Annotated in this window: 48 protein-coding genes and 1 tRNA gene; 19 read left to right on the forward strand and 30 right to left on the reverse strand. The window is 64.9% G+C overall.

Going from position 1 to position 49,737, the window contains the following annotated elements:
* Positions 1-678, forward strand: a 678-nt coding sequence (locus tag H8B02_RS11295) for an FAD-binding protein (protein ID WP_229166310.1), incomplete at its 5' end; no start/stop codon positions are given.
* Positions 675-1,526, forward strand: coding sequence for a carboxylating nicotinate-nucleotide diphosphorylase (nadC, locus tag H8B02_RS11300; protein WP_229166311.1), 852 nt, complete (start codon positions 675-677; stop codon positions 1,524-1,526). The genes H8B02_RS11295 and nadC, both read left to right, overlap by 4 nt.
* A gap of 21 nt (positions 1,527-1,547) precedes the next feature.
* Here nadC and H8B02_RS11305 read toward each other — a convergent pair whose 3' ends face one another.
* Positions 1,548-2,633, reverse strand: coding sequence for a COX15/CtaA family protein (locus H8B02_RS11305; RefSeq protein WP_229166312.1), 1,086 nt, complete (start codon positions 2,631-2,633; stop codon positions 1,548-1,550).
* A 93-nt stretch (positions 2,634-2,726) separates the two neighbouring features.
* Between H8B02_RS11305 and H8B02_RS11310 the strand changes: the two genes are divergently transcribed.
* On the forward strand, positions 2,727-2,936 hold the full coding sequence (locus H8B02_RS11310; RefSeq protein ID WP_229166313.1) for a DUF2842 domain-containing protein: 210 nt from the start codon (positions 2,727-2,729) through the stop codon (positions 2,934-2,936).
* Here H8B02_RS11310 and H8B02_RS11315 read toward each other — a convergent pair.
* Positions 2,933-3,961 (reverse strand): polysaccharide deacetylase family protein, encoded by a 1,029-nt coding sequence (locus tag H8B02_RS11315; protein WP_229166314.1) that lies wholly within the window; start codon positions 3,959-3,961, stop codon positions 2,933-2,935. The two genes, H8B02_RS11310 and H8B02_RS11315, sit on opposite strands and share 4 nt — an antisense overlap.
* 117 nt (positions 3,962-4,078) lie before the next feature.
* Here H8B02_RS11315 and H8B02_RS11320 point away from each other — a divergent pair, with 117 nt between their 5' ends.
* Complete coding sequence (locus H8B02_RS11320) at positions 4,079-5,272, forward strand: GNAT family N-acetyltransferase (protein WP_229166315.1); 1,194 nt, start codon at positions 4,079-4,081, stop codon at positions 5,270-5,272.
* Between the two features lie 3 nt (positions 5,273-5,275).
* Here H8B02_RS11320 and H8B02_RS11325 read toward each other — a convergent pair whose 3' ends face one another.
* Positions 5,276-6,214, reverse strand: a complete 939-nt coding sequence (locus H8B02_RS11325) for a LysR family transcriptional regulator (protein ID WP_207829860.1) — start codon at positions 6,212-6,214, stop codon at positions 5,276-5,278.
* A gap of 324 nt (positions 6,215-6,538) precedes the next feature.
* Between H8B02_RS11325 and H8B02_RS11330 the strand changes: the two genes are divergently transcribed.
* Complete coding sequence (locus H8B02_RS11330; protein ID WP_092114706.1) at positions 6,539-7,876, forward strand: MFS transporter; 1,338 nt, start codon at positions 6,539-6,541, stop codon at positions 7,874-7,876.
* A gap of 86 nt (positions 7,877-7,962) precedes the next feature.
* Here H8B02_RS11330 and H8B02_RS11335 read toward each other — a convergent pair whose 3' ends face one another.
* Positions 7,963-10,299: a GumC family protein gene (locus H8B02_RS11335; RefSeq protein ID WP_229166316.1), complete on the reverse strand. Its 2,337-nt coding sequence runs from the start codon at positions 10,297-10,299 to the stop codon at positions 7,963-7,965.
* Positions 10,300-10,474: 175 nt separating this feature from the next.
* Between H8B02_RS11335 and H8B02_RS11340 the strand changes: the two genes are divergently transcribed.
* From H8B02_RS11340 to H8B02_RS11355, 4 genes are all read left to right on the forward strand, one after another.
* Positions 10,475-11,113, forward strand: a complete 639-nt coding sequence (locus H8B02_RS11340; protein ID WP_229166317.1) for a polysaccharide biosynthesis/export family protein — start codon at positions 10,475-10,477, stop codon at positions 11,111-11,113.
* Positions 11,114-11,116: 3 nt separating this feature from the next.
* A complete protein-coding gene (locus H8B02_RS11345; RefSeq protein WP_229166318.1) occupies positions 11,117-12,256 on the forward strand; it encodes a glycosyltransferase family 4 protein in 1,140 nt (379 codons plus the stop codon).
* Positions 12,257-12,371: 115 nt separating this feature from the next.
* Positions 12,372-13,907 carry an undecaprenyl-phosphate glucose phosphotransferase gene (locus tag H8B02_RS11350; protein ID WP_229166319.1) on the forward strand — a complete coding sequence of 512 codons (1,536 nt, stop codon included), beginning with the start codon at positions 12,372-12,374 and terminating at the stop codon, positions 13,905-13,907.
* Between the two features lie 143 nt (positions 13,908-14,050).
* Positions 14,051-15,319 carry an O-antigen ligase family protein gene (locus tag H8B02_RS11355; protein ID WP_229166320.1) on the forward strand — a complete coding sequence of 423 codons (1,269 nt, stop codon included), beginning with the start codon at positions 14,051-14,053 and terminating at the stop codon, positions 15,317-15,319.
* Here the strand turns inward: H8B02_RS11355 and H8B02_RS11360 are convergent.
* Positions 15,291-15,785 (reverse strand): MarR family transcriptional regulator, encoded by a 495-nt coding sequence (locus tag H8B02_RS11360; protein WP_229166345.1) that lies wholly within the window; start codon positions 15,783-15,785, stop codon positions 15,291-15,293. The two genes, H8B02_RS11355 and H8B02_RS11360, sit on opposite strands and share 29 nt — an antisense overlap.
* Before the next feature lie 127 nt (positions 15,786-15,912).
* Here H8B02_RS11360 and H8B02_RS11365 point away from each other — a divergent pair, with 127 nt between their 5' ends.
* Entirely contained in the window at positions 15,913-17,112 is a 1,200-nt protein-coding gene (locus H8B02_RS11365) for an FAD-dependent monooxygenase (protein ID WP_229166321.1), read from the forward strand.
* A 129-nt stretch (positions 17,113-17,241) separates the two neighbouring features.
* Here H8B02_RS11365 and H8B02_RS11370 read toward each other — a convergent pair whose 3' ends face one another.
* From H8B02_RS11370 to H8B02_RS11380, 3 genes are all read right to left on the reverse strand, one after another.
* Positions 17,242-18,417: a saccharopine dehydrogenase family protein gene (locus H8B02_RS11370; RefSeq protein WP_229166322.1), complete on the reverse strand. Its 1,176-nt coding sequence runs from the start codon at positions 18,415-18,417 to the stop codon at positions 17,242-17,244.
* A gap of 127 nt (positions 18,418-18,544) precedes the next feature.
* Positions 18,545-19,330 carry a DUF169 domain-containing protein gene (locus H8B02_RS11375; RefSeq protein ID WP_229166323.1) on the reverse strand — a complete coding sequence of 262 codons (786 nt, stop codon included), beginning with the start codon at positions 19,328-19,330 and terminating at the stop codon, positions 18,545-18,547.
* Between the two features lie 92 nt (positions 19,331-19,422).
* On the reverse strand, positions 19,423-20,217 hold the full coding sequence (locus H8B02_RS11380; protein WP_229166324.1) for a YdcF family protein: 795 nt from the start codon (positions 20,215-20,217) through the stop codon (positions 19,423-19,425).
* A gap of 66 nt (positions 20,218-20,283) precedes the next feature.
* Between H8B02_RS11380 and H8B02_RS11385 the strand changes: the two genes are divergently transcribed.
* From H8B02_RS11385 to H8B02_RS11400, 4 genes are all read left to right on the forward strand, one after another.
* Positions 20,284-21,225, forward strand: coding sequence for an acetamidase/formamidase family protein (locus H8B02_RS11385; protein WP_229166325.1), 942 nt, complete (start codon positions 20,284-20,286; stop codon positions 21,223-21,225).
* Between the two features lie 87 nt (positions 21,226-21,312).
* A complete protein-coding gene (locus tag H8B02_RS11390; RefSeq protein WP_229166326.1) occupies positions 21,313-23,139 on the forward strand; it encodes an AMP-binding protein in 1,827 nt (608 codons plus the stop codon).
* A 173-nt stretch (positions 23,140-23,312) separates the two neighbouring features.
* A complete protein-coding gene (locus tag H8B02_RS11395) occupies positions 23,313-23,513 on the forward strand; it encodes a hypothetical protein (protein WP_016844973.1) in 201 nt (66 codons plus the stop codon).
* Between the two features lie 107 nt (positions 23,514-23,620).
* Complete coding sequence (locus tag H8B02_RS11400; protein ID WP_229166346.1) at positions 23,621-24,100, forward strand: GcrA family cell cycle regulator; 480 nt, start codon at positions 23,621-23,623, stop codon at positions 24,098-24,100.
* A 73-nt stretch (positions 24,101-24,173) separates the two neighbouring features.
* On the opposite strand, the gene H8B02_RS11405 is transcribed toward H8B02_RS11400, so the two are convergent.
* Positions 24,174-25,136: an SDR family oxidoreductase gene (locus H8B02_RS11405; RefSeq protein WP_229166327.1), complete on the reverse strand. Its 963-nt coding sequence runs from the start codon at positions 25,134-25,136 to the stop codon at positions 24,174-24,176.
* Positions 25,137-25,378: 242 nt separating this feature from the next.
* Between H8B02_RS11405 and H8B02_RS47995 the strand changes: the two genes are divergently transcribed.
* Entirely contained in the window at positions 25,379-25,510 is a 132-nt protein-coding gene (locus H8B02_RS47995; RefSeq protein WP_283842176.1) for a hypothetical protein, read from the forward strand.
* 142 nt (positions 25,511-25,652) lie between these two features.
* Here H8B02_RS47995 and H8B02_RS11410 read toward each other — a convergent pair whose 3' ends face one another.
* Together H8B02_RS11410 and H8B02_RS11415 are read right to left on the reverse strand one after the other, a co-directional pair.
* Positions 25,653-25,832, reverse strand: coding sequence for a hypothetical protein (locus H8B02_RS11410; RefSeq protein WP_229166347.1), 180 nt, complete (start codon positions 25,830-25,832; stop codon positions 25,653-25,655).
* Positions 25,833-26,274: 442 nt separating this feature from the next.
* Positions 26,275-27,813: a porin gene (locus H8B02_RS11415; RefSeq protein ID WP_229166328.1), complete on the reverse strand. Its 1,539-nt coding sequence runs from the start codon at positions 27,811-27,813 to the stop codon at positions 26,275-26,277.
* A gap of 453 nt (positions 27,814-28,266) precedes the next feature.
* On the opposite strand from H8B02_RS11415, the gene H8B02_RS11420 reads away from it, so the two are divergent.
* The gene (locus H8B02_RS11420) at positions 28,267-28,779 is read left to right on the forward strand and encodes a MarR family winged helix-turn-helix transcriptional regulator (RefSeq protein ID WP_171947606.1); all 513 of its coding nucleotides are present in this window, start codon (positions 28,267-28,269) and stop codon (positions 28,777-28,779) included.
* 63 nt (positions 28,780-28,842) lie between these two features.
* Here H8B02_RS11420 and H8B02_RS11425 read toward each other — a convergent pair.
* From H8B02_RS11425 to H8B02_RS11455, 7 genes are all read right to left on the reverse strand, one after another.
* A tRNA-Pro gene (locus H8B02_RS11425) sits at positions 28,843-28,920 on the reverse strand.
* Positions 28,921-29,019: 99 nt separating this feature from the next.
* Positions 29,020-29,613 (reverse strand): MerR family transcriptional regulator, encoded by a 594-nt coding sequence (locus tag H8B02_RS11430; RefSeq protein WP_229166329.1) that lies wholly within the window; start codon positions 29,611-29,613, stop codon positions 29,020-29,022.
* Between the two features lie 124 nt (positions 29,614-29,737).
* Entirely contained in the window at positions 29,738-30,073 is a 336-nt protein-coding gene (locus H8B02_RS11435; protein ID WP_021079083.1) for an integration host factor subunit alpha, read from the reverse strand.
* 129 nt (positions 30,074-30,202) lie between these two features.
* Positions 30,203-31,180 (reverse strand): beta-ketoacyl-ACP synthase III, encoded by a 978-nt coding sequence (locus H8B02_RS11440; protein WP_229166330.1) that lies wholly within the window; start codon positions 31,178-31,180, stop codon positions 30,203-30,205.
* Entirely contained in the window at positions 31,177-32,238 is a 1,062-nt protein-coding gene (gene plsX, locus H8B02_RS11445) for a phosphate acyltransferase PlsX (protein WP_092114721.1), read from the reverse strand. The genes H8B02_RS11440 and plsX overlap by 4 nt, the downstream gene beginning before the upstream one ends.
* Before the next feature lie 315 nt (positions 32,239-32,553).
* Positions 32,554-33,138 (reverse strand): YceD family protein, encoded by a 585-nt coding sequence (locus H8B02_RS11450; RefSeq protein WP_229166331.1) that lies wholly within the window; start codon positions 33,136-33,138, stop codon positions 32,554-32,556.
* A complete protein-coding gene (locus H8B02_RS11455) occupies positions 33,135-33,686 on the reverse strand; it encodes a ubiquinol-cytochrome C chaperone family protein (protein WP_229166348.1) in 552 nt (183 codons plus the stop codon). Before H8B02_RS11455 ends, H8B02_RS11450 begins: the two co-directional genes overlap by 4 nt.
* A gap of 137 nt (positions 33,687-33,823) precedes the next feature.
* On the opposite strand from H8B02_RS11455, the gene H8B02_RS11460 reads away from it, so the two are divergent.
* Together H8B02_RS11460 and H8B02_RS11465 are read left to right on the forward strand one after the other, a co-directional pair.
* Complete coding sequence (locus H8B02_RS11460; RefSeq protein WP_229166332.1) at positions 33,824-34,303, forward strand: outer membrane protein assembly factor BamE; 480 nt, start codon at positions 33,824-33,826, stop codon at positions 34,301-34,303.
* Between the two features lie 152 nt (positions 34,304-34,455).
* On the forward strand, positions 34,456-35,463 hold the full coding sequence (locus H8B02_RS11465) for a Bug family tripartite tricarboxylate transporter substrate binding protein (protein WP_229166333.1): 1,008 nt from the start codon (positions 34,456-34,458) through the stop codon (positions 35,461-35,463).
* A 167-nt stretch (positions 35,464-35,630) separates the two neighbouring features.
* On the opposite strand, the gene H8B02_RS11470 is transcribed toward H8B02_RS11465, so the two are convergent.
* The 9 genes from H8B02_RS11470 to glyA form a co-directional block, all read right to left on the reverse strand.
* Complete coding sequence (locus tag H8B02_RS11470; protein WP_229166334.1) at positions 35,631-35,786, reverse strand: hypothetical protein; 156 nt, start codon at positions 35,784-35,786, stop codon at positions 35,631-35,633.
* A gap of 150 nt (positions 35,787-35,936) precedes the next feature.
* Positions 35,937-38,057 carry a sodium-translocating pyrophosphatase gene (locus H8B02_RS11475; RefSeq protein ID WP_229166335.1) on the reverse strand — a complete coding sequence of 707 codons (2,121 nt, stop codon included), beginning with the start codon at positions 38,055-38,057 and terminating at the stop codon, positions 35,937-35,939.
* 223 nt (positions 38,058-38,280) lie between these two features.
* The gene (gene thiL / locus H8B02_RS11480) at positions 38,281-39,282 is read right to left on the reverse strand and encodes a thiamine-phosphate kinase (RefSeq protein WP_229166336.1); all 1,002 of its coding nucleotides are present in this window, start codon (positions 39,280-39,282) and stop codon (positions 38,281-38,283) included.
* A gap of 150 nt (positions 39,283-39,432) precedes the next feature.
* Positions 39,433-39,927 carry a transcription antitermination factor NusB gene (nusB, locus tag H8B02_RS11485; protein WP_097673462.1) on the reverse strand — a complete coding sequence of 165 codons (495 nt, stop codon included), beginning with the start codon at positions 39,925-39,927 and terminating at the stop codon, positions 39,433-39,435.
* Between the two features lie 2 nt (positions 39,928-39,929).
* Entirely contained in the window at positions 39,930-40,421 is a 492-nt protein-coding gene (gene ribH, locus H8B02_RS11490) for a 6,7-dimethyl-8-ribityllumazine synthase (protein WP_229166337.1), read from the reverse strand.
* 208 nt (positions 40,422-40,629) lie between these two features.
* Complete coding sequence (locus tag H8B02_RS11495; protein WP_229166338.1) at positions 40,630-41,238, reverse strand: riboflavin synthase; 609 nt, start codon at positions 41,236-41,238, stop codon at positions 40,630-40,632.
* Complete coding sequence (gene ribD, locus H8B02_RS11500; protein ID WP_229166339.1) at positions 41,238-42,398, reverse strand: bifunctional diaminohydroxyphosphoribosylaminopyrimidine deaminase/5-amino-6-(5-phosphoribosylamino)uracil reductase RibD; 1,161 nt, start codon at positions 42,396-42,398, stop codon at positions 41,238-41,240. Before ribD ends, H8B02_RS11495 begins: the two co-directional genes overlap by 1 nt.
* Positions 42,395-42,877 carry a transcriptional regulator NrdR gene (gene nrdR / locus H8B02_RS11505; RefSeq protein ID WP_050400938.1) on the reverse strand — a complete coding sequence of 161 codons (483 nt, stop codon included), beginning with the start codon at positions 42,875-42,877 and terminating at the stop codon, positions 42,395-42,397. The genes ribD and nrdR overlap by 4 nt, the downstream gene beginning before the upstream one ends.
* Positions 42,878-42,903: 26 nt before the next feature.
* Positions 42,904-44,205 carry a serine hydroxymethyltransferase gene (gene glyA / locus H8B02_RS11510; protein WP_229166340.1) on the reverse strand — a complete coding sequence of 434 codons (1,302 nt, stop codon included), beginning with the start codon at positions 44,203-44,205 and terminating at the stop codon, positions 42,904-42,906.
* Positions 44,206-44,845: 640 nt separating this feature from the next.
* Here glyA and H8B02_RS11515 point away from each other — a divergent pair.
* Positions 44,846-47,122, forward strand: a complete 2,277-nt coding sequence (locus tag H8B02_RS11515) for a TonB-dependent siderophore receptor (RefSeq protein WP_229166341.1) — start codon at positions 44,846-44,848, stop codon at positions 47,120-47,122.
* Positions 47,123-47,378: 256 nt separating this feature from the next.
* Here H8B02_RS11515 and H8B02_RS11520 read toward each other — a convergent pair whose 3' ends face one another.
* The 3 genes from H8B02_RS11520 to H8B02_RS11530 form a co-directional block, all read right to left on the reverse strand.
* Positions 47,379-47,660 carry a hypothetical protein gene (locus H8B02_RS11520; RefSeq protein WP_229166342.1) on the reverse strand — a complete coding sequence of 94 codons (282 nt, stop codon included), beginning with the start codon at positions 47,658-47,660 and terminating at the stop codon, positions 47,379-47,381.
* 147 nt (positions 47,661-47,807) lie between these two features.
* Entirely contained in the window at positions 47,808-49,307 is a 1,500-nt protein-coding gene (locus tag H8B02_RS11525; RefSeq protein WP_229166343.1) for a tripartite tricarboxylate transporter permease, read from the reverse strand.
* Positions 49,307-49,735 carry a tripartite tricarboxylate transporter TctB family protein gene (locus H8B02_RS11530; protein ID WP_229166344.1) on the reverse strand — a complete coding sequence of 143 codons (429 nt, stop codon included), beginning with the start codon at positions 49,733-49,735 and terminating at the stop codon, positions 49,307-49,309. The genes H8B02_RS11525 and H8B02_RS11530 overlap by 1 nt, the downstream gene beginning before the upstream one ends.
* Positions 49,736-49,737 lie beyond the last annotated feature (2 nt).

A 49,737-nucleotide genomic window follows, 5' to 3' on the forward strand; every position in this document is an offset into this window, starting at 1 on the left:
GGACACCGCACCTTCCTCGATGCGCGCCAGCATCCGGGCGCGGACTTCGCGCAGCGCTATCCCGTGATCAGCGCGTTCTGCAAGATGGCGGGCATCGATCCCGCCAGCGATCCGATCCCGATCCGGCCGGCGGTGCACTACCACATGGGCGGCATCGCGGTTGACGGCCATGGCCGCAGCACGGTGCAAGGCCTGTGGGCCTGCGGCGAGGCCGCGCGCACCGGGCTGCACGGCGCCAACCGGCTCGCCAGCAACTCGCTGATGGAAGCGATCGTCTGCGCGCGATGGGTCGCCGAGAGCATCGAAGGCGTCAGCGCAGGTCCGCGCGCGATGCTGAGCGACGACACGATGCCGCCCGCCGCCGATCCGTCCGCCGTGCGTCCGATCCTCACCCAGGGACTCGGCGTGCTGCGCGACCGCGACGAGATCGCACGCGCGATCCGCGGCCTCTATCTGCTCGCGCGCAGTCAGAGCGCAGCATCCGACGCAGCATTGGTCGGATTGATGATCGCGATTGCCGCCATCAGGCGTGAGGAAAGCCGCGGCGGTCATTTCCGCACCGATTTCCCGCACACCGCTTTGTCGGCGGCGCCGTCTTCCCTCACCCGTGCCGAGGCGCTCGCCGCCGCGCACGACATCGTTGAATCCAAGTTACCAGCCAGGAGTGCCCAATCATGACCCTCAATCCCCTGTTGCCGCTGCTGTATGAGCCGATCGTGCAAACCGCCTTGCGCGAGGATCTCGGCCGCGCCGGCGATATCACGGCAGACGCCATCGTGCCGGCCAGCCAACAGGCCCGGCTGGTGATGCGGGCGCGGCAGCCCGGCGTGATCGCCGGGCTCGACATCGCGCGGTCAGCCTTCCAGACGGTGTCGCCGGCGATCGAGCTGCGCGCCGAGCGGCCCGACGGCAGCGCGGTCGAACCCGATCAGGTCATCGCGATCATCGACGGTCCGGCCCGCAGCCTGCTCACCGCGGAGCGCACCGCGCTCAACTTCCTCTGCCATCTGAGCGGCGTCGCGACCGCGACCGCCACGCTCGTCAAGGCCGTCGCCGGCACGCGCGCGCAGATCGTCTGCACCCGCAAGACGACGCCCGGACTGCGCGCGCTGGAGAAGTACGCGGTCCGCGCCGGCGGCGGTGGCAATCACCGCTTCGGTCTCGACGATGCCGTGCTGATCAAGGACAACCACATCGCGCTCGCCGGCGGCATCCATCCTGCGATCGAACGTGCCAAGGCCAATACCGGTCATCTCGTGAAGATCGAGGTCGAGGTCGACACGCTGGCGCAGCTTGAAGAGGCGCTGGCACTCGGCGTCGACGCGGTCCTGCTCGACAACATGACGACCGAGCAGCTCAGCCAGGCGGTGGCAATGGCGCGCGGCAAGGCGCTCACCGAAGCCTCCGGCCGCATCACGGCTGCGACCGCCGCGGCGATCGCCGCCACCGGCGTCGATTTGATCTCGGTCGGCTGGGTGACCCACAGCTCGGCCGCGCTCGATATCGGGCTCGACTATCTTTCCTGATGGATTAGCCGGCTTGATGGATCAAAGCGACTGGCCGACCGGAACGAGGGTCGGCTGGTCCCGCTCCGTCCGGCGCGCCGCGAAGCGCTCGGCCTGCAACACCGCCAATGTCAGCACGACGATCGCGACCGCCTGGTGGGTCAGCGCCAGATCGATCGGCACCTGATGCAGCAGCGTCAGGATGCCGAGCGTCGCCTGCAGCGTGATCGCCGCCACCAGCCACCAGGCGCCCGCTATCACCGAACTTCCGGCGCGCGCACGCACGGCATCGATCGCATGCGCGATCGCCAGCGCGAACAGCAAATAGGCGGTCATGCGATGCTCGAACTGCACCATCAGCGTGTTGTCGAACAGATTGCGCCACCACGGCGTCTCGAACCACAGCCGGTCCGCCGACGGAATCAGGCCGCCGTCGATCTCAGGCCAGGTGTTGTAGACTCTGCCCGCGCGCAGGCCCGCGACCAGCGCGCCGAAATAGAGCTGCACGAAGGTGAGCACGAGCAGCACCGCGCTCGTGATCTTCAGCCTGACCGGTGCAATGACCGAGGGACGGTCCGTCAACCGCCGCAGCGTCCAGACGATCGCGGCAAAGATCAGGAGCGCCAGCACAAGATGCGTCGCCAGCCGATATTGCGACACCTCGACGCGCTCCGAGAGGCCGGACGCCACCATCCACCAGCCGACGCCGCCCTGCAGCGCGCCGAGACCGAAGATCACCCACAGCCGCCGGCCGAGCTCGCCGCTCACCGCGCCGCGCCACAGGAAATACAGGAACGGCAGCAGATAGGCGGCGCCGATCACCCGGCCGAGCAGCCGGTGGCTCCACTCCCACCAGAAGATCGTCTTGAATTGCGCGAGCGTCATCCCGGCGTTGAGCTCGCGATATTGCGGGATGGTCTTGTAGCCCTCGAAGGCCTTCGTCCATTGCGCCTCGGTCAGCAGCGGCAGCGCGCCGGTCACCGGCTTCCATTCGACGATCGACAGGCCGGACTCGGTGAGCCGCGTGGCGCCGCCGACCAGGACCATCAGCGCGATCAGGCCGGCGACCGCGATCAGCCAGACCCTGACCGCGCGGAGCTGCGATGGTTGTGCGGAAATACCGGCCATTTCGCCCTGACTTGATTGGATTTTCGGGCCCCTTATAGTCCGGCCCGCCCGCGGCGCAAGCGCCGCCGAGATTACGAGTCATACATATCCGCCATGGCCATACGCACCCGCAAATTGCTCGGAACTATCGCCCTGCTCGTCCTGGTCGTGGTGTGGTCGCTGCTTGGCATGACGGTGGCCCAGACCCCGTGGCTCGCCAATTCGGGGCTGCTGCAGGCGATCTTCTACGTCGTTGCGGGGCTCGGCTGGGTGCTGCCGGCGATGCCGATCGTCTCCTGGATGTCGCGGCCCGACCGCGCCTAGATCGCGCCCCCGCCACGCCCATGCCGCGTTGGCCGAACCGGTGCGAACATCACGCCCGAGAGCAGCACGCGCATCATCCGCAGCGACCGCACGCGGCCGTCCCATGCGATGCGCGGCAGTGCGTAGAGATTGGTGCGCCCCTGCGCCTCGACCACACCTGATATGGTAGACACCGCGCTGGCGAAGCCGGCCTCCTCGGCCATCACGACATGCGGACGGCGGAACGCGTCGCGGTCCCCGAAGGGGAATGCGAAATGCTTGATCGGCCGCCGCAGCGCGCTCTCGGCGACCGCCTTTCCCATTGCCATCTCGCGCCGCGCATCGGCATCCCTGAGGCTCGATAGGACGGAATAGTTCACCGTCGCGCTGCCGAAGGTCACGTTCGGATCAGCCGCCAGCTTCGCCAGATCCTGCCAGTCGAGCGACGCGCCGCGTGACAATTGCGCCGCATCGGCCGAATAGCGCCGGCCGAGATCGTTCACCGCATAGGACAGATCGGACGGCGACAGCTTGCGCAGCCAGCCGGACAGGAAATCGAACAGCTCGTATTTGTCCGACGGGCTCGTGACCACGAAGTGCCGTTCCCTGCCGTCGATCATCAGGCTGATGCGGTTCTCGCGCGCGATGATGTCCTCGAGCACCAGCCACCACGCCGTGCCCACGCCGTCCGGGAAAGCCGTCGGCAGATAGAGGGTGAAGGGAACGCGGTGCCAGGCGAGCACGGGATAGCCATGCGTGACGAAGTCCTTGGTCGCACCGTCAAAGCTCAGGCAGGCAAAGCGGCGGCGCTCCGGCAGGGTCACCGCGCGGCGGCAGGCCTCGTCGATCCCGACGATGTCGTACTTCCAGCGCTTCAGCGCGCGGATGGTGCGATCGAGGAAGGCAGGCGTGATCTCCTGGGATTTCAGCGGCTGAAACCGGCCCCGGCGCGCAGGACGGACGCGCGCGAAGCGCAGGATCACCCCGGCGCCCCCGGCCTCGTGCTCCCGCAGCCGGAAGGCGCCGCTGAAATAGGCGAGCTCCATCCGGGCCCGCCGCAAAATCCCGTTGTCCGGCGCCATTACTCTTTGTTGACATTTCCCTGCGAAGGTCGGCCGCAGCCGAGACCTGTAAATTAATACCTTAAAAAATTGGGCTCCGAGATGATCATGGCGGCGGCAGTTGAAGGCCAGACGGCGGGGACGCGACCATGGCCGAACGCAATCCGCGTTGCCGGCGTCGACATCTTTCATGACCTCACGGCGGCCGAGGCGACCTGGCGCAGTCTCGAGACCCCGCAACACAGCTACACCCCCTATCAGCGCTTCGATTTCCTCGCCAACTGGCAGCGTCAGGTCGGCGACCGCGAGGGCCTGCGGCCTTTCATCGTCGCCGCCCATGACAGCGAACGCCATCCGCTGCTGCTGTTGCCGCTCGCCGTCGAGCAGCGTCTGGGCGCGAGCTGCGGGAGCTTCATGGGCGGCAAGCATGCAACCTTCAACATGGCGCTGTACGACAAGGACTTCGCCGCCAACGCAACCGAGGCCGACATCACGGCGCTGATCGGATCGATCGCCGAGCGGTCTCGCGTCGACGCGCTCGTGCTGTGTCAGCAGCCGCTGCGCTGGCAGGACCAGCCCAATCCGCTGGCGTTGCTGCCGCACCAGGCTGCGGTGAACGACTGCCCGCTGCTCGTGATTGAGCCCGGCGCTGCACCCGCGGCACTGATCAGCAACTCGTTCCGCCGCCGCCTCAAGGGCAAGGAGCGCAAGCTGCAGGCGCTGCCCGGCTACCGCTATCATGTCGCGGCCGACAGCGCCGACGTCTGCCGCCTGCTCGACTGGTTCTTCCGCATCAAGCCGCAGCGCATGGCCGAGCAGAAACTGCCCGACGTGTTCGCCGAGCCCGGCGTCGAGCAGTTCATCCGCAGCGCCTGCCTGGCGCCGCGCGCCGACGGCAAGGGCTATGCGATCGACATCCACGCGCTGGAGTGCGACGAGGAAGTGATCGCGATCTTCGCCGGCGTCTCCGACGGTCATCGGTTCTCGATGATGTTCAACACCTACACGATGTCGGCCAATTCCAAGTTCAGCCCCGGCCTGATCCTGATGCGCGACATTATCGATCGCCACGCCGGCCTGAACTACCGCGCCTTCGACCTCGGCATCGGCTCGGACGAGTACAAGCGGCTGTTCTGCAAGGACGACGAAGCGATCGTCGACAGCTTCATTTCGCTCAGCCTGCGCGGCAAACCGGCGGCGAGCGCGCTGTCGGCCATCAGCCGCGCCAAGCGCGCCGTGAAGCAAAATCCGGCGCTGTTCGAAATCGCGCAGAACCTGCGCAGCATGTTCCGCTGAGCCTCAGCTCGCCGCTTCACCCTGCTCTGCGCCGCCACTCGGTACGCCGAGCCGCCTCATCGCGTCGAAGAGCAGCGCCGCGGCAGGTGACAGCGCACGCTTGCGCAGCTTGATCAGGCCATAATTCTCCAGCAGGAGCCGGTCGCGAAGACGCAGCATCTTGAACCGCTGCGGGTCGACCAGATCGAACACCAGCATGGGAACCGGCACGATCGCGTCAATGCCGGCGGCAATTCCAACCGAGGCAAAGAACGACTCGGTGTTGATGACCCGGCGCGGCGGCGTCACGCCGCGGCTCATGAACAGCCTCTCCAGCGCCTGGCGCATGAAGGATTCCCGCGGCTGGCAAATCCACTGCTGGTCGGCCATGTCCTCCAGCTCGACGGTCTCGCGGCCGGCCAATGGATGCTCAGCACGAACCAGCAGCACCGCCTCTTCTGCGCCGATCTCATAATAGTCGAATTGCCGGGGGTCGATGCCCGCCGGAATCCTGGCGACGACGAAGTCGAACTCGAGTGCGAGCAGACGCGTGATCAATGGCGGGCTGGTGCTGACATCGAGCGAGATGTTCACCCGGTTCAGCTTCTCGCCGAGATACTGGATCACGTCGACGACCAGGTCGATGCTGGGCTTGGCGACTGTTCCGACGGAGACGGTGCCGAGCTCGCCGGACTTGTAGCCCGCGAACTCATCGGTGACTTGGTCGAGATCGGCCAGCACGCTCTTGCCGCCGCGAATCAGGATCGAGCCATAGGCGGTAGGCTCGACGCCGCGCGCCGTCCGCTCAAACAGGGGAACCCGCGCCAGCGCCTCGATTTCGGCGAGCATCTTCGATGCCGCAGACTGGGTGATGTTCAACCGCTCGGCCGCCAGCTGCAGCTTGCGCTCATTGTCGAGAGCGACCAGCAGGCGCAGCTGGCGCAATTTCAGGTTATTGATCACGGCCTGCTACCATCCTGCCCGGCAAGGGCCTCTTCGTTCCGATTAGATCGGAACGGGGCTCCAGATTCTGTCCTGACGCGTCTTCTTTACGCGAACCGGTGTCCACTTCGCTGGAAAACGCTCTGGGGTTCCCGCGCTTATACCGCGGTGCATCATGACAGTTTCGCCGTGGCTCCATTCCCAAATGCCATTAGTCACGCGGCTGTCGATTACACAACAATGAATGCAATACTTGCAAGGGCAAGGCGACGGACCGCTGCGGCCGCACGAAGGTGCCGCCCGGACAGCGCGATCACCGTGCGCCGAATCGAAAAACCGGAAGGGATGGGAACGATGAGCGACGATGTCGAGAAGCGCGCAATCGGAAAGATGATGCGGCGGCTGATTCCGTTCCTCATCCTGTGTTACTTCGTGGCCTATCTCGATCGCGTCAATGTCGGCTTCGCCAAGCTGCACATGAATACGGCGCTCGGCCTCAGCGAAGCCGCCTACGGGCTCGGCGCGGGCCTGTTCTTCGTCGGCTACTTCTTCTTCGAAGTGCCCTCCAACATCCTTCTGGAACGGTTTGGCGCGCGGCGCTGGATCGCCCGCATCATGATCAGCTGGGGTATCGTCTCGGCGGCATTCGCGTTCATCCCGCAGATGTCCGCGGCGAGCGGTCTCTCGAGCGAGTGGATCTTCTACTTCCTTCGCCTGCTGCTCGGCGCCTGCGAGGCCGGCTTCTTCCCCGGCATCATCTTCTACCTGACGCTCTGGTTCCCGACGATCTATCGGGCCCGCGTCATCAGCCTGTTCATGCTCGCGATCCCGATCTCGAGCATCATCGGGGCGCCGATCTCGGGCCTGCTGCTCAACCTGTCCGGAGGCGGCCTGACGGGGTGGCAGTGGCTGTTCATCTGCGAAGCGCTGCCGTCGGTCCTGGTCGGCTTCGCTGTGCTGGCCTTCCTGCCCGACTTCCCGCGTCAGGCGAGCTGGCTGCAGCCCGACGAGATCAAATGGGTCCAGAACACCCTTGAGATCGAGCGGCAGAAGAAGGAAGCGGTGGAGCACATCTCGGTGCTGCAATCGCTCACCGATTCGCGCGTGCTGGCCTGCGCCTTCGTCTACTTCTGCCTCAATGCAGCGAGCTACGGCGTCGCGTTCTTCCTGCCCACCATCATCAAGGCGTTTGGCGTCACCGACACCCAGACCGGCCTGATCGCAGCGCTACCCTTCGTATTCGGCGCGGTCGGCATGGTGCTGCTCGGCCGCCATTCCGACAAGACCGGTGAGCGGCGCTACCATGTCGCCGGCGCACTGGTGCTGGCGGCTGTCGGCATCGGCTTGGCCGGACTGGTCTCAAGCCCGGTGCTGATCATCGGCCTGCTCTGCCTCGCGCAGATCGGCGTTTCGGCGGTGCCGCCGATGTTCTGGCCGATGCCGGCCAGCATTCTGAACGGCGCCTCGGCCGCGGCCGGCATTGCCGCGATCAACTCGCTCGGCAATCTGTCGGGCTTCGCGGGCCCGTTCGCGATGGGCTATCTGAAGGACCTGACCGGTGGATTCACCGCAGGTCTGCTGCTGCTTGCGGTCGTCGGATTGATCGGCGCGCTGGTCACGATCAGGCTGCGGATCGATCCGGTCCTCGAGCGATCGATGCGCGAGCCGATGATGGCGCACTGAGGCGCCATCAGGAAGCATGTGAAGCGGCCTCCAAAGCGAGGCGCGATGACGTCTCAATCTGAGCTCATCGCGCCTTGGAGGTCCGGTCAGGCCGCCACCACGCGCGGACCCGCCACGACCGTTTCCGACGGCGCGCAGGGCTTGCTCAGCATCGTGACTTCGGAGAAGCCGACGGCCCTGAGCTGATCGACCATCGAGCGGCGGGCATCCAGCGCCATGCCGGCGTCGGGCACGACGACAGCTTGCGCCTTTGCGGTCAGCAGCTCGGCCGGCAGGTCGACGGCCGTGCCGGCGTCGAGCAGCACGTGGTCGTAGACCCGGAGCAGCGCGTCGATCGCAAGCGCCAGCCGCGGCGATTGCAGATGCGAGCGATCGAAGCCCGGACGCCCGGCGCTGACGATCTGAACCCGCGACTGCCGATCCTTGGTGATGATCTGTGCGAACGTCGACTCACCCTGCATCAGTTCGGCAAGGCCGGGCGCGCCGGGATCGACCGTGGCCGCCGTCAGTGCCGGCGAGGACGCGACGAGATCGACCACCACGACCTTGGCCTGACGCGCCATCAGACGGGCCAGCGTCAGCGCGGTCAGCGTGACGCTCTCGGCGGCAGCCGGGCCGAGCACCGTGACCTTGTGGGCGGCGGGACCGGCCGCGACCAGACGCTCGGCCAGCTCATCGATCTCGTTGGCCGTCCGGGCGGGCGCGGGTTGCGGCTCGCTGACGACCGGCTCATATGCAACTGCGGGGTCGGGCCGCAGATCAGGCTCCGGCGACAGGCTAGGCGCGAGCGGCGACGCGAGCTCAGGTTCAGGCGGCAGCGTCAGTGCCGGCTCGTCGACCGTTGCGGTCTCCAAGACCGGCTCGCGGCGCCGGATTACTGCGGCGGCCGGCGCGAAGGCACGACCCACCGCGCCGGGCGCGGAGATGCGCAGCAGCTCGCCGGTGATGATGATGCCGGCCGACAGCAACAGCGTCGCCAGTGTCGCGATCAGCACGATCGGCAGCTTCTTCGGATAGGCCGGCGTGTTCGAGACCGTGGCGCGCGAGATGATGCGGCCGTCGGTCGGCGCGGCCTCGATGTTCTCGCGTGCGGTCGCCTCGCGATATTTTGCGAGATAGGCTTCCAGCAGATCGCGCTGCGCCTTGGCTTCACGCTCGAATCCGCGCAGCTGCACGTCCTGGCTGTTGCTCGACGACGCCTGCTTCTTTGATTGATCCAGGCCCACTTGCAGCGCCTGGACCCGGCCATCAGCGACGCGGGCGTCGTTGTCCAGCGAGCGCGAAATCTTGCCGGCTTCCTCGCGCAATTGGCGGTCGAGGTCGGCGATCTGCGCCTTCAGTTCCTTGATGCGCGGATGGTTGTCGAGCAGCGTCGACGACTGCTCGGCGAGCTGTGCGCGCAGCGTGCCGCGCTGTTCGGCGAGCCGGCGGATCAGCTCGGAATTGAGCACTTCCGTAGCCTCGATCGGCTTGCCGCCCTGAAGCATCTCGCGGATCAGGCGCGCCTTGGTCTCTGCATCCGCCTTCAGCGCGCGGGCATTGTTGAGCTGCGTGTTCAGCTCGCCCATCTGCTGGTTCGACAACGGAATGTTGTTGGTGCCGACGAACAGGCTCGACTTGGAACGGAACTCCTCGACCCGAGAATCCGCTTCCGCGACCTTGCTGCGCAGCTTGTCGATCTCGCCCAGCAGCCAGGTGCTGGCGGACTTGGCCTGGTCCTGCCGCGCCGCCTGCTGTAACACCAGATAACCGTCGGCAATCGAGTTGGCGACGCGCTCGGCAAGCTCAGGATCCTCCGACTGGAATTCGATCACCATGACGCGCGACTTGTCGACCGCATAGGCCTGGAAGCGCTCGTAATACGAATCGAGCACCCGCTCTTCCGGCGTCAGGCTGAACGGGTCACGGCCGATACCGAACAGCGCCAGCAGCGACTTCAGCGGGGAAAAGCCCCGCAGCACCGGATCGAACTCGGGACGTTCGGCGAGCTTGTTCTTCTTGATGATGTCGCGGGCGAGATCGCGCGACAGCAGCAGTTGCACCTGGCTGGTCACGGCCTCGGCGTCGAGCGAGGTGCGCTCGAGGTCGCGCTCGCCGTTCGGGCGCAGGAAGGCGTTCTCGCGATTGTCGATCAGGATTCGCGCTTCCGACTTGTAGCGCGGTGTCACGACGTTGACGGCGGCAAGCGACAGCGCAAACACGAGCACAGTCGGCACGATGATCCAGCTTCGCTTGCGCGCCAGCGCGCGCCCGAGCACATGCAGATCGAGATCAGTCGCCTCCGCCGGACGCGTTGGCTTGTCAGGAGCTGATATCGGCGAAGCCGGCCTCGCAACGGCTTCGGCGGCAACGGGCGCAGACTTCGGCAACGCCCGTTGCACCGCGGCCTTTTCCTTGCCTCTACGCCAGAATGCAAAACGCATAACCAACTCCCGCGGACGCCGCGATTCCATCTCAATGGCGGCGATTACAGTCCATTAAGGTTGCTGCTGAGTTAATCGGCGCGGTTGACGGATGCGGCGGCCACCACCACTCCGTCATCGTTTGTTAACCATGAGTGCCGTTAATCGACGCCGATATTGTTGCGGGATTCCTCACATGCGCGATCTGCGCGCTCCCCTCGTTTGTCTGATTGCTGCGCTCGCGCTGTCGGGCTGCATGGGCCGGACGTCGCCGGTTGCCGGCGACCCGGCCCTCGATTCGATGGCGTATGGGCAGCCAGCCTTTGCTGCGCCCGCGCCGATGGCCGTGGCCTATGCCGACCCCGCGCCGACGCGTGAGGCCTACAATCTCGGCCCCGGCGACAAGCTTCGCGTCGTGGTCTATGGCCAGGAAGGCCTGACCAATTCCTACGCGATCGATGCGGCCGGCGCGATCACCATGCCGCTGATCGGCTCGGTGCCCGCACGCGGCCGCACCCCTGCCGGGCTCGCCGCCGAGATCACGGGACGGCTGCGCAACGGCTACATCCGCGAGCCTTCGGTGGCCGTCGAGATCGAGGCCTACCGCCCGTTCTTCATCCTCGGTGAGGTCGCAGCCCCCGGCCAATATCCCTATGTACCCAACATGACGGTCGAGAGCGCGGTGGCGATCGCCGGCGGCTTCTCGCCGCGCGCCCAGCGGGACGAGGTCACCCTCACCCATACCGATGCATCGGGCGCCGGCCGCTTTGTCGTTCCCTTGGGCACGCCGATCGGGCCCGGTGACACCGTCTTCGTCGGCGAACGCTGGTTCTGATCGATGGCACAGGATCAAAATCAGGAACGGCTGCTCCGCATCCTGCACGTCGTCCGCGCCCCGGTCGGCGGCATCATCCGTCACATCCTCGATGTCGCCAACGGCCAGATCGAACGCGGTCACCATGTCGGCATCGTCGCCGACAGCCTGACCGGCGGCACGCGGGCTGACGCGGCCCTCGCCGAGATCGAACCGCGCCTCAAGCTCGGTGTCCACCGGGTGGCGATACGCCGCGAGCCGCGCTTCGCCGACTTCATGGTCTGGGCGCATATCGCCGGCCTGATCCGGAAACTGAAACCCGATGTCGTGCACGGCCATGGCGCCAAGGCCGGCGCCTATGTCCGGCTGCGGCGGCGGTCGAACAAGGTGATCCGGGTCTACACGCCGCATGGCGGCTCGCTGCACTATCCACTCGACACCTGGAAGGGCCGCTTCTACAGCCAGCTCGAGCGCACGCTGATGAACAGCACCGACCTGTTCCTGTTCGAGAGCGCGTTTGCCCGCGACACCTATCAGCGCACCGTGGGCAAGCCCTCAGGCCTTGTCCGCTGCGTCTTCAACGGCGTCACGTCGGAGGAATTCGAACCGGTCGCCAAGGCCGACGACGCCTCCGACGTGGCTTATGTCGGCGAATTCCGGCGCATCAAGGGTGCCGATCTCCTGATCGACGCGGTCGCCAAGCTGCGCGCCGACGGCAAGCCGGTGACGCTGACGCTTGGCGGCGACGGCGAGGAGTTTGAACGGCTCAAGGAGCAGGTGAAGCGGCTGTCGCTCGGCGACGCCGTCCGCTTCATCGGCCACGTCAAGGCGCGCTACGGCTTCTCGAAGGGCAGCGTTCTCGTGGTTCCGTCACGGGGCGATTCGATGCCTTATGTGGTGATCGAGGCCGGCGCTGCGGGAATTCCGATGATCGCCGCCAATGTCGGCGGCATCCCGGAGATCTTCGATACCCACACCGACGCGCTGTTCGCGCCCAGCAACGCCGGCGCGATGGCCGACGCCATCAAGACCGCACTCGACAACCCCACCGCGACCGCGGCGCGCGCCGAGCAACTGCGCGAACGGATTTCCGAACATTTCTCGCAGAGTGCGATGGTCGAGGGCGTGCTGGCCGGCTATCGCGATGCATTTGCCAAACATTAACCATTTCTTACACACGTAACCGTTTCTTCCGATTTGTCCCCTTAAGTCACGTCCGGGGGAATTTCGCTGTTGCGCGCGGATGCCCATCTGCTCGCGCAGGAATGGACGTGGACTCGTGGAACCGCTTAACGCACGCTCGATGCTGGATGCCGCTGCGTCTGCGACGGCCGCTCAGCCGCAGGTCGAACGCCGCCGCCGCCTGTCGCCGGCCGCGCTCACCGTTACCAATCAGAAAGTTCGCAGCGCCTACTCGCCGGTCGTGATCACCGGCGTGGTTCGCCTCGCCGATTTCGTGCTGCTCAGCCTGGTCGGCGTCGGGCTCTATTTTGCCTATGTCAGGCCGCTCGCCATCCATTGGGGATATATCGCATCGATCCTCGGCATGTCGGCTGCGGCGGTGGTCTGCTTCCAGGCCGCGGACATCTACCAGGTGCAGATCTTCCGCGGCCAGCTGCGCCAGATGACGCGGATGATTTCGTCATGGGCGTTCGTGTTCCTGCTGTTCATCGGGGTCTCCTTCCTGGTCAAGCTCGGCGGCGAGGTCTCGCGTGTCTGGCTGTCGTCGTTCTTCTGCGTCGGCCTCGCGGTGCTGATCGCCGAACGGCTGGCGCTGCGCTCGATGGTGCGCGCCTGGGCGCATGACGGCCGGCTCGACCGCCGCACCATCATCGTCGGTGCCGACCAGAACGGCGAGAAGCTAATCGAGGCGCTCAATGCCGACGATGATTCCGACATCCACGTGCTCGGCGTGTTCGACGACCGCAATGACGCCCGCGCGATGGAGACCTGTGCCGGTTCACCGAAGCTCGGCAAGGTCGACGACATCGTCGAGTTCGCCCGCCGCACCCGCGTCGACCTCGTGCTGTTTGCGCTGCCGATCTCGGCGGAGACCCGCATCCTGGAGATGCTGAAGAAGCTCTGGGTGCTGCCGGTCGACATCCGCCTGTCGGCCCATACCAACAAGCTGCGCTTCCGCCCCCGCTCCTATTCCTATGTCGGCAAGGTGCCGACGCTCGACGTGTTCGAGGCGCCGATCACCGACTGGGATCTGGTACTGAAATGGATGTTCGACCGCGTGGTCGGCGGCCTGGCGTTGCTTGCGGCACTGCCGGTGCTCGGACTGGTGGCGCTCGCGGTGAAGCTCGACAGCCCCGGCCCGGTGCTGTTCCGTCAGAAGCGCTTCGGCTTCAACAATGAGCGGATCGACGTCTACAAGTTCCGCTCGCTCTACCATCACCAGGCCGATCCGACCGCCTCCAAGGTGGTGACCAAGAACGATCCGCGCGTCACCCGCGTCGGCCGCTTCATCCGCAAGTCCTCGCTCGACGAATTGCCGCAGCTGTTCAATGTGGTGCTGAAGGGCAATCTCTCGCTGGTCGGCCCGCGTCCGCACGCCGTGCAGAGCAAGCTGGAAAACCGCCTGTTCGACGAGGCCGTCGACGGCTACTTCGCCCGCCACCGCGTCAAGCCCGGCATCACCGGATGGGCCCAGATCAACGGCTGGCGCGGCGAGGTCGACACCGACGAGAAGATCCAGAAGCGCGTCGAATACGACCTCTATTACATCGAGAACTGGTCGGTGCTGTTCGACCTCTACATCCTGCTCAAGACCCCGTTCTCGCTGCTGACCAAGAGCGAGAACGCGTACTGAGAATTGAACTAGCCACCGTCATTGCGAGCGAAGCGAAGCAATCCATATCTCAGCTCGGAGATAGGTGGATTGCTTTGTCGCTTCGCTCCTCGCAATGACGAAGCATCTGTTGCGTGTATTGTATCGAGTTACGTGAGTATCCGATGGCCTATGCGGCGACAGCCGGGACGTCCCATTCGCCGGCATCAGCACCGCCAGGCGTGCTGGCGCTGCAGCGGGCGCTGGTGTGGCTCGCCGGCGCGTCGATCGCCATCGTGTTCATCGAACCGAGCCCGTATGAACTCGTCACGCTGACCGCCTGCGTGCTGTTCTTTGGTACGGGCCTGCGCATGCAGCTCGTGTTCATGCCGCTGCTGTTCGCGCTGATCGTGCTCAATGTCGGCTACAGCATCGGCGCGGTGCCGTTCCTCGACAAGCCGGAGGTGGTGAACTGGGTCCTCACCTCCTGGTACATGGCCGTTACCGTCATCTTCTTCGCGATGGTGATGTCGGAGGATACCGAAGCGCGGCTCGACATGCTGCGCCGCGGCCTGATCGTCGGCGCGATGGTCGCCTCGCTTGCGGGCATCGCCGGCTACTTTCATCTGGTACCCGGCGGCTACGATCTGCTGACGCTGTATGACCGCGCCCGCGGCACCTTCAAGGATCCGAACGTGCTCGGCGCGTTCCTGATCCTGCCGGCGCTGTTCACGCTGCAAAGCGTGGTCACCGACCGCTTCGGCAAGGCGTTGCGCAACGCGATCGCCTTCGGCATCATCTCGCTTGCGATCCTGCTCTCGTTCTCTCGCGCCGCCTGGGGCGGCCTGATCGTCACCGCGGCCTTCATGCTGGCGCTGATGGTGTTCGCCAGCCGCTCGCAGGCGCAGCGCTCGCGCATCATCGTGATGACCCTGATCGCCGCGATCCTCGCCGTTGCGCTGATCGCGGTGCTGCTGTCGATCGGCTCGGTCGCCGACATGTTCAAGCAGCGCGCGAGCTTCGACCAGAGTTACGACGAAGGCCGCTTCGGCCGGTTCGGCCGCCACATCCTCGGCGCCCAGATGGCACTTGAATTGCCGTTCGGCATCGGGCCGCTGCAATTCCACACCTACTTCCCCGAGGACACCCACAATTCGTTCCTCAACGCCTTCATGTCGGGCGGCTGGATCTCGGGGATCTGTTATCCGGCGCTGGTGTTCGTCAGCGCGATCGTCGGCTTCCGCTACGTCTACAAGCGGGTGCCGTGGCAGCGCGACTATCTGGCGATCTTTTCGGCCTTCCTCGGCATCGCCGGCGAGAGCTTCATCATCGATACCGACCATTGGCGGCACTTCTGGATGATGCTCGGCACGATGTGGGGCATGTACGTGGCGGCCGAGCGCACCCGCGCCACATCGGTCGAGGTCAGCGGCGAGACTTCGGCGGCATCTTGAGATTGGCGCGCTGCTCCGGCGGCATGTCGATCACCGCCTTCAATGCGCCGGTCGCTTCCAGCACGCCCTTGTAGCCGTCATTGGCGAAGCGCAGCAGCAGGCGCAGTTCGTCGTCGGTGTAGCGGCTCCAGAGCTTGAGCATCGCCTCCTGCATCGGCACGTAGAACTTGCCGATCTCCGCCGCCTTCTCCTCCACCACCGAGATGAAGACCTTGCGGCGGTCGCTCTCGTCCCGCTCACGGCGCACGTAACCCGCCTTCTCCAGCCGATCGACCACGCCAGTGATCGCGCCGGTAGTCAGCCCGGTGACTTCGGCGAGGCGTCCCGCGGTCACGCGTCCTTCAAGGTGCAGGATGTCCATGCATTCCATGTCGGAATTGGAAATTCCGGCCATGTTTGCAACGGCTTGGCCGTACATCACGCCCTGCGCGGATGACCGGCGCATCGCCTCCTCGAGTTCCTGCATCAGCGCTGCGCGCGACTTCCCGCTTGACAAAGCTGCTCCTATATCTTACTCGCCTAATCTCTTAAATACTAAGATAATTAGCAACTGACCTTTCGTAGGTATCCCACACGGATGCATGGAGCAAGGCATGACCTCACGTCCCCGTAAAGCTCTGATCATCGGCGCCGGCATTGCAGGTCCGGTGGCCGCGATGTTCCTGACCCGCGCCGGCATCGAGGCCGAGCTCTATGAAGCACGGCCCTACTCCACCGGGATCGGCGGGGGTTTGCAGATCGCGCCGAACGGCATGCATGTGCTGGCGGAGCTCGGCCTCGCCGACGAACTGATCCGCAGCGGCTCGGTCGCGGAGTCCTTCGATTTCTATTCGCAGGCCGGCAAGAAGCTCGGCTCGCTCAACCAGAACATGCAGCAGCGTTTCGGCCAGCCCGCGGTGAACATGTGCCGCGCGACCCTGAACGAGACGCTGATCGACAAGGCCTGGGCCTCCAACGTCTCGGTGTTCTTCGAGAAGAAGCTGGTGAAGATCGAGGATCGCGGCGACCAGCCGGTCATCGCCTATTTCAACGACGGCACCACTGCCGAGGGCGATTTTGTGATCGGCGCCGACGGCGTGCATTCGGCAGTGCGGCGGCACGTGATCCCGGATGGCCCGACGCCGTTCGACACCGGGCTGATCGGTTTCGGCGGCTTCGTGCCGCGCGCCATGTTCGAGCGCCTGTCGATCGGTCAGAAGGTTGAGACGACGTTCGGGCAAAGCGGCTTCTTCGGCTACGGCCTGTGCAGCCCCGATCCGGACACGGGTGCGATGTGGTGGAGCACGCAGCCCTCGCACGGCATGACCGCGGCGGCCTACCGGCTGCAGAGCCAGGACGCGATCAGGCAGCATCTGAGCGATTTCCACGCCGGCTGGCACGCCCCGATCCCCGAGATCATCGAGGCCGCCGAGAATATCGTGGTGACCGACACGCTCGACGTCGCGACGCTGCCGACCTGGTCGCGCAAGCGCACGCTCCTGATCGGCGACGCCGCGCACGCCACCAGCCCGCATGCCGGCCAAGGCGCGTCGCTCGCGCTCGAGGATGCAATGCGGCTCGGCATGCTGATGCGCGACGGCCAGGAGCTCGGGCTTACGTTCCAGGCCTTCGAACACGAGCGGCGCCCGCGCGCCGAGAAGATCGTGGCGATCGCCCGGCGCAACGGCAACAGCAAGCGCGAGTTCGGCCCGACCGGCGCCTGGCTTCGCGATCACCTGCTGAAGCTGCTGCTGCCGGTGTCGTCCAAGGGCATGGACTTCATGTACGCCTACAACCCGCGCGCGGCGGCTTAGGCCCTCGCCGTCATCACCCGCGCATGCCGCACGCGGGTGATCCAGTATTCCAGAGACAGCAGTGCTTGAGCTGAGAGGCCGGTCTAAACATCGAGCCGGGCGATGACAGCGAGCGTTGTTACGAGAAACTTACTTCTCGACTTCAAACGTCAGCCCGGCGTGATCGACCAGGCGCTTGATCAGCTTGTGCTGCATCGCCGCTCCCGGCGTCCAGAAACCGGCGGCGACGTCGGGCGTATCGCGCAACAGGCAGATCGCGCATTCCGAGATCATCTTCGAGGTCGAACCGTAGCCGGGGTCGCGATCACCCTTGATGCCGGCGCGGACCATGCGGCCGTCGGGCGCAACCGCGAGATAGAGCAGATCGTAGCGGCCGTTCTCGCGCTCCTCCTTCGACGGTCCCTCGCCCGGCTTCGGCGCGCTGGGCCCGGTCTTCTCCGAATTCAGCGCCATCACCCGCTTGGCGTTGGCTTCGCCCTTCTCGCCGGGACCGGTCAGAACCATCTCGTCGTAGACGAACTCCTTGCCGTAGGGAAAGCCCATCAGCATGTTGGAGCGATGGACGTTGCGCGTGTTGATCAGCGCCATCATGAACGGCGCGGCCCATGAGTGCAGGTCGTCCTCATAGGCCGGCTTGCTGCCGCGCGGCTGCTTCGGGCCCTCGAAGCCCGGCGTCAATGCAAACGGGTTGTTGAGGATCGCAACCAGGCTCAGATCCTTGGCGACCGCATCGAAGGTGGCCTTGGCGCTCGCGGCCGTGCCGCCGGACAGCGTGCCGCGCATGTCGCGCACGCGGCCCTTGACGCGCTGCGCCGGCGCACCGAATACCCGCTTGGCTTCCTCCTGGACGAAGAAGGCGCCGAGTTCGAACGGCACCGAGTCGAAGCCGCAGGAGAACACGATGCGCGCACCGCTGGCCTTTGCGGCGGCCTCGTGCTTGTCGATCATCTGCCGCATCCAGACCGGCTCGCCGCAAAGATCAAAATAGTCGGTGCCGCTGTCCACGCAGGCCGCGATCAGCTCATTGCCGTAGAGCTGATACGGACCGACCGTCGAGATGACAGACTTGGTCTGCGCCAGCATCGCCTTCAGCGATGCGGCGTCGCTGGCATCGGCAACGATCAGCGGCGTGTCGGCGGGCGCACTGATCGCGTCACGAACCGAGGCGAGCTTGTCCTTGCTGCGCCCGGCCATTGCCCATTTCAGGCTGCCGTCCCGATAATGCGCCGCGAGATACTCGGCGACGAGCTGGCCGGTGAAGCCGGTCGCGCCATAGACGACGATGTCGAGTTTCGACGAGGACATGGATCAGGCTCCCAGAGGCAAATTTGCCCCGTTTTGTCATTGCGAGCGAAGCGAAGCAATCCATAATCACCGCGCGGTACGATGGATTGATTCGTCGCTTCACTCCTCGCAATGACGCAGGATGCGGCTATTTCTTGGCATAGGACACGCCCATGCCGGCGCGGACGTCGGCCTGGATGCCATAGGGTGCGATCGGGTAGCGCAGGCCGTTCTTGGCGAGCTGCTTCATCCCCGCAATCGCCTTTACCAGATAGGCCGGCGGCAGCGCCATCAGCATCTCCTCGTCGTGCACGCCGCCATAGCGGCGCTCGGCGAAGCACGGCAGCGACAGGCTCGGCTCGCCGGTCTTCAGCGCCCGGCCCCACGAGTCCGCGCACGCGGTTTCGCCGACCACGCCCCACTCGAACTTCTTGTAGCCGGTGTACTGCAGCCCGTTGATCAGGATGATCATCTGTCCCGGCGTCGCATAGACGAGGCAGATGTCGGGCGGATTGAGGCGTCCGCTGGTCAGCGGGCTCACAGCCATCGCCTGATATTGGCCGTAAGGCACCACGTCGAGCGCCTCCTGGCGCTTGCGTGCGTCTTCTGCCGTGCCGTGCCAGACGCCGACATAGTTCTCGCCGGCAAGCCACTTCTCGTCCTGCGGCGCGAGCCCGATCACCGCGCGGCATTGCGCGCCGACCAGGTCATCGCTGGTGATGCCGACGGTCCAGCCGAGCCGCGAGGCCATGCTGACGATCTGGTCCGTGGTGTGGACCGCCGACGGCCGGCGGATCTTCGGGATCGCCTCCATCTCCTCGACCCGCGCGAACATCTTGATGCCGATGACCGTGGTCTTCAGCCGCAGCAGGTTGTTCAGGTCGGCCACGATTGCGGAGAGGTCGAACTGTTCCGGCGGTGTCTGCTGTTGCATGGCGAAAACTCCCGTGATCGGCGGCTTGGCGCCGCCTGTTGATTTGATGTTAGCCGGATTGGCGGAGGGAAGCGACATGCTCGTGGTGCGGCTCAACGTGCGGCCGGTCCCGGCAGCAAATCGTCGGTCTTGCCCGCCAGATGGTAGGCAACCAGCCCGATCCACTCCCGTGTGCCGAGATCGGTGCGCGACAGGCCGTCGATCGCAAGCGTCGCGAAACTCACGACATTGCCGACCCGCCAGTCGACCGGATAGGCCTCGACATTGAATCCCGCCTTGCGAAACAGCCCGACCGACCGCGGCATGTGATAGGCCGACGTCACGAGCAGCCAGCGCTCACCAGGCTTGGGATCAACCAGCGCCTTGGAGAACTCGGCGTTCTCCACCGTGTTGCGCGAGCGGCGCTCGATGGTCAATCGCGATTTGGCAATGCCGAGGCTCTCGAACATCTCGGCGGCGTAGTCGGCTTCGCGCGCGTCGTTCGAGATCAGGTTCGCGCTGCCGCCGGTGAACACGAGGCGCGCGTTCGGATATCTGCGCGCGAGCGCCGCCGCCGCGATGACACGATCCGCCGCAGTGCGCACCACCGGCGTGCCATGCGCAACCGACAGATCGGCATCGATCGAGCCGCCGAGCACGATGATGCCGTCGGGCGCGCCGCGCGAAGCGTCCCATGGCGGGAAGCGCTGCTCCAGGACGGAGATCAGGACATTGCCGAGTGGCGAGAAGCTGCAGATCGCGAGCAGCAGCGCTGACGCCACCATCAACCTGCGGCCGAGCCGGGCAAACCGTGTCAGCAGCAGAACGGCGCCGATCCCGCCGATCCCGATCAGGAAATTGATCGGCAGCAGTATGATGCCGAGCGTCTTGGAGAGCACAAAAAACAAGGGAAGCCTCTGCGAAGTTCTGCTACAGCGTCATACGCTGCCCGAAGTGCAATCAAAAGCCGTCACATGACCCATCATCATCTGAAATCCAGTCCCGAAACCTGCCATTGGGGCTTCTTCGAAGCAAAGCTGAAACCGGTCCTGACCATCGCGAGCGGAGACGAGGTCACGATCGAGACCGTCAGCGGTGGCCCCGACGTGGTGCCGGACCGCGGCAAGTTTTATGTGCCGCCGGAGCTCGACGACATTCATGCGAAGTGCGAGCGGATGGTGCCCGGGCACATCCTGACCGGCCCGATCGCCGTGAGCGGCGCCGAGCCCGGCGACGTGCTCGAGGTCGATATTCTCGACGTCCAGCTCCGCCAGGACTGGGGCTACAATCTGATCAAGCCGCTGTCCGGCACCCTGCCCGACGACTTCCACGAGACCCGCATCCTCAACATCCCGCTCGATCGCGCGCGCATGGTCGGCCGCATGCCGTGGGGGCTCGACCTGCCGCTGAAACCGTTCTTCGGCGTGATGGGCGTGTCGCCGCCACCGGCCTGGGGCCGCATCTCCTCGCTGATCCCGCGCGCGATGGGCGGCAATCTCGACAACAAGGAGCTCGGGCCCGGCGCCAAGCTGTATCTGCCGGTGTTCGTATCGGGCGCGCTGTTCTCCTGCGGCGACGGCCATGGCGTGCAGGGCGACGGTGAGGTCTGCGTCACCGCGATCGAGACCGCGCTCACCGGCCGCTTCCGCCTGACCCTGCGCAAGGACCTCACGCTCGCCTATCCGCGCGCCGAAACCGCTGACCATTACATGACCATGGCGATGGATCCCGATCTCGACCAGTGCGTGGTGCGGGCGCTGCGCGACATGATCGTGCTGCTCGGCGAGAAGCACAATCTGTCGCGCGAGGACGCCTACACGCTGTGTAGCCTGGCCGCCGACCTGCGCGTGACGCAGACGGTCAACGGCTCCAAGGGCATTCACTGCATGATCGCCAAATCGGTGGTTCACGGCTGACCGCCGGTCGATAAGCCGCACTTGTGTTCCGCAAGTGCGGCTCGATACAATCCCCCTCCCAACGAACAAAAATGGACGGGGACGGATATGCTGAAGGACAGGCTTTCGCCGGCCGACGAGGCTACGCGCGACAAGGAGATGCAGGAGACGCTCGCCGCCTGCCCGCGCATCCTCGATCTCATTGCCCGCGGCCCGCAGGGCGCGCCGGACGCCGAAGCCGCGATCTATCTGCGTTCGCCGCTCGATCCCAACCCGGTCGTGATCTCGAACGATCATCTGATGGGCTGCATCAAGGCGGCCGAAAGCTATTTCCGCAGCCAGGGCATCGGCAAGGACGATGCGGTCGCCGTCCTGCTCCCGGCGTGTCCCGCGACCGTGGTCGCGATCTTCGGCGCAGCCGCCTGTGGCGTCGCCGAGCCGCTCAATTTGCTGTTCACACGCGAGGCGATCGTAGCCCAGCTCAACGCCATCAAGGCAAAACTGTTGCTGACGCCGCCACCGGGCATGCCGGGCGGGCTCTACGAGCGGGTCGAAGGGTTACAGCGCGAGGTGCCGTCGCTGCGGCACATCGTGATCGTGCCGCTCGACGGCAGCATTGCGTTCGACGGCGAGGTGCTGCGGCCTGATCCCGCGTGGCGCGACGACTACGGCAAGTCGAAGGACACGAGCGAGGCAGACCGTGTCGCGGTGATGCTGCCGACCGGCGGCACAACGGGTCATCCCAAGGTGGCGCGGCTCACCAACCGCGCGATGGTCGCCTCCACCGTGTCCTCGCGCATGGCGCTCGACTTCCATCGCGGCGAGCGCGCGATGATCACGATGCCGCTGTTTCATGTCGGAGGCCTGTTCTGCACGACGGCCAATTGCCTTTCCGCCGGCACGACGATTTTCATCCCCGGCCCGGCCGGCGCACGCGATCCGTCGCTGATCACGCATTTCTGGAAGATCGTCGAGAAATACCGGGTCAACATCTCCGGCAACGTGCCGACCACGCTCGGGGCGCTGGCCGACATCCCGGTCGCGGACAGCGACATCTCGACCCTGCGCGTCACCGCCACCGGCGCCTCGATCTGCCCGCCGGAAATCGAACGGCGTTATCTTGCGACCTGGGGCGGTGCCTGCATCCAGCAGCTCTACGGCATGACCGAGCTCGCCGGCGCCATCACCCACGACGTGCACGGCGTCAAGCCGCGCGCCGAGAGCGTCGGCACCCGCAATCCGCTGGTCGAGCTCGCGATCCTCGACGGCGGCAAGCTGCACACCGGGCCGTGGCCCTCGCCGGTCGGTGAGCTCCTGACCAGGGGCCCGCAGGTGTTCGCCGGTTACGTCGACAAGAAGCAGACCGAAGAGGCGTTCCGCGACGGTTGGCTGCGCACCGGCGACATCTGCCGGATCGACGCCGACGGCTTCGTCTACATCCTGGGCCGCGCCAAGGACGTCATCATCCGCGGCGGCCATAACATCGACCCGCGGGCGATCGAGGATGCCGCGCTGGCGTTTCCGGGCGTGGCGCTGGCCGCGGCCGTCGGGCGTCCCGACACCTATGCCGGCGAAGTGCCGATGCTGTTCGTCTCGGCGCAGCCCGGCGCCCATATCGATCCGAACGCGCTCGCTGCTTTCGTGCAGGACAACATCCTGGAGCCGCCGGCACGGCCGCGGGTGGTGTCGGTGATTGCGGAGATGCCGGTCACGCCGGTCGGCAAAATCTTCAAGCCGAAGCTGCGCGAGATCGCCGCCGGCGAGGCCGCCCGCGAGCTGCTCACACGGGAAGGCTTGTCCGGCGAGGTCAGTGTCGATGCCATCACTGACCCGTCCCGCGGGCTGTACCTGAGCGTGAGCGCGCCTGCGGACAAGGCCGAAACAGCCGAGCGGCTTCTCAAGAAGTTCCCGGTCAAGGTCGAGTTACGATCCTAGCACTTTCATTTGTCTAGCTAATTTGACAGCAGCGGCGCGCTGGAACCAGCTTCCGGCGCGCGCGGGTGCGCGCATACGCTTTCGCAGTTGACGGCTTGACGGACCGCCACATTCCTAAATAGACTCTAAATAGATACTTTTCAGTGCAAGCGTTCAGGGTTAAGCGTTTTCTCATGGCTACAGAAAAGGCCGAAACCGACCGCGTCCCGGTCACGCTGGCGCTCTCGACCATTGGTTACCTCGAGAAGCTGGTGAGACAGGGCACCCACGGCACGAGCGTCCCGGGCGTCGCACGGACATTGATCGAGGAAGGCATTCGGCTCGCCATCAAGGACGGGTTGCTTGCAATCCGCGACAACGGACGCACGCCCTGAGAGCATGATCCGGAAAAGTGGAAGCCGGTTTTCCGAAAAGATCATGCTCAAGAACTAAGGGAGCGTGTGCCGGCGCGGCGGTTCAACACAGAACGTGGAACCGTCAGATGATTGCCATCGAACCGACTCTTCAACCGACCTGGACGCCGGAGCGCGTCGACCAACTCAAGATCTACTTTGAAGCCGGCCTCTCCTGCCGCGACATCGCCGTCAATATCGGCGTCAGCCGCAATGCGGTGATCGGCAAGCTGTCGCGGCTGAACCTGACGCGCACGACGCCGGACGAACGCCGGGCCAGGCGAAAGAAATCCACCACGCACGCCGCGCAACGGGCGACCGCGAAGCAGCAGCTCCGGTTGCTTCGGGCGGTCTACGAACAAGAGCCCGACGATGCGCCGATCGGCAGCGCCAACAACTGCTCGCTATTCGAGCTGAGCGAGCAACGTTGCCGCTGGCCGATCAGCACGCCGGGCGCCGATGATTTCTGCTTTTGCGGCAACACGCCGCTCGGCGGCATGCCTTATTGCTCAGGGCATTACCGCCTCGCTTATCAGGCGGGATCACGCCAGCGCGCGGTCCGCAGGTAGCGTTTCGCGCGACGCACACCGCGTCAAAACGGGAAGCAGGTCCGGTTCTGATCCATCAGAACCGGACCGCTGATCACCCGACCTTCCAGCCGGTCGCCGCCACGATGCCTTGGTAGAACTCCGGCGTGTAGGCCTGCTCTGGGGTCTTGCGCACGCGCTCGTCGAGCAGATGCGCATCGTCGCCGACCAGGATGCGCCAGCGATCGGCCTTCACGCCGTCGAGGATGATCTTGGCGGCGGCAGCCGCCGAGGTCGGAGCCTCGTCATGGAAGATGCGCGCACGGTCGAGCGCGAGCTGCTGGATGTCGGCATCCGACATCTTGGCAACATCGATGCCCTGCCCTTGCAGACGCTGCCGGACCTGCTTGAGCTCGTCGGGATTGAGCTGGTCGGCGCCATTCTGCACCTTGCGCGAGTTCGACACGATCGAGGTGCCGATGTGACCGGGCATCACGACCGAGCATTTGACATGCGGCGCGTTGAGCCGGAGATCGTTGATCATCGCCTCGGTGAATCCCTTCACCGCGAACTTCGCCGCGCTGTAGGCGGTGTGCGACACGCCCATGCCGACCGACGCCCAGAAGCCGTTGACGCTCGAGGTGTTGACGATGTGCGCCTCGTCGGCCTTCACCAGCAGCGGCAGGAAGGTGCGGACGCCGAGATAGACGCCGCCCCAGCAGATATTGAAGGTGCGCTCCCACTGCTCGCGCGTGTTGGTGAACAGGCTGCCGCCACCGCCGATGCCGGCGTTGTTGAACAGCAAATGGATCTTATCGGTCGCCTGCTGCTCGACCAGCTCGTCGCGAAAACGCTTGTAGTGATCCTCGATCGAGACGTCGGCCACATGGGTGGTGATGCGCAGCCCCTGCGGCAGCTTCTCGACCTCGCACAACCGCTTGGTCTCGGCCATCGCTTCCATCGAGACGTCGCACATCGCGACATTGCATCCCTCAGCAACAAGCTGCCGCGCCAGCTCGCGCCCCATGCCCGTGCCGCCCCCCGTGATGACGGCAATCTTTCCGGCGAAATCCTTCATCTGAGATCCGTTCCTTCCTTGATTCTTCTTGCCCTGCTTGTTCTTGGTTTCGGCTGGAGTGCGGATCGCAGTCCCGGCCGCTTGGCTGCGGCACTCTACATCACCGAATTGTCGCGCAGCAACGGCGCCAGCCCATCACGCGCAAGTGTGGCGCGCCAGCAGAAGATCAAGGCTGTGGGCGCTGTAACGAAATCATTCCGCGTAGCGAACAATCCGATATCAAAAAAGCGGAGACGATGATCGTGCAGATCCTGAACAGATCGGTCGCAACGACGCTGATGGCGATCGCGGCCGGCATTTCCACTGCGGCCGCTGCCACCGCGGTCACACCGCCGAGGCCGTGCGACGGCGCCTGTGCCGACAGCTCACGCTGATCGGATCAGACAAGCGCACAAGCGGCGTCGCACATACATCGTCATCGCATACGCTCTCAGATGCTGAGATGATGTCGCTCGATCTCGAACGCTTGTCCGCGAACCCTGTGAACGCCAGGTCGGAGCGCGGGACCGCTCCGCGCTATTCGGCTGTCTCGATCCGCACAGAAGCGCGCCGCCGCAGAACGCCGGTGCCAGCGCTCAAGACGAGCTTGAGCAGGCCGCGCCACGAGAAGTCGACGACAACCTCATGGTGCCGCAATCCCTTGCCGCCCTTCACCAGCCCGAGATCCCGGATCAAGCAGTAATGGCCGCTGCTCATCCGAGCCAGGCGGCTGTTCTTGAAGCGTCCCATGAATGACGAGAATGCACTGCGGATCGATTCCGTCAAATCTTGACGGCGTCGAATCGGCGAGACGGTGTGAGCCCTGCTTGCGAAGCAGCTGTCTGCGACGGCCGCACGCGTCACGATCTTCGGCGGCGACCCGTGCCTTGAATCAAAAACCTCCGGCAGGGCATTGCCGGAGGTTTGGGAGGCTTAGCATGAGCTAAGAGCCATCATTCAATGTGTTGGCTGCCACGTATATAGTTTAGTAGATCAGGTAAGTAAATAAATTTGCCGCGAATGAATCGCATGGCACGTCTTCGTTGTTCGCCTGGACCGAAATGACGCAGCCAATCTTCCGCTACCTATTCCAGTTGAAGAAAAAACCCCGGCAGTTGCCCGCCGGGGTTCTGTCAGATCGAGATCAGATCAACCGGTATTACCAGTTGCGCTGAGCGCGCAAGAGCATCTGGACAGTGTCCTGATCCTTCAGCTCGTAGATCGCCGAAGGCTTGCCGACAGCGGCAGCGGCCGTGGTGATCGTGCCGGCATACTTCTGATCGAGATGCGAGTAGGTCACGTCGGCCGAGAAGGTCAGGTTCTTGACCGGGGTCCAACGGGTGATCACGCCGATCTGCGCGATGTTGTAGTCGGGGTTGCAGCTGGTCACGCCAGCGCCGCCAGCGAACGCGGCACGGAAGGTACCACCGACGCCGCCAACGCCGCAGATGAGCGACTTGGCCGTGTCGTTGTACATGATCGCAGCGTAGGCCCCGTAGATGCTGGTATTCCAGTAGGGATCCCAGTTGTGGGTGTACGCACCGCGCATACCCCAGGTCTTGATGCTCTGCTGCTGGCCGCCGGGGCCGAACACCGTGTCAGGCGCAGTGCCGAAGCCGACGCTGCCATACGCACCCGGGAGGTTCGAACCGCTGTAGATGGCGATCGAGCCAACCTGGCTGGCCAGGTCTTGGATGTTGTAACGGGTCGCACCGTCGGTGTAGACGCCCTGGATGTTGATGGTGTCGCCGGGTCCGGTCGGGATGTTCTTGATCGACAGGGCCAGCGCACCAGCCCAGCCCCACTTGTCGTCCGGATGACCGGTCAACTCGGTGCCGCCGTAGTAGGCTGCGTGATTGTCATGCGCCGCGACCGACGCCTGGAAGATACCCCAAGCCTGGTCAACCTTGAGCGCGGCGATGAAGTCCGGCGCGATCGTGCCGGCGAAGTCGCTCGAGCCGTAGGCACCACCAGCGCCGAGGTTGTTCACGCCGGCCTGGGAGTACGCCACCTGATCCTGCGCCGACAGCGCCAACGATACGCCGTTGCCGAACTGCGCAGTGTAGGTGAACTGGTTCACGCCGTTGGTGGTGTTCACGCCACCGACGAGACCGTCATAGTTGTTGCCCGGATAGGCGGTCCAGGGAGCAGCGAACTGCGAGACCGCCTTACCCATGGTGAAGCCGGCGAACTGGATGAAGGCGTAGTAGACGCCGACCGAACCGGCCGCAACGTTGCCCGAACTAGCGTTGTTCGGCGCAGATGCCGTGCCGATCGGCGAGTAGATCGTCGAACCGGCGGCAGCGCCCGGACCGTAGCTGTCCGAGGTCCAGGTGAACACCGCATCGAAGTAGGTGCGGACCACGCCGTACTCGGTCGCGGTGCGGGTGTCGATGTTCAAGTCTTCACGCGAACGCCAGGTGTAGCCGTTGGTGAAGCGGTTGTTGGCACCGCTGGCGCCGTTGTAGTTCGGGCCGTAGACGCTGTTGCCGTTGATAACCAAGTCAGCGCGTACGTAGCCGCCCAGCTTGATGCAGGTGTCGGTGCCGGGGATGTAGTAGAAGCCCGGACCATAAAGGGAGCAAACCTTCACGTATTCGACCGCTTTGGCCTTAACGGGAAGATCGGCCGCCTGTGCCCCGCCGACCGCGACCAGCGCAGCGGCCGAGCCCAGAATAAGGCTCTTTGCCAATTTCATTTTAAACCTCCAAGTTGCTCATATGCGTAGAGTCCGGGTCGCGAGCGCCCCGTGATCCTCCCGCATTGTCCAAGACCGTTTTCCCCAAACCCCGCACCCTCAGATCAATCTGTGGTGTGCGACGGACTTGAACGATCACCGCAACGGGACGATCGAGATTCCCCTACCGCCGGGTTCAATATGCATGGGCGAGTTGCCCAATCAAAATAGTTTATAAAGTCAGGAATGCGAATGCGGCCACACTGTGTCTCGCCGGCAACGCTCGACTTAAGCCCCTTACCTGCATGGGCAAATTTGTCGCACCCCAAATAGCCGAACCGTCACATACACATCATAATTGCTTTACGTTCACTTGCCTTCCTGAGCGACTTACTAGAAAAAAAGTCCGCCGACGCGGGAATCAAGAAATAAATCAGCACAAAGCTGAGTCGGCAACGTAGGGAAGGGGAAGCTGTGTCAGTGACCAGGAAGGATCAGGCGCGCCTGCGCGCCATCGAGAATCTCGACATCATCAAACGCTTTACGCTCGAGATCTCGTCCATCAACTCGCATCTCGAACGGGTCCGCCAGCTCTGGGGCAAGGCGCTTGGCGTCAGCGGTCCGCAATGGATGATCCTGATCGCGATCTCGGACCTCGACAAGGATGACGGCGTGCCGATCAACGTGGTGTCGAAGCTGCTGCATGTCGATCCGTCGTTCGTGACCACGCAGTCCAAGCTGCTCGAACAGAAGGAGCTGCTGCGCCGCGCGTCCTCCCCGGCCGATGCGCGCGTGGTCCGCCTGTCGCTGACCGACAAGACCCGAAAGCATCTGGCGGGCCTCGCCGACCAGCACAAGGCGTTCAAGAAGACCGTGTTCGAGGAATTCAGCGAGCCCGAACTGGCTGAATTCACGGCCAAGCTTGCGATGCTCAACAACCGCATGGAAAAGGCATGCCTGATCGCCGCGATGGATTTCGAGACCTGACGATTGCCGCATCGGGGCGTAAACGACGCCCGAATGCTCTCAAACATCGCATGCTTTGAAAAATGGTCGGAGCGAGAGGATTTGAACCTCCGACCCCTAGTCTCCCAGACTAGTGCGCTAACCGGGCTGCGCCACGCTCCGATGCCGTTCCATTAGCTGCGATCCTGCGTTCGCGCAAGGCGGAGCAGGCCCTTTAAGGGCTGCAATCCGGGCCCGGTTCCCAATGGCAGCTTCCTGGGCTCAGCCGTCCTTCATCGCCGCATCGATCAGCTGCCGGCAGGCGACCAGCTCCTGCAGCACGCGTTCGAGCCGCTCCCGATCGACTGGCGGAACGGTCGGGCGCACCGGCGGCGCAGCCGACGCCTTGCCCGGATGGGCGTGCGCCTTGTAGGTCGACAGGATCGGATCCACGTCGGGATCGACGAATCGGTAGTCGATTCCCCCCTCATCGCCGTCGCCCTCCTCGCCGTCGAAATCGAGGCCGTCATTGCTCTCGAGATCCTCGGGCTCGGCCATGCTGTTGCCGACCGCCTCCTCGACCGCGCCGAACGAGACGGCAGCGGTCTGGTCGGCGATGCCCTGCACCGACTTGATGCCGTGCTCTTTCAGGATCCGCTGCACGCCGCGGATGGTGTAGCCCTCGCCGTAGAGCAGCCGGCGGATGCCCTTGAGCAGGTCGACGTCGTCGGGGCGATAATAGCGGCGTCCGCCGCTGCGCTTCATCGGCTTGATCTGCGCGAAGCGCGTTTCCCAGAATCTCAGCACATGCTGGGGAATATCGAGCTCATCTGCGACTTCGCTGATGGTACGGAACGCATCCGGCGCCTTGTCCAAATGCCCGCTCCTCTGGCTTCAATGCCTGGAGCCCGTTCCGTTCCGATCGAAACGGGGCTCCGGATTCTGGTTTTGGCGCGTCTTCTTCACGCGAACCGGGTTATCCACTTCGCTTGAAAACGCCCTAGTCGGCCTTGCTGCCGTCGCCATTGGTGACGGCATGGCCATTGATCCGCTGCTTCAGGATCGCCGACGGCTTGAACACCATCACCCGCCGCGGCGAGATCGGCACCTCGGTGCCGGTCTTTGGATTGCGCCCGATACGCTGGCCCTTCTTGCGCACCATGAAGGAGCCGAATGAGGACAACTTCACCGTCTCGCCCTTTTCCAGGCAATCGGTGATCTCCTTCAGCACCAACTCGACAAACGCCGACGATTCCGTGCGCGACAGACCTACCTTTTGGTAGACCGCCTCACACAAATCGACGCGCGTCACTGTTTTTCCGGTTCCCGTGGTCATCGCCTGCCCCGCACTCTCGGCGAACAATTTCTTGACTGAAATTAAAAGCTTAGCGCGCAATGGTCAACAGCGACCAGCATCCGGCGCTGGAAAGATGCCGGCAACCTGCCGATACTCTTTGGCGATGCGCTACCAGCGCACGAGCGCCGAACCCCAGGTGAAGCCGCCGCCCATCGCCTCGAACAGCACCAGATCGCCCTTCTTGACGCGCCCGTCCCTCACGGCAACCGATAGCGCGAGCGGGATCGAGGCCGCCGAGGTGTTGCCGTGCTTGTCGACTGTCAAGACCACCTTCTGCGGCGCAATATGCAGCTTGTGGGCCGAGGCATCGATGATTCGCTTGTTGGCCTGGTGCGGAATGAACCAGTTGATGTCGTCGGCGGTAAAGCCGGTGGCGTTGAACGCGTCGACGATCACATCGGTGATCATGCCGACGGCGTGCTTGAATACCTCGCGGCCTTCCATCCGGAGATGGCCGACCGTCTTGGTCGAGCCGGGACCGCCATCGACGAACAGCTTCGACTTGTGGCGTCCGTCCGAGCGCAGATGCGTCGTCAGCACGCCGGGATCGTCGGTCGTGCCGGAATGCTGCTGCGCTTCCAGCACCACCGCGCCGGCGCCATCGCCGAACAGCACGCAGGTACCGCGGTCGTTCCAGTCGAGGATACGCGAGAAGGTTTCGGCGCCGATCACCAAGGCCCGCTTGTGGGTCCCGGCGCGCAGGAAATTGTCCGCGGTGGTCAGCGCAAAGACGAAGCCGGAGCACACCGCCTGCAGATCAAACGCGACGCCGTGGTTGATGCCGAGCGCGTGCTGGACCGCGACCGCGGTCGCCGGAAACGTGTTGTCGGGCGTCGAGGTCGCCAGCACAATCAGGTCGATCGACTGGGCGTCGATCTTGGCATCGGCGAGCGCGGCGCGCGCCGCGTTGATCGCGAGATGCGAGGTGAACTCGTCATCGGCGGCGATGTGCCGCTCGCTGATGCCGGTGCGCTGCACGATCCAGTCATCGGACGTGTCGATTCGGCTCGCCAGTTCGGCATTGGTCAAAACCCGCTCCGGCAGATATGAGCCGCAGCCGAGCACTACCGAACGTATCGCAGTCACGAGACAGCCTCCTGCGCGGTCTGCGCCTTTACCAGGGCGCCGCCATCGCGGTTGAGCATCTGATTGATCTTGGTGAGGAGATCGTAGTGGGCCATCTCATAGCCAACATCCACCGCATAGGCAAAGCCTTCCGCGTTGATGCCGCCATGGCTCTTGACCACCACGCCGTTCAGGCCGAGCAGCAGACCGCCATTCGACTTGTTGGGATCGAGCTTGTCGCGCAGCTTCTGGAACGCGCCGCGGGCAAACAGATAGCCGATCCGCGCCAGCCAGCTCGACGACATCGCCTCGCGCAATAGCGTGAACATCTGGCGCGCGGTGCCTTCGGCGGCCTTGAGCGCGATATTGCCGCTGAAGCCTTCCGACACGATCACGTCGGCGAGCCCCTTGCCGATCGCATCGCCCTCGACAAAGCCGATATAGTTGAACTGGGGCGCGTTCATCGCGCGCAGCATCTCGGCGGCCTCGCGGATTTCCCCGTGACCCTTGATTTCCTCGGACCCGATATTGAGCAGGCCGACGGTCGGCCGTTCGAGGTTGAACAGCACGCTCGCCATCGCGCTGCCCATCACCGCGAGCGTCGCCAGATGGCGGGCGTCGCCGCCGATCGAGGCTCCGAGATCGAGCACCACCGAATCGCCTCGCAGCGTCGGCCACGCCGCAGCGAGCGCCGGGCGGTCGACGCCCGGCAACGTCCGCAGATTGATACTGCCCATCGCCATCAGCGCGCCTGAGTTGCCGGCGGAGACCGCAACGTCGGCCTCGCCGTGCTTCACCGCATCGATCGCCAGCCACATTGACGACGCCCTGCGGGTCCGCCGCAGCGCCTGGCTCGGCTTCTCGTCATTCTTCACCGCGACGTCGGTATGGATCACCTTCGATACCGCCTTCAGCGCAGGATGTTTCGCAAGCTCCGGCTCGATCTGGGCCCGGTCTCCGACCAGCAGGAATTCGCTGTCGGGATGACGGCTCAACGAGATCGCGGCGCCGGGAATGACCACCGATGCGCCGACATCGCCCCCCATGGCGTCAAGCGCGATTCGAACCTTATGAGGCATGAACGTCCCGGAAGCCTGCTCTCCCACAGCCCTTCAGATGAAGACCGCGAGCTTGAAGTCACCGCCGTCAACGGCGCGCGGCGAAACGCCGGGCCGCGACAATAGCGTGTCCGCGGTCCGACACAACCTCTTGACCACAAAGAAGCGAGGCGCCGAACCGTCACGCAACACATCAAGACATACCAGAAATACATGATATTTCAAACTATTATGACGCATACTTGAAGTAACCGGGAATACCCCTCGCGCAGGCCTGCAGGCAAGCCATCCCCTCAAATGTTGGAGCTGGCTGCCCTCAAGTTCCGTCAGCTCCCCTCAACTTCCCTTGGGCTTCTTGCCGTCAGCCTTTTCCTTCAGCGCCTTGAGCGCGGCGAAGGGATGATTTTCCGGATCAGGCGCTTCAACCTCTTGTTCAAAGACCGCATCCGCCTTGCGCGGATAAGGGTCTACGCCGAGAAACAGCGCATCGGTGGCGAGCCGGCCGATGTCGATGAAGCCGCCGACGATCGGCTCCGGCGGATCCGGGGTCTCCTCATCGCCCTGCTCGTCGTCGACGAGGTCGGCCATCTCCGGGATCTGCTCGGGCGGCGCGAACAACACGTCGATCGGCTCGTCGATCTCGTTCTCGATCGGATCGAGCGTCACCACGCAGGTCTGCCCGACCCTGGCCCAAACCCGGCCGGTGACGTGGCAGCTGCCGTCGCGCTTGGGCTGCAGATCGAACGCCGCCCGCGCGGAGACGACCTCGCGCAACTCGCCGACCTCGGCGATCGCCTTGCGCGTCGCCTCGTCGGCCACGATCTCGCGATGCAGCCCGGTATCCGGGATCTGCGCGACGTTGACGAGAACGCGCCAAGGGTCCCGCGCGGCATCGGGCCGTCCTGTGCTGCCGCCGCTCATGCCGTGGTCCTCGCAGCTTGCGGCGCCGGGAAGCGCCATGCCCCCTGGGTCAGCGCCGCGAGGTCCGCGCGCGCCAACACCGCCATCGCCTCTCTGGCATAGACGGCCAGTTCGCGGGCCTTGTCGATGTTCTGACCATTGAGGATGTTCTTGCAGAGCGACTGAGCCAGGGCCTCGTCGCCGTCGGTCAGCGCCAGATCATAGGCCGCGGTGCGGCCGTAGAAGGCCTCGCCGAACGCCTGCATCCGCTTCGGCACCGTGAGGTCGCCGACGCCCATTTCCCTGAGATTGTCGTCCATGTCGATGCAGAAATGATCGAACAGGGCCTGCGACAGCCTGACGCCGCCTTCCGCGGATTTCAATCGCCACAGTACCAGCCACAGATGCATCAGAAGCAGGTCAAAACGGCCGTTAACCGTGTCCGGAACGCCCAAGTCACGGTAAAACAACGGTTCTCGCGCCTGCGTCACGATCATGCCATAGATGGTCTCAATGGTGCTGCGCGCGGGCACCCGGGGTCTTCTGAAGTGATTGAACGGCCAAAGCATAGCGGGTTCCGGCTGCCGGCCCCCCAAAGGACGCCTGTTGAGGGTTCGCCCATTGGAGCTCGGCATGATTGCAATCCATTGAGCTGCCCGGTACGTCAATGCTCCGGCCGATGCAAGGGGACGGATCAGTTCCGCCGATGAACCACACTCTTCCAAGACAGTCTCGCACGGCTTCCGCGCGCGGGTTCTTCACGCGCTTCCGCGCCATCGCGGTCGTTGGTCTGTTCTGTGCCGCCGCGCTCGGCGGCTGCGCCGGCGAGCAATTTCAGAAGGGCTACATCCTGCCCGACGGAGCGCTCGAGCAGATTCCGATCGGCGCGAGCCAGGATCAGGTGCTGATCGTGCTCGGCACGCCCTCGACGGTCGCAACACTCGACGGCGAGGTGTTTTACTACATCTCGCAGCGGACCTCGCGGCCGGTTGCCTTCATGAACCAGCGCGTGGTCGACCAGCGCGTCATCGCGGTCTATTTCGACAAGAACCGCCAGGTGCGCCGGCTCGCCAATTATGGCCTGAAGGACGGCAAGATCTTCGACTTCGTCAGCCGGACCACGCCGACGTCGGGCCAGGAAATGTCCTACCTGACACCGCTCTTCAAGCTGCTGAGCTTCAACTAGAGCATGATCCGGAAAAGTGCGAAGCGGTTTTCCGAAAAGATCATGCTCAAAAAATAAGGCCTGAAGGACTGCGCCAGTTTGTCGCTTGCCCCACGGGCAAGCGGTCCCCTACGCTTGCTCGCAAACAAGAAGCCTCAGCAGGGGGTAAGCGCGTGAGAGCGAAGAGATTTTCCCGTCGTACGGTATTGTCGGGCGCGGCCGCATTGTCGGCGGCGGCGATCCTGCCGCGTGCCAGTCTCGGGGTCGGCGACTGGCGACCGACGGATACGGTCCGGATCATCGTGCCGGCGGCGGCCGGCGGCTCGACCGACGTGATGGGGCGACTGCTGGCGGCGCATTTGCAGCCGCTCTGGGGCCAGTCGGTCGTGGTGGAGAATCGCTCCGGCGCCGGCGGCACCATCGGCACCGCGGAGGTCGCACGCAGCAAGGGCGACGGCCACACCATCTTGATCGGCAATCCCGGCCCCAATGCGATCGCCTTCAGCATCTTCAGGAACCTGACCTACAAGGCCGACCAACTGCAGGCCGTCTCCAACATGATCCGGATCCCGAACATCGTCTCGGCGCATCCATCGACCGGCATCAAGTCGATCCCCGAATTGATCGCGTACCTCAAGAAGAACCCCGACAAGCTGACCTACGGCTCGTCAGGCACCGGCCAGAGCCCTCACCTCACCGGCGCCTGGTTCCTGCAACTCACCGGGCTGAAGTTGACGCATGTGCCGTTCCGCGGCGCCGGCCCCGCATTGCAGGCCGGGCTCGCCGGCGACATCCAGATCCTGTTCGACAATCTCTATCCGTCGCTGCCGCAGGTGCAGGACGGCAAGCTCAACGGGCTCTGCGTCACCACGGCCGAGCGCAGCGAGTCCGCGCCCAATCTGCCTGTGATGCGCGAGGGTGCGCCGGAGCTTGCCAAGTTCGACGTCGCCTCGTGGTTCGGCGTGTTCCTGCCGAAGACGGCACCGGCGCCCGTGGTCGACGAGCTGAACCGTCAGATCAAGGCGATGCTGGAGCGCGACGACGTCAAGAAGAACATCGCCGGCATGGGCGCCCGCGCCGACTACGGCACGCCGCAGCAATTCTCCGATTTCGTCAGCGCGGAGACCACGAAGTTCGCCGCCATCATCGAGAAGGAAGGCTTGCAGATGGAGGTCAAGTGACGGCCGCTGTCACAGCGCCGTAGGGCGGATTAGCCGACCACGTCCGCCGTAGCTCAACGAGCGAAGGCGGAAGGCGTAATCCGCCGCAGCGGTTAGACCTATCGGTGGATTACGCTTCGCTAATCCACCCTACAATTCTGTCACTCCGGAGCACGGTGCGGGCAAGGCTACGAGGACTTGTTGATCTTCTTGATCTTGGCGTCGGTTGCTTCCATCGCCATCGCCAGTTCCAGGATCGCCTTCGACAACAGCTCGATGGCCTCCTTCTGATCCTGCGACTTGGAGGCGCGGAGCGCATAGTTCCGTGCGGATGAAAGCGACATCGATTGATCTCCGTGTTGTTCGCGTCTGGTTTTCGGCGGATATCGTTGGCGGAAAGCCGATCAGTTCGGCAGTACACCGAACGAAGTCCCTGCAAAACAAAAACCCCGCGGCTCGCACCGCGGGGTTTGCATTCAGTCATTGCGCGCCGCTCAGTGCGCCAGGATCGCCAGCAGCAGCAGCGCCACGATGTTGGTGATCTTGATCATCGGGTTCACCGCCGGGCCCGCCGTGTCCTTGTAGGGATCGCCGACGGTGTCGCCGGTCACCGCGGACTTGTGGGCGTCGGAGCCCTTGCCGCCGTAATGGCCGTCCTCGATGTACTTCTTGGCGTTGTCCCAGGCGCCGCCGCCCGAGGTCATCGAGATCGCGACGAACAGGCCGGTGACAATGACGCCGAGCAGCATGGCACCGACCGCGGAGAATGCCGCCGACTTGCCCGCCGCGCCGCCGCCCGCGATCGCATAGATCAGGAAGTAGACGACGATCGGCGACAGCACCGGCAGCAGCGACGGGATGATCATCTCCTTGATCGCAGCCTTGGTCAGCAGGTCGACCGCCTTGCCGTAGTCGGGCTTGTCAGTGCCCTGCATGATGCCGGGCTTCTCGCGGAACTGACGGCGTACCTCCTCGACGATCGCGCTCGCAGCGCGGCCGACCGCGGTCATGCCCATCGCACCGAACAGATACGGCAGCAGGCCGCCGAACAACAGGCCAACGACCACGTAGGGATTGTTGAGCGAGAAGTCCGGATTGACGCCCGCGAAATAGGCGTGGTTGGCGGAGTCGGCGATGAAGAATTTGAGGTCCTGGTTATAGGCCGCAAACAGCACCAGCGCACCGAGACCGGCGGAGCCGATCGCGTAGCCCTTGGTCACCGCCTTGGTGGTGTTGCCGACCGCGTCGAGCGCGTCGGTCGACTTGCGCACTTCCTTGGGCAGACCCGCCATCTCGGCGATGCCGCCAGCGTTGTCGGTGACCGGGCCGAAGGCGTCGAGCGCGACGATCATGCCGGCCAGCGCCAGCATGGTGGCGGTCGCGATCGCGATGCCGAACAGGCCGGCCAGGCTGTAGGTGACCAGGATCCCGGCGATGATGACGAGCGCGGGCAGCGCGGTCGCCTCCATCGAGATCGCCAGGCCCTGGATCACGTTGGTGCCGTGACCGGTGACGGATGCCGCCGCAATCGACTTCACCGGGCGATAGTCGGTGCCGGTGTAGTACTCGGTGATCCAGATGATCAGGCCGGTGACGACAAGACCGACCACACCGCATTCGAACAGCGCCATGCCGGTGTAGTCGACGCCATCGAGCTTGCCGAAGCCGATCAGCCAGTTGATCACGGCCGCAACGCCGACCAGCGACAGGATGCCGGTGGCGATCAGGCCCTTGTACAGGGCACCCATGATCGACTGGCTCGCGCCGAGCTTGACGAAGAAGGTGCCGATGATCGAGGTGATGATGCAGATGCCGCCGATCGCGAGCGGCAACGTCATCATGTTCACCAGGATCGGCGTCTTGGCGAAGAAGATCGCCGCGAGCACCATGGTGGCGACCGCGGTCACCGCATAGGTCTCGAACAGGTCCGCCGCCATGCCGGCGCAGTCGCCCACATTGTCGCCGACGTTGTCGGCGATGGTGGCCGGGTTGCGCGGATCGTCCTCGGGGATGCCGGCCTCGACCTTGCCGACGAGGTCGCCGCCGACGTCTGCACCCTTGGTGAAGATGCCGCCGCCGAGACGGGCAAAGATCGAGATCAGCGAGGCGCCGAAGCCGAGCGCCACCATGGCGTCGACCACGGTGCGGCTACCGGCTTCCAGCCCCATGAACTTGACCAGCACCATGAAGTAGATGGTGACGCCGAGCAGTGCGAGACCGGCAACCAGCATGCCGGTGATCGCACCCGCCTTGAAGGCGAGCTCGAGGCCGCCGGCCAGCGAGGTGGTCGCCGCCTGCGCGGTACGGACGTTGGCGCGCACCGAGACGTTCATGCCGATGAAGCCGGCCGCACCCGACAGGATGGCGCCGATCGCAAAGCCGATCGCCACCAGAAGGCCGAGGAAGTAGGCCAGCACCACGAAGATCACGATACCGACCATGCCGATCGTGGTGTATTGCCGCCGCAGATAGGCTTGTGCGCCCTCGCGCACCGCGCCCGCGATTTCCTGCATGCGGGCATTGCCCGCATCCGCGTTCAAGACCGACTGCGTCGCCCAGATCGCGTAGACGATGGAAAGCGCCCCGCAGAGCACAATCAACCATAAAGCTGTCATTGAATGTTGCCTCAGATCCTTGATGTAACCCCCGCGCCTTCTTTGTGCCGCTAGGGGGCGGCAGGCGCTTATTTTGCAAGGACAATCCTCCCCAAAAACGGATTGCCTCAAATCGGGCGCGACCTTGCCAAAATCGTTACCGCTGTGCAACGCCACCTACGGCCGAAAACGCCGATATCGGCAGCAATTTAGAAGGAAAGTCGGCGCGTTTCGGCCGGACGTTCTAGAAATGGCTGTAGGACAGCCGCTTCAGCGCCAGTTCCCTGCCCTGTCCGTCGAGGAAGCTTGGCGGTGACTGGCCTGCAATGAGGCCACCGATCGCGGTGACGGCGACCTTGGCCTGCCGTGCCTCGCGCACAAAGGCGTCCACGCGATCGCCCGGGACCGCGCATAAGAGCTCGTAGTCATCGCCGCCGGCCACCAAGGTCTCGAACCCGATCGCCTTGCGCGCAAGCAGCCCAGCGGCCGCAGGCGACAATGGAATGCTCGGCAAGTTGATCACGGCTGTCACACCGCTGGCTGCGCAAAGCTTGGCCAGATCGCCGGCGAGACCATCGGACACGTCCATCGCCGCGCTGGCGTGGCTGCGGACGGCCTTGGCAAGGGCGTTGCGCGGCTGCGGAACACGGTAGCGGCCGGCAAGAAAATCCCGGCCGGCGGCATCGTCGGCGAGTGCCGCCGCGACCGGGCCGCCCCGGAGCAGATCGAGACCGAGCGCGGCATCCCCGATCGTGCCGGTCACGAACATGCGGTCGCCGGCCTTTGCCCCCGCGCGGTGCACCATCTTGCCCTGAGGCAGCCGCCCGAACGCGGTGATCGAGATCATCAGCGGCCCCGGCGTTGAGACCGTGTCGCCGCCGAGCAGCGGGCAGCCGTAATCGCCGGCATCCTCGCCGAGCGCCGCGGCAAACGGCTTGAGCCAGGCCTCCTCGGCGCGGCGCAGCGCCAATGTCAGCACGAAGCCGGCCGGCACTGCACCCTTGGCCGCGATATCGGACAGGTTCACCCGCAGCGCCTTGCGCGCCAGCGTGTCGGGCGGATCATCGGGGAGGAAATGCACGCCCTCGACGACGGCATCCGTGGTGACGACGATGTCCTCGCCGGCCGCCCGCAGCGCGGCAGCGTCGTCGTCGAGCCTGAACGCGCCCGGATCGGTCGCAAGCGGCTTGAAATAGCGCGCGATGAGGGAGTCTTCGCCGGAGATCGGTCTGCTTGCTTCGGTCATCAACCCGTCATCCTGAGGTGCGAGCGGAGCGAGCCTCGAAGGATGCACGGCCCCGATGCGACCACAACGCCACGCTGCCGCCCTTCGAGGCCTCCGCTTCGCTACGGCACCTCAGGGTGACGGCTACGGAGAGGGACGGCATCGCGGTATCTAACTCCGCACAAACTCGTCGCCGCGGAACTGGCGTGCGATCTGGTCGAGCACGGCGTTGACCATGCCGGTCTCGTCCTTCTCGACGAAGGCGTGCGCGACGTCGACATATTCGGAAACCACGACGCGGCCCGGCACGTCCCGGCGGTGCTCGAGTTCATAGGACCCTGCTCGCAGCACCGCGCGCAGGATCGCGTCGATCCGCTTCAGCGGCCAGCCCTTCGACAGCGCCTCGTCGATCAGGGGATCGAGCTTGGCCTGGTCGCGCACCACGCCGGAGACGACGTCGCGGAAGAACGCGGCTTCCGCCGGCAGGTATTTCTCGCCCTCGACCTCGTTACCGAGCCAATGGCTCTCGAACTCGGCGAAGATGTCGTTGATGCCGGCGCCCCCGATGTCCATCTGGTACAGCGCCTGCACGGCAGCGAGCCGCGCTGCGCCGCGCCGGTTGGCTTTCCTGTCGGGGGCTTTCGCGGGCTTCTTGTTGTCAGCCATGGTCAGGCCTTTGCCAGGCGGCGCTTGATCCGCAGCATCGCGATCGCCGCGCGCGCGGCGTCGCCGCCCTTGTTCAGCTCGCTGGCACGCGCCCGCGCCCAGGCCTGCGCCTCGGTGTTGACGGTGAGGATGCCGTTGCCGAGCGGGAATTTCCGGCTCACGGCCAGATCCATCAATCCGCGCGAGGACTCCTGCGAGACGATCTCGAAATGGATGGTGTCGCCGCGGACCACGCAGCCGAGCGCGATCGCCGCGTCATAGGGCTTGCCGTTCGCCGCCGCGGCGTCGATCGCAATCGCGATCGCGGCCGGAATCTCCAGCGCGCCCGGCACCGTGATCACGTCATGGCTGGCGCCCGCCGTCTTCAGCTCGGCGAGCGCGCCTTCCAGCAGCGCATCCTGGATATCGTCATAAAACCGGGCCTCGACGATCAGCACGCGTGCGCCTGATATGTCGGTCTGGTCCTTCAGGGGTGCGCGCCGCGCGTCAGCCATTGCAATACCAATCGGAACTTGGGGAGGAGTTGTGCTGCGTTTTAGGCGCAGCAGGCGGTAAAGCCAAGGGCAATACTGGCCCGGATGTCACCGCGATCAGCCTGATTTTTCAGGTCGGCTTCGCCCGCAATGCATAGGCCATCCGGGCGGAAGCCCGCCCGGAGTGAACAGGCAGATAAGGACGTCTGTCTCGGCCACAATGCCGAGGCTATTTCATCTCCGACAGCCGCGCCGCATAGCGGGCCATCAGATCGACCTCGATATTGACCTCGCTGCCGGCCTTCCAGCCGCGCAGGGTCGTGACGGACAACGTGTGCGGGATGATCAGCACCGAGAAGGTGACATCGTCGACCGTATTCACGGTCAGCGACACGCCGTCCAGCGTGATCGATCCCTTCGCGGCGATGAAACGCGCCAGCTCGCGGGTGGTTCGCAGCTCGAACCGCGCCATGTCGGGCAGATCGTCGCGCTTGACGATGGTCGCGATCCCGTCGGCATGGCCGGCCACGATATGACCGCCGAGCTCGTCGCCGATCTTGAGCGCGCGCTCGAGGTTGAGCCGGCCACCCTGCGCCCAGTGCCTGGCGGTGGTCATGCCGAGCGTCTCTGCCGCGGCGTCGACATCGAACCAGGTCTTGCCGTCAGCCGTGCCGGAGGCGACCACGGTGAGGCAAACGCCGTTGCAGGCAATCGAGGCGCCGTCTGCGATCGTGGTCTGGTCATAGTCGCAGGCAATCCGCATCCGGTGCAGCTGCCCCTGCGCCACGGGCTTCAGGCTTACGATCTCACCGATATCGGTGACAATTCCGGTAAACATTACGCACGCTCGTAGATCATGAGACTGTCGTTATCGAGGGTTTCGCTAGCACGAAGGCGGAAGGCGGGCGACTGCGTGATTGCGGCCAGCGGCAATGCGTCCAGCGCGGGAACGCCATCGGCACCGATCGGTTCAGGTCCGCGCAACAGCCAGATTTCATCGACAAGACCGGCTGCCACGAAAGAATTTGCCACGCGTGCGCCGCCCTCGACCATCAGCCGCGTGATGCCCTTCTCCGCCAGCGCATGCAACACCGCCGGCAGATCGAGCCCCGGCTGCGCGCCTGAGGCAACGCGGATCACCTCTGCCCCGGCAGCGCCGAGCTTCATCGCGGCCGGCGCCTCGGCAAGATCCGACGCCATCACCCAGAGCGGCGTCTCGCGCGCCGAATGCACCAGGCGGCTGTCGCCCGAGATCCGCAGCGCGCGATCGAGCAGCAGGCGCACCGGCGAACGCGCCGCCATGCCGGGCAACCGGCAGGTCAGGAGCGGATCGTCGGCCTTCACCGTCCCGATGCCGACCAGGATCGCATCGCTCTGCGCGCGCAACAAATGCACGCGCCTCTGCGCGGCCTCGCCGGTGATCGCAACCTGCTTATGGCCGCCGGCTGCGATCTTGTCGTCGGCGGACACCGCGAGCTTGAGGATCACATGCGGGCGCTTGTCCGTGATACGGCGAAAATGCCCGGCATGGTCGCGCGCGGCCTCGGCCGCGCACAGTCCGACATCGACCGCGATTCCTGCAGCACGCAGCTTGGCGTGCCCCTTCCCGCCGACCTCCGGATTGGGGTCCTCGATCGCCGACACCACGCGGGCGAGCCCGGCCGCGACGACGGCATCCGCGCAAGGCGGCGAGCGGCCGAAATGCGAGCAGGGTTCGAGCGTGACATAAAGCGTGGCGCCGCGCGCCGCGTCACCCGCGCGCCTCAATGCCTCGACCTCGGCATGCGGGCGGCCGCCGGGCTGGGTCCAGCCGCGGCCGACAATCACGCCATCCTTGACGATGACGGCGCCGACGGCCGGATTAGGCCAGGTGCGCCCGAGCCCGCGGCGGCCGAGCGCGAGCGCGAGCTGCATGAAGCGCAGATCGGCGGCCCTTGCCGTTTCCTTCGCCTCCTTGGCCTTCTGCCCGAGCTGCTCTTCCAGAATGCGGAAGATCATTTTCGCAACGTCGCGATCCGCGGGTCCTCTTCGCCGGTCAGCTCGTCGAGCACGGCCTCAAAGTCCTTGGCCTCGCGGAAGTTACGATAGACCGAGGCGAAGCGCACATAGGCGACGTCGTCGAGCTGGCGCAGATGCTCCATCACGATCTCGCCAATCGCCTCCGAGGAGACCTCCGCCTCGCCACCGCTTTCGAGCTCGCGGACGATGGTGGACACCATCTTCTCCACCCGCTCGGACTCCACCGGGCGCTTGCGCAACGAGATCTGCAACGAGCGGACCAGCTTGTCGCGGTCGAACGGCACGCGGCGGCCGTTGCGCTTGATCACGGTGAGCTCACGCAGCTGCACCCGCTCGAAGGTCGTGAAGCGGAAGTTGCAGGCCATGCAGACGCGCCGCCTGCGGATGACGGCAGAGTCCTCGGTCGGACGCGAGTCCTTGACCTGCGTATCGAGAGAATTGCAGCTCGGGCAGCGCATCCGACGGGACCTTTACGAGCGAACGTCTACTGGTAGATCGGGAAGCGATCGGTCAGCGCCTTGACGCGTTCCTTGATCGCGGCCTCGACCAGCGGCGCCTTGCCGTCCGGCGACTGCGCCAGCGCGTTCAGCACTTCCGCGATCATGCCGCCGACCTGCTTGAACTCGGCGACGCCGAAGCCACGGGTGGTCGCCGCCGGCGTACCGAGACGCAGGCCCGAGGTGACGAACGGCTTCTCGGGATCGAACGGGATGCCGTTCTTGTTGCAGGTGATCGCAGCACGCACCAGCGCCTTCTCGGAGATGTTGCCCTTCAGGCCCTTCGGCCTGAGGTCGACCAGCATCAGATGGTTGTCGGTGCCGCCGGACACGATGTCGAGGCCGTGGCCGCGCAGCGTCTCCGCCAGCGCCTTGGCGTTCTCGACCACGTTCTTGGCGTAGATCTTGAAGTCCGGCCGCAGCGCTTCGGCGAACGCGACCGCCTTCGCCGCGATGACGTGCATCAGCGGGCCGCCCTGCAGGCCGGGGAAGATCGCCGAGTTCAGCTTCTTGGCGAGCGTCTCGTCATTGCTGAGGATCAGGCCGCCGCGCGGACCGCGCAGCGATTTGTGCGTGGTCGTGGTGGTGACGTGGGCATGCGGTACCGGCGAGGCATGCACGCCGCCGGCGACGAGGCCCGCGAAATGCGCCATGTCGACCAACAGATACGCGCCGACAGAATCTGCGATCTCGCGGAAGCGCTTGAAGTCCCAGGCGCGCGAATAGGCCGAGCCGCCGGCGATGATCAGCTTCGGCTTGACCTGCTCGGCTTGCTTCTGGACTTCGTCCATGTCGATGATCTGATCCTCGCGACGCACCGTGTAGTGCGCGGCCTTGAACCACTTGCCGGACATGTTGACCGGCGAGCCGTGGGTGAGATGGCCGCCGGCGGCGAGGTCGAGGCCCATGAAGGTGTCGCCGGGCTGCAGCAGCGCCAGAAACACCGCCTGGTTCATCTGGCTGCCGGAGTTCGGCTGGACGTTGGCAAACTGCGCACCGAACAGCTTCTTGGCGCGCTCGATCGCGAGGTTCTCGGCGACGTCGACCCACTCGCAACCGCCGTAGTAGCGCGCGCCCGGATAACCTTCCGCGTATTTGTTGGTCATCACCGAGCCCTGCGCCTCCAGCACGGCGCGGCTGACGATGTTCTCGGAGGCGATCAGCTCGATCTCATGGCGCTGCCGGCCGAGCTCGCCCTTGATCGCGGCGGCGATCTCGGGATCGGCCTCGGCAAGGGTTGCCGTGAAGAAGGAATCGGGCGCGGAAGCGGTCTTGGAAGATGAGGTCATCGGCGAAATATCTCCACCGCCGCAAGCCTTTAGGTGGGATGCGGACGGTCACGAGTGGCGGTCGAAGCTGGTTTCAGAGGGTTATCACATCACCCCAAAATGGCCAAGCCGTTGCGGTCCCCGGCGGTCAATTATGCCAGATATGGTGGGGATGCCGGGGATTGCCAGCCGGCGGGGCCGGCCCTCCCCGCCCCGGTTCCGGTCCCCCTCCCCGCAGGCCATAGCTGCGGGGACCGCGGGGGCGGACGGGGAGCCCCTTTCCCGATCGCGCGACCAGCCGAGGCTGACGCCTCAAGGCGAGCCGCGCCCCCTCGAGCTTCGCCAGTGCCGCTCCCCCAATCACGCTTCAGTCAATCACGCGACGTCCGTCTCTCTCGATCATCACGCGCGCGATCATGATGCATCGAGTCACGAGATGATTTTGAATCGTTCGATTTTTGAATCGTTCTTTGAATCGCTCAACACTGGATCGATTCAAGCCTCTCACGCGATGCGTGCAATTGTGCGTCGTACTCCGTTGTCCCTCAGTCACACACACGAGCTTTGCGCATAGCTTCGATAGCTTCTAACGGCGCGCGGGCTGTTCGCGAAAATCATCGTGATAACGACGCCGAAGAAATCTTCTCTTTGGGGGCGTTGAATGACGGACGGATGGATTCGGCCGCAGCGGTTTGCTGCTTCGGCTCTGGTGGTGCTTTCGGTTGCTGGTGCGGACGAGGTCTTCGCGCAGACGCAATTGCCGTCCGTGACGGTCGATGCGCCCCACCGGCAAGCGGCGCGGTCGCAGCAGCCATCGCAACGGACCACGCGCGCGCGAAGCGCCTCGCGCCGCGCAACGGTCGCGCCCGTGGGAGCGCAGCCACAGGCGGCACAGCAGTCTGCAAGCGCCGGCGGCGGACACGAGCGCGCCAACGGCCCGGTCACCGGCTATCTGGCGCGGCAGAGCGCCAGTGGCACCAAGACCAGCACGCCGATCATCCAGACGCCGCAATCGGTGACGGTCATCAGCGCCGAACAGATCCGCGATCAGAAGATCGTCAGCAAGTTCGACGAAGTGCTGCGCTACACGCCGGGCGTCATCGGCGGCACCTATGGCGCCGATTTCCGCAACGACTGGTTCATGATCCGCGGCTTCCCCGCGCAGAACGAGTCGCTGTTCCTCGACGGCCTGCAGCTGTTCTACACCTCCTATGCGAGCTGGAAGCTGCAGCCCTTCAATCTCGAGCGCGTCGAGGTGCTGCGCGGTCCCTCCGGCATCCTGTATGGCGGCTCGGCGCCGGGCGGCCTCGTCAACGCGGTGAGCAAGCTGCCGCAGGCGGAGCCCATTCGCTACATCGAGACCGGCGTCAACAATTTCGGCAACGCCTATACCCAATTCGACATCGGCGGCGCGGCGGCGCAGCCCGGCGGCGGCCAGGTGCAGTATCGCCTGGTCGGCCAGGTCCAGGGCGGCGGCACCCAGACCGACTATGTCTACGACGACAATTTCTTCTTCGCCCCGTCGGTGACCTGGCGGCCCGACGCCGACACCAGCCTCACCGTGTTCGGCATGGCCTCGCACAGCAACACAAGGGCGCTGAACTTCCTGCCCTATGTCGGCACCGTCACCAATGCGCCGTTCGGCCGCATTCCGACCAGCCTGTTCGTCGGCGATCCCAGCGTCGACCAATTCCGCCGCGACCAGGAGATGGTCGGCTACCAGTTCCAGAAGAGCGTGACTGACAACGTCGATTTCCGCCAGAACGCGCGCATGGCGCATGTCGACGTCTATTACGCCGGCCTATACGGGCTCGGCTACGCGACGACGCTGGCGGCGGCCGACATCACCCGCGGCAATTTCTACACCCGCGGCATCGCCACGCAGCTCAACCTCGACAATCAGCTCGAATACCGCTTCTCCACCGGCGCGCTGCAGCACACCGCGCTGTTCGGCCTCGATCTGAAATATTACGGCATCGACGACCGGCAGGGTTTTGGCATGGGCACGAATCTCAACGTGTTCAATCCGGTCTACGGCAATAACCTGCCGTATAGCGGCCCGCTGTATCAGAACGCCTATCTGACCCAGGGCATGGCCGGACTCTATCTGCAGGACCAGGTCAAGCTCGATCGCCTGACGGTCGTGCTGTCGGGACGCCAGGACTGGGTCGATCTCACCAACAACAATCGGATCGGCGCCGATCAGAGCCGCCAGGACAGCAAGTTCTCCGGCCGGATCGGCGCGATCTACAATTTCGACAGCGGTGTCGCGCCCTACGTCTCCTACATGACCGGCTACAATCCTGTCATCGGCACCAACGCCGCCGGCCAATTGCTGCTGCCGGAGACCTCCGAGCAGACCGAGGTCGGCATCAAGTACGAGCCGGTCGGCCTCAACGCGCGGTTCGGCGTCGCGCTGTTCGATCTCAAGCGCAAGAACGCGCTGACTACAGATCCGAACAACACGCTGTTCCAGACCCAGAACGGCGAGGTCACCTCGCGCGGCGTCGAGCTCGAGGCGGTGGCGAACATCACGCGGGATTTCAAGCTGGTGGCGAGCTACACCAATTACGAGCTGTTCGTCAGCAAGGACCTCAATCCCGCGCTAATAGGCACCGTGCCGACCAACACGCCGCGGCAGCTCGCCTCGGTCTGGACTGACTATACGCTCCGCGACGGCCCGCTGAACGGCTTCGGCTTCGGTGGCGGCGTACGCTATGTCGGCGCGTCCTTTGCCGACACCGCGAACACCGCGCGCGTCCCAGGCGTCGTGCTCGGTGACCTCGCCTTGCACTACGAATGGGACAACAACTGGCGCGCGGCGCTCAATGTCGTGAACGTCACCGACAAGATCTACGTCGCGAGCTGCGCGACGATCAGCTCCTGTTACTACGGCGATCGCCGGCGCATCACGGCAAGCCTCGCCTACAAATGGTGAGCGTGCCGCGAAACATTTCGTTCACAAATCCATCATCGAGACAGAGGGGCGGCGTTCAGCCGCCTCTCCATTTTTTCGATGCCGTCAGGGTGGTGTCAGCATCTCGCGCTAGGTTCGCGGCGCGGCTACAGTTGCCGCGCCCAGACTGGCCCGCTCCGAATTGCGAGCCCCGGAGCGGGCCTTTTAGGTGACGAAGGTTTCCCGTGGCAACCCAAGGGCATTCGAGTCCGTCGCACCGGCCGCCCGCGGGTCGATATCAGAATGCACTCTTGAACTGCGCGACATAGTCGGGGCTGCCATAGACCCACATGGGCTCGTCGCATTGTCGTGAGCCTATGTCGTTCGTGCAGGCGGAACTCCACGGCGGAGCCGCGATCTGACGACCGACGATCCCGTATCCTTGCAGTCCGTTGCCGATTGTCGGTCCTGTGCCGACATGCATTCGATCGCTGCCTCTGCCGGTTCGCGCATGAGCAATGGCTTGGGTCGCAACAGATGGCACCAGCATGGGCGCCGCCAGAAGGTAGATGGCCTTCATCGTTCAGCCGCCTTGATTGCGCCTCGCGCGGGCGAGGCATGTGTACGTTGCTGAAAGGAAGACCGAGATCGGGGTTTCTATATTTCCGGATCACGCAAATGTTGGCAGCGTTACCGTCTGTCTCGACGCGGCCGATGGATTCACATCCTAATCTTCGTTCGCCTTGAACCGCCCGAGTCCCCTGAGCACGAACGGTGCAAACAGCGCGATCAGCGCGATGCCGAGCAGCACAGCCGACATCGGGCTTTGCAGCAGCACCATGGGATCGCCGAGGCTGATCGCCAGCGCGCGGCGCAGCTGGCTTTCCGCGATCGGCCCGAGGATCAGCCCGATCACGACGGGCGCGATCGGGAAATCGAACCGCCGCATCAAGAAGCCCATCACGCCGAACGCCGCCAGCATCGACAGCTCGACGACCGACGGCTTTGCCGCGATCGTGCCCATGGTCGCGAACACCAGGATGCCGGCATAGAGCCATGGCTGCGGGATCGCCAGCAGCCGCACCCACAGCCCGACGAGCGGCAGATTGAGCACCAGCAGCATGCCGTTGGCGATGAACAGGCTCGCGATCAGGCCCCACACCAAATCGGGCCGCTCCGCGAACAATAGCGGCCCCGGATTGAGCCCGTATTGCTGGAAGCCCGCAAGCATCATCGCCGCGGTGGCCGAGGTCGGCAGCCCAAGCGTCAACAGCGGCACCAGCGTGCCCGCGGCGGACGCGTTGTTGGCGGCTTCGGGTCCGGCGACGCCCTCGATCGCGCCCTTGCCGAATTCCTCCGGATGTTTGGTCAGCCGCCGCTCGGTTGAATAGGACAGGAAGGTCGGGATCTCGGCGCCACCGGCCGGCAGCGCGCCGATCGGAAAGCCGAACAGCGTGCCGCGCAGCCACGGCTTCCACGACCGCCGCCAATCCTCCCGCGTCATCCACAGCGAGCCGCGCACCGGCTCGAGCTTCTCCTCGGCGTGATGACGGCGCGAGGCGACATAGAGCGCCTCCCCGACCGCGAACAGGCCGACCGCGAGCGTCGTCACCTCGACGCCGTCGAGCAGCTCGGGGATGCCGAACGCAAGCCGTGCCTGGCCGGTGAGCTTGTCGATGCCGACCAGCCCGAGCGTCAAACCGATGAACAGGCTGGTGAGCCCGCGAACCGGCGAGTCGCCAAAGGTCGCCGATACCGTCACGAAGGCGACGCACATCAGCGCGAAGTAATCCTCCGGCCCGAACCGAACCGCGACGTCGACCAGCCATGGCGCGAGGAATGCGAGGCCGATGGTGGCGATGGTGCCGGCCACGAATGAGCCGATCGCCGAGGTCGCCAGCGCCGGGCCGCCGCGGCCGGCCTTGGCCATCTTGTTGCCCTCGAGCGCGGTCGCCATCGACGCGCTCTCGCCCGGCGTGTTGATCAGGATCGCGGTGGTCGAGCCGCCATACATGCCGCCATAATAGATGCCGGCGAACATGATCAGCGAGCCGCCGGGATCGAGCTTGTAGGTCACCGGCAGCAACAGCGCGACCGTCAGCGCCGGACCAATCCCCGGCAACACGCCGACCGCGGTGCCGAGGAACACGCCGATCAGGGCGTAGAGCAAATTCATCGGCTGCATGGCGACCGCCATGCCGTGCGCCAGCGCGGCGAAAGTGTCCATTACAGCAGTCGCTCCAGCGGGCCGGCGGGCAGGCTCAGCGTCAACAGTTTGTCGAACGCGAGGTAGATGAGGGTCGTGATCACGAGCGCGACGGCGGTGTCGGCCGCGACGGCGCGCCGGCCGAAGGCGGCCGACGTGGTGACGAACAGCGCCGAGGTGGCGAGGATGAAGCCGCCGCCGAGGCCGATAATGGCGATCAGCAGCGCCAGGCCGCCGATGATCAGCCACACCGGCTTCGGATCCATGCTCTCGCGCGGCGGCAGGTTGCCGCGCAGCGCGTCGATCAGATTGCCGACCGCGAGGATGACGAGGCCGATCGCGATCACGATCGGCATCGCCTCAGGCCCCATTCCGTACATCGTGGTGGACGGCAGCTTGCTCGCGTCCCATACCAGCACCGCGGCGAGCCCGGCAAGCGCGGCGGCGATCG

This window comes from Bradyrhizobium altum (genome assembly GCF_020889705.1).
Classification (GTDB): domain Bacteria; phylum Pseudomonadota; class Alphaproteobacteria; order Rhizobiales; family Xanthobacteraceae; genus Bradyrhizobium; species Bradyrhizobium altum.

Coding starts and splice junctions, on each gene's coding strand:
- thiL (WP_229166336.1), bottom strand. CDS start 39,282: ATGACCGAAGCAAGCAGACCGATCTCCGGCGAAGACTCCCTCATCGCG.
- plsX (WP_092114721.1), bottom strand. CDS start 32,238: ATGCCTCATAAGGTTCGAATCGCGCTTGACGCCATGGGGGGCGATGTC.
- H8B02_RS11470 (WP_229166334.1), bottom strand. CDS start 35,786: ATGTCGCTTTCATCCGCACGGAACTATGCGCTCCGCGCCTCCAAGTCG.
- nusB (WP_097673462.1), bottom strand. CDS start 39,927: ATGGCTGACAACAAGAAGCCCGCGAAAGCCCCCGACAGGAAAGCCAAC.
- H8B02_RS11460 (WP_229166332.1), top strand. CDS start 33,824: ATGAACCACACTCTTCCAAGACAGTCTCGCACGGCTTCCGCGCGCGGG.
- H8B02_RS11395 (WP_016844973.1), top strand. CDS start 23,313: ATGGCTACAGAAAAGGCCGAAACCGACCGCGTCCCGGTCACGCTGGCG.
- nadC (WP_229166311.1), top strand. CDS start 675: ATGACCCTCAATCCCCTGTTGCCGCTGCTGTATGAGCCGATCGTGCAA.
- H8B02_RS11345 (WP_229166318.1), top strand. CDS start 11,117: ATGGCACAGGATCAAAATCAGGAACGGCTGCTCCGCATCCTGCACGTC.
- H8B02_RS11515 (WP_229166341.1), top strand. CDS start 44,846: ATGACGGACGGATGGATTCGGCCGCAGCGGTTTGCTGCTTCGGCTCTG.
- H8B02_RS11365 (WP_229166321.1), top strand. CDS start 15,913: ATGACCTCACGTCCCCGTAAAGCTCTGATCATCGGCGCCGGCATTGCA.
- ribH (WP_229166337.1), bottom strand. CDS start 40,421: ATGGCTGACGCGCGGCGCGCACCCCTGAAGGACCAGACCGACATATCA.
- H8B02_RS11410 (WP_229166347.1), bottom strand. CDS start 25,832: ATGAGCAGCGGCCATTACTGCTTGATCCGGGATCTCGGGCTGGTGAAG.
- H8B02_RS11495 (WP_229166338.1), bottom strand. CDS start 41,238: ATGTTTACCGGAATTGTCACCGATATCGGTGAGATCGTAAGCCTGAAG.
- H8B02_RS11400 (WP_229166346.1), top strand. CDS start 23,621: ATGATTGCCATCGAACCGACTCTTCAACCGACCTGGACGCCGGAGCGC.
- H8B02_RS11370 (WP_229166322.1), bottom strand. CDS start 18,417: ATGTCCTCGTCGAAACTCGACATCGTCGTCTATGGCGCGACCGGCTTC.
- H8B02_RS11320 (WP_229166315.1), top strand. CDS start 4,079: ATGATCATGGCGGCGGCAGTTGAAGGCCAGACGGCGGGGACGCGACCA.
- H8B02_RS11360 (WP_229166345.1), bottom strand. CDS start 15,785: ATGCAGGAACTCGAGGAGGCGATGCGCCGGTCATCCGCGCAGGGCGTG.
- H8B02_RS11435 (WP_021079083.1), bottom strand. CDS start 30,073: ATGACCACGGGAACCGGAAAAACAGTGACGCGCGTCGATTTGTGTGAG.
- H8B02_RS11355 (WP_229166320.1), top strand. CDS start 14,051: ATGGCCTATGCGGCGACAGCCGGGACGTCCCATTCGCCGGCATCAGCA.
- H8B02_RS11385 (WP_229166325.1), top strand. CDS start 20,284: ATGACCCATCATCATCTGAAATCCAGTCCCGAAACCTGCCATTGGGGC.
- H8B02_RS11310 (WP_229166313.1), top strand. CDS start 2,727: ATGGCCATACGCACCCGCAAATTGCTCGGAACTATCGCCCTGCTCGTC.
- H8B02_RS11305 (WP_229166312.1), bottom strand. CDS start 2,633: ATGGCCGGTATTTCCGCACAACCATCGCAGCTCCGCGCGGTCAGGGTC.
- H8B02_RS11450 (WP_229166331.1), bottom strand. CDS start 33,138: ATGAGCGGCGGCAGCACAGGACGGCCCGATGCCGCGCGGGACCCTTGG.
- H8B02_RS11375 (WP_229166323.1), bottom strand. CDS start 19,330: ATGCAACAGCAGACACCGCCGGAACAGTTCGACCTCTCCGCAATCGTG.
- H8B02_RS11415 (WP_229166328.1), bottom strand. CDS start 27,813: ATGAAATTGGCAAAGAGCCTTATTCTGGGCTCGGCCGCTGCGCTGGTC.
- H8B02_RS11335 (WP_229166316.1), bottom strand. CDS start 10,299: ATGCGTTTTGCATTCTGGCGTAGAGGCAAGGAAAAGGCCGCGGTGCAA.
- H8B02_RS11455 (WP_229166348.1), bottom strand. CDS start 33,686: ATGCTTTGGCCGTTCAATCACTTCAGAAGACCCCGGGTGCCCGCGCGC.
- ribD (WP_229166339.1), bottom strand. CDS start 42,398: ATGATCTTCCGCATTCTGGAAGAGCAGCTCGGGCAGAAGGCCAAGGAG.
- H8B02_RS11525 (WP_229166343.1), bottom strand. CDS start 49,307: ATGGACACTTTCGCCGCGCTGGCGCACGGCATGGCGGTCGCCATGCAG.
- H8B02_RS11340 (WP_229166317.1), top strand. CDS start 10,475: ATGCGCGATCTGCGCGCTCCCCTCGTTTGTCTGATTGCTGCGCTCGCG.
- H8B02_RS11520 (WP_229166342.1), bottom strand. CDS start 47,660: ATGAAGGCCATCTACCTTCTGGCGGCGCCCATGCTGGTGCCATCTGTT.
- glyA (WP_229166340.1), bottom strand. CDS start 44,205: ATGACCTCATCTTCCAAGACCGCTTCCGCGCCCGATTCCTTCTTCACG.
- nrdR (WP_050400938.1), bottom strand. CDS start 42,877: ATGCGCTGCCCGAGCTGCAATTCTCTCGATACGCAGGTCAAGGACTCG.
- H8B02_RS11405 (WP_229166327.1), bottom strand. CDS start 25,136: ATGAAGGATTTCGCCGGAAAGATTGCCGTCATCACGGGGGGCGGCACG.
- H8B02_RS11390 (WP_229166326.1), top strand. CDS start 21,313: ATGCTGAAGGACAGGCTTTCGCCGGCCGACGAGGCTACGCGCGACAAG.
- H8B02_RS11330 (WP_092114706.1), top strand. CDS start 6,539: ATGGGAACGATGAGCGACGATGTCGAGAAGCGCGCAATCGGAAAGATG.
- H8B02_RS11315 (WP_229166314.1), bottom strand. CDS start 3,961: ATGGAGCTCGCCTATTTCAGCGGCGCCTTCCGGCTGCGGGAGCACGAG.
- H8B02_RS11475 (WP_229166335.1), bottom strand. CDS start 38,057: ATGACAGCTTTATGGTTGATTGTGCTCTGCGGGGCGCTTTCCATCGTC.